At 70.9% G+C, this 57,671-nt stretch carries 44 protein-coding genes and 1 pseudogene (1 of these 45 running past the window's edge); 26 read left to right on the forward strand and 19 right to left on the reverse strand.

What is annotated here, in order from left to right; genetic code table 11:
* Window positions 1–157 precede the first annotated feature (157 nt).
* The 3 genes from rfbH to ACP4J3_RS41805 form a co-directional block, all read right to left on the reverse strand.
* Window positions 158–1,483: a lipopolysaccharide biosynthesis protein RfbH gene (gene rfbH, locus ACP4J3_RS41795; RefSeq protein WP_426541942.1), complete on the reverse strand. Its 1,326-nt coding sequence runs from the start codon at window positions 1,481–1,483 to the stop codon at window positions 158–160.
* 49 nt (window positions 1,484–1,532) lie between these two features.
* Window positions 1,533–2,528: an NAD-dependent epimerase/dehydratase family protein gene (locus tag ACP4J3_RS41800; RefSeq protein ID WP_426541944.1), complete on the reverse strand. Its 996-nt coding sequence runs from the start codon at window positions 2,526–2,528 to the stop codon at window positions 1,533–1,535.
* A 72-nt stretch (window positions 2,529–2,600) separates the two neighbouring features.
* Complete coding sequence (locus ACP4J3_RS41805; protein ID WP_426541946.1) at window positions 2,601–3,536, reverse strand: PmoA family protein; 936 nt, start codon at window positions 3,534–3,536, stop codon at window positions 2,601–2,603.
* Between the two features lie 201 nt (window positions 3,537–3,737).
* Here ACP4J3_RS41805 and ACP4J3_RS41810 point away from each other — a divergent pair, with 201 nt between their 5' ends.
* On the forward strand, window positions 3,738–4,892 hold the full coding sequence (locus ACP4J3_RS41810) for a sensor histidine kinase (protein WP_426541948.1): 1,155 nt from the start codon (window positions 3,738–3,740) through the stop codon (window positions 4,890–4,892).
* Here ACP4J3_RS41810 and ACP4J3_RS41815 read toward each other — a convergent pair.
* Both ACP4J3_RS41815 and ACP4J3_RS41820 read right to left on the reverse strand, forming a co-directional pair.
* Window positions 4,882–6,066, reverse strand: a complete 1,185-nt coding sequence (locus tag ACP4J3_RS41815) for a cytochrome P450 (RefSeq protein ID WP_426541950.1) — start codon at window positions 6,064–6,066, stop codon at window positions 4,882–4,884. The genes ACP4J3_RS41810 and ACP4J3_RS41815 overlap by 11 nt on opposite strands.
* A 36-nt stretch (window positions 6,067–6,102) precedes the next feature.
* On the reverse strand, window positions 6,103–11,559 hold the full coding sequence (locus tag ACP4J3_RS41820) for an SDR family NAD(P)-dependent oxidoreductase (protein WP_426541952.1): 5,457 nt from the start codon (window positions 11,557–11,559) through the stop codon (window positions 6,103–6,105).
* Between the two features lie 220 nt (window positions 11,560–11,779).
* Between ACP4J3_RS41820 and ACP4J3_RS41825 the strand changes: the two genes are divergently transcribed.
* The 7 genes from ACP4J3_RS41825 to ACP4J3_RS41855 all read left to right on the forward strand — a co-directional run bounded on the left by ACP4J3_RS41825 (window position 11,780) and on the right by ACP4J3_RS41855 (window position 20,418).
* Complete coding sequence (locus ACP4J3_RS41825) at window positions 11,780–12,997, forward strand: nucleotide disphospho-sugar-binding domain-containing protein (protein WP_426541954.1); 1,218 nt, start codon at window positions 11,780–11,782, stop codon at window positions 12,995–12,997.
* A 264-nt stretch (window positions 12,998–13,261) separates the two neighbouring features.
* Window positions 13,262–14,629, forward strand: a complete 1,368-nt coding sequence (locus tag ACP4J3_RS41830) for an NDP-hexose 2,3-dehydratase family protein (protein WP_426542063.1) — start codon at window positions 13,262–13,264, stop codon at window positions 14,627–14,629.
* A 12-nt stretch (window positions 14,630–14,641) separates the two neighbouring features.
* On the forward strand, window positions 14,642–15,676 hold the full coding sequence (locus ACP4J3_RS41835; RefSeq protein ID WP_426541956.1) for a Gfo/Idh/MocA family protein: 1,035 nt from the start codon (window positions 14,642–14,644) through the stop codon (window positions 15,674–15,676).
* Window positions 15,677–16,888, forward strand: a complete 1,212-nt coding sequence (locus tag ACP4J3_RS41840) for a nucleotide disphospho-sugar-binding domain-containing protein (RefSeq protein ID WP_426541958.1) — start codon at window positions 15,677–15,679, stop codon at window positions 16,886–16,888.
* Window positions 16,889–16,897: 9 nt separating this feature from the next.
* Window positions 16,898–17,965: a glucose-1-phosphate thymidylyltransferase gene (locus tag ACP4J3_RS41845; RefSeq protein ID WP_426541960.1), complete on the forward strand. Its 1,068-nt coding sequence runs from the start codon at window positions 16,898–16,900 to the stop codon at window positions 17,963–17,965.
* The gene (gene rfbB, locus ACP4J3_RS41850; RefSeq protein ID WP_426541962.1) at window positions 17,962–18,951 is read left to right on the forward strand and encodes a dTDP-glucose 4,6-dehydratase; all 990 of its coding nucleotides are present in this window, start codon (window positions 17,962–17,964) and stop codon (window positions 18,949–18,951) included. Before ACP4J3_RS41845 ends, rfbB begins: the two co-directional genes overlap by 4 nt.
* Window positions 18,952–18,984: 33 nt before the next feature.
* A complete protein-coding gene (locus ACP4J3_RS41855) occupies window positions 18,985–20,418 on the forward strand; it encodes an MDR family MFS transporter (protein WP_426541964.1) in 1,434 nt (477 codons plus the stop codon).
* A gap of 61 nt (window positions 20,419–20,479) precedes the next feature.
* Here ACP4J3_RS41855 and ACP4J3_RS41860 read toward each other — a convergent pair whose 3' ends face one another.
* Window positions 20,480–21,733: a sulfotransferase family protein gene (locus ACP4J3_RS41860; protein ID WP_426541966.1), complete on the reverse strand. Its 1,254-nt coding sequence runs from the start codon at window positions 21,731–21,733 to the stop codon at window positions 20,480–20,482.
* Window positions 21,734–21,773: 40 nt separating this feature from the next.
* On the opposite strand from ACP4J3_RS41860, the gene ACP4J3_RS41865 reads away from it, so the two are divergent.
* Window positions 21,774–21,950 (forward strand): DUF6059 family protein, encoded by a 177-nt coding sequence (locus ACP4J3_RS41865; RefSeq protein WP_426541968.1) that lies wholly within the window; start codon window positions 21,774–21,776, stop codon window positions 21,948–21,950.
* On the opposite strand, the gene ACP4J3_RS41870 is transcribed toward ACP4J3_RS41865, so the two are convergent.
* Window positions 21,944–23,536 (reverse strand): acyl-CoA carboxylase subunit beta, encoded by a 1,593-nt coding sequence (locus tag ACP4J3_RS41870; RefSeq protein WP_426541970.1) that lies wholly within the window; start codon window positions 23,534–23,536, stop codon window positions 21,944–21,946. The genes ACP4J3_RS41865 and ACP4J3_RS41870 overlap by 7 nt on opposite strands.
* A gap of 165 nt (window positions 23,537–23,701) precedes the next feature.
* Here ACP4J3_RS41870 and ACP4J3_RS41875 point away from each other — a divergent pair.
* The 5 genes and pseudogenes from ACP4J3_RS41875 to ACP4J3_RS41895 all read left to right on the forward strand — a co-directional run.
* A pseudogene (locus ACP4J3_RS41875) lies at window positions 23,702–23,843 on the forward strand (NUDIX domain-containing protein); the annotation flags it as partial.
* 144 nt (window positions 23,844–23,987) lie between these two features.
* Complete coding sequence (locus ACP4J3_RS41880; RefSeq protein WP_426542069.1) at window positions 23,988–24,185, forward strand: hypothetical protein; 198 nt, start codon at window positions 23,988–23,990, stop codon at window positions 24,183–24,185.
* A 165-nt stretch (window positions 24,186–24,350) separates the two neighbouring features.
* Window positions 24,351–24,974, forward strand: a complete 624-nt coding sequence (locus ACP4J3_RS41885; RefSeq protein ID WP_426541972.1) for a TetR/AcrR family transcriptional regulator — start codon at window positions 24,351–24,353, stop codon at window positions 24,972–24,974.
* Between the two features lie 82 nt (window positions 24,975–25,056).
* Complete coding sequence (locus tag ACP4J3_RS41890) at window positions 25,057–25,758, forward strand: ribonuclease HII (RefSeq protein ID WP_426541974.1); 702 nt, start codon at window positions 25,057–25,059, stop codon at window positions 25,756–25,758.
* 68 nt (window positions 25,759–25,826) lie between these two features.
* On the forward strand, window positions 25,827–26,468 hold the full coding sequence (locus ACP4J3_RS41895) for a hypothetical protein (protein ID WP_426541976.1): 642 nt from the start codon (window positions 25,827–25,829) through the stop codon (window positions 26,466–26,468).
* Window positions 26,469–26,861: 393 nt separating this feature from the next.
* Here ACP4J3_RS41895 and ACP4J3_RS41900 read toward each other — a convergent pair whose 3' ends face one another.
* Window positions 26,862–27,497 carry a hypothetical protein gene (locus ACP4J3_RS41900; RefSeq protein WP_426541978.1) on the reverse strand — a complete coding sequence of 212 codons (636 nt, stop codon included), beginning with the start codon at window positions 27,495–27,497 and terminating at the stop codon, window positions 26,862–26,864.
* Window positions 27,498–27,813: 316 nt separating this feature from the next.
* Window positions 27,814–29,979: a RecQ family ATP-dependent DNA helicase gene (locus ACP4J3_RS41905; RefSeq protein ID WP_426541980.1), complete on the reverse strand. Its 2,166-nt coding sequence runs from the start codon at window positions 29,977–29,979 to the stop codon at window positions 27,814–27,816.
* Window positions 29,980–30,122: 143 nt separating this feature from the next.
* Between ACP4J3_RS41905 and ACP4J3_RS41910 the strand changes: the two genes are divergently transcribed.
* The 6 genes from ACP4J3_RS41910 to ACP4J3_RS41935 all read left to right on the forward strand — a co-directional run bounded on the left by ACP4J3_RS41910 (window position 30,123) and on the right by ACP4J3_RS41935 (window position 40,723).
* On the forward strand, window positions 30,123–31,757 hold the full coding sequence (locus ACP4J3_RS41910; RefSeq protein WP_426541982.1) for a DUF4192 domain-containing protein: 1,635 nt from the start codon (window positions 30,123–30,125) through the stop codon (window positions 31,755–31,757).
* 1,037 nt (window positions 31,758–32,794) lie between these two features.
* On the forward strand, window positions 32,795–34,711 hold the full coding sequence (locus ACP4J3_RS41915; protein ID WP_426542065.1) for a glycogen debranching N-terminal domain-containing protein: 1,917 nt from the start codon (window positions 32,795–32,797) through the stop codon (window positions 34,709–34,711).
* A 130-nt stretch (window positions 34,712–34,841) separates the two neighbouring features.
* Entirely contained in the window at window positions 34,842–35,600 is a 759-nt protein-coding gene (locus tag ACP4J3_RS41920) for an NUDIX hydrolase (protein WP_031486391.1), read from the forward strand.
* A 166-nt stretch (window positions 35,601–35,766) separates the two neighbouring features.
* Window positions 35,767–37,713 (forward strand): ATP-binding cassette domain-containing protein, encoded by a 1,947-nt coding sequence (locus ACP4J3_RS41925; RefSeq protein ID WP_426541984.1) that lies wholly within the window; start codon window positions 35,767–35,769, stop codon window positions 37,711–37,713.
* A gap of 163 nt (window positions 37,714–37,876) precedes the next feature.
* Window positions 37,877–38,764 (forward strand): FadR/GntR family transcriptional regulator, encoded by an 888-nt coding sequence (locus ACP4J3_RS41930; RefSeq protein ID WP_426541986.1) that lies wholly within the window; start codon window positions 37,877–37,879, stop codon window positions 38,762–38,764.
* Between the two features lie 423 nt (window positions 38,765–39,187).
* Window positions 39,188–40,723, forward strand: a complete 1,536-nt coding sequence (locus ACP4J3_RS41935; RefSeq protein WP_426541987.1) for an RNA polymerase sigma factor — start codon at window positions 39,188–39,190, stop codon at window positions 40,721–40,723.
* An 84-nt stretch (window positions 40,724–40,807) separates the two neighbouring features.
* Here ACP4J3_RS41935 and ACP4J3_RS41940 read toward each other — a convergent pair whose 3' ends face one another.
* Window positions 40,808–40,999 (reverse strand): hypothetical protein, encoded by a 192-nt coding sequence (locus tag ACP4J3_RS41940; protein ID WP_194039924.1) that lies wholly within the window; start codon window positions 40,997–40,999, stop codon window positions 40,808–40,810.
* 212 nt (window positions 41,000–41,211) lie between these two features.
* On the opposite strand from ACP4J3_RS41940, the gene ACP4J3_RS41945 reads away from it, so the two are divergent.
* Complete coding sequence (locus ACP4J3_RS41945) at window positions 41,212–42,057, forward strand: S1 family peptidase (protein WP_426541989.1); 846 nt, start codon at window positions 41,212–41,214, stop codon at window positions 42,055–42,057.
* A 103-nt stretch (window positions 42,058–42,160) separates the two neighbouring features.
* Here ACP4J3_RS41945 and ACP4J3_RS41950 read toward each other — a convergent pair whose 3' ends face one another.
* Window positions 42,161–42,391 (reverse strand): DUF7455 domain-containing protein, encoded by a 231-nt coding sequence (locus ACP4J3_RS41950; RefSeq protein ID WP_030945102.1) that lies wholly within the window; start codon window positions 42,389–42,391, stop codon window positions 42,161–42,163.
* A 448-nt stretch (window positions 42,392–42,839) separates the two neighbouring features.
* On the opposite strand from ACP4J3_RS41950, the gene ACP4J3_RS41955 reads away from it, so the two are divergent.
* The 3 genes from ACP4J3_RS41955 (at window position 42,840) to ACP4J3_RS41965 (ending at window position 47,198) form a co-directional block, all read left to right on the forward strand.
* Window positions 42,840–44,963 (forward strand): DNA gyrase/topoisomerase IV subunit B, encoded by a 2,124-nt coding sequence (locus tag ACP4J3_RS41955; RefSeq protein WP_426541992.1) that lies wholly within the window; start codon window positions 42,840–42,842, stop codon window positions 44,961–44,963.
* Window positions 44,964–45,186: 223 nt separating this feature from the next.
* Window positions 45,187–45,609, forward strand: coding sequence for a DUF485 domain-containing protein (locus tag ACP4J3_RS41960; RefSeq protein WP_426541994.1), 423 nt, complete (start codon window positions 45,187–45,189; stop codon window positions 45,607–45,609).
* Window positions 45,606–47,198: a solute symporter family protein gene (locus tag ACP4J3_RS41965; protein WP_426541996.1), complete on the forward strand. Its 1,593-nt coding sequence runs from the start codon at window positions 45,606–45,608 to the stop codon at window positions 47,196–47,198. Before ACP4J3_RS41960 ends, ACP4J3_RS41965 begins: the two co-directional genes overlap by 4 nt.
* 184 nt (window positions 47,199–47,382) lie before the next feature.
* Here the strand turns inward: ACP4J3_RS41965 and ACP4J3_RS41970 are convergent, their stop codons facing one another.
* The 4 genes from ACP4J3_RS41970 to ACP4J3_RS41985 form a co-directional block, all read right to left on the reverse strand.
* Window positions 47,383–48,063 (reverse strand): response regulator, encoded by a 681-nt coding sequence (locus ACP4J3_RS41970; RefSeq protein ID WP_426541998.1) that lies wholly within the window; start codon window positions 48,061–48,063, stop codon window positions 47,383–47,385.
* Window positions 48,060–49,736 carry an ATP-binding protein gene (locus ACP4J3_RS41975; protein ID WP_426542000.1) on the reverse strand — a complete coding sequence of 559 codons (1,677 nt, stop codon included), beginning with the start codon at window positions 49,734–49,736 and terminating at the stop codon, window positions 48,060–48,062. The genes ACP4J3_RS41970 and ACP4J3_RS41975 overlap by 4 nt, the downstream gene beginning before the upstream one ends.
* A gap of 165 nt (window positions 49,737–49,901) precedes the next feature.
* Entirely contained in the window at window positions 49,902–50,849 is a 948-nt protein-coding gene (locus ACP4J3_RS41980; RefSeq protein WP_426542002.1) for a sucrase ferredoxin, read from the reverse strand.
* Window positions 50,850–50,928: 79 nt separating this feature from the next.
* Complete coding sequence (locus ACP4J3_RS41985) at window positions 50,929–52,179, reverse strand: citrate synthase (protein WP_426542004.1); 1,251 nt, start codon at window positions 52,177–52,179, stop codon at window positions 50,929–50,931.
* A 109-nt stretch (window positions 52,180–52,288) separates the two neighbouring features.
* On the opposite strand from ACP4J3_RS41985, the gene ACP4J3_RS41990 reads away from it, so the two are divergent.
* A complete protein-coding gene (locus tag ACP4J3_RS41990; protein ID WP_426542006.1) occupies window positions 52,289–53,455 on the forward strand; it encodes a citrate synthase/methylcitrate synthase in 1,167 nt (388 codons plus the stop codon).
* Between the two features lie 78 nt (window positions 53,456–53,533).
* On the opposite strand, the gene ACP4J3_RS41995 is transcribed toward ACP4J3_RS41990, so the two are convergent.
* From ACP4J3_RS41995 to ACP4J3_RS42005, 3 genes are all read right to left on the reverse strand, one after another.
* On the reverse strand, window positions 53,534–53,773 hold the full coding sequence (locus tag ACP4J3_RS41995) for a hypothetical protein (protein WP_190075068.1): 240 nt from the start codon (window positions 53,771–53,773) through the stop codon (window positions 53,534–53,536).
* 237 nt (window positions 53,774–54,010) lie between these two features.
* Entirely contained in the window at window positions 54,011–54,658 is a 648-nt protein-coding gene (locus tag ACP4J3_RS42000) for a dihydrofolate reductase family protein (protein ID WP_426542008.1), read from the reverse strand.
* A gap of 132 nt (window positions 54,659–54,790) precedes the next feature.
* On the reverse strand, window positions 54,791–55,291 hold the full coding sequence (locus ACP4J3_RS42005) for a DUF6082 family protein (RefSeq protein ID WP_426542067.1): 501 nt from the start codon (window positions 55,289–55,291) through the stop codon (window positions 54,791–54,793).
* Window positions 55,292–55,675: 384 nt separating this feature from the next.
* On the opposite strand from ACP4J3_RS42005, the gene ACP4J3_RS42010 reads away from it, so the two are divergent.
* Window positions 55,676–56,755, forward strand: a complete 1,080-nt coding sequence (locus tag ACP4J3_RS42010) for a CobW family GTP-binding protein (RefSeq protein WP_426542009.1) — start codon at window positions 55,676–55,678, stop codon at window positions 56,753–56,755.
* Here the strand turns inward: ACP4J3_RS42010 and ACP4J3_RS42015 are convergent.
* Window positions 56,752–57,671, reverse strand: partial view of a DNA gyrase/topoisomerase IV subunit A gene (locus ACP4J3_RS42015; RefSeq protein ID WP_426542010.1) — the end only. The gene runs 1,537 nt beyond the window's last position; 920 of the gene's 2,457 nt are visible here — the last part of the coding sequence; its start codon lies beyond the right edge, outside the window — the gene reads right to left on this strand; the stop codon is at window positions 56,752–56,754. The genes ACP4J3_RS42010 and ACP4J3_RS42015 overlap by 4 nt on opposite strands.

Here is a 57,671-nt window from a genome sequence, read left to right on the forward strand (position 1 = left end):
CGACGACACCTTCGACGCGGCCGTCGTATGCCTGACCCTCTGCTCCGTGGCCGACCAGCACACCGCCCCAGGGGGTGGTTGGGGGGGGGGGGGGGGGCCCCCCCCCCCGCCCCCCCCCCCCCCCCCCCCCCCCCCACACCGTTTCGCGTCCGCCGCCTCAGCGAACTGCGCCCTTCACGAACTCACGTATCGACTCGACGACGTAGTCGACCATCTCGTCACTGATTCCGGGGTAGACGCCGACCCAGAACGTCCGCTCGGTGACGATGTCGCTGTTGGTCAGGTCGCCGGACACGCGGTACTCGCGCTCCAGGTACGCCGGATGCCGGGTGAGATTCCCGGCGAACAGCAGCCGGGTCCCGATCCTCCTGCCGTCGAGGAACGAGATGAGCTCACGGCGAGTGAACGGCGCGTCCTGCGCCACCGTCATCGGAAACCCGAACCAGCTGGGGTCGGAGCCCTCGGTCGCCTCGGGCAGCTCGAGTCCCTCGGTGCCCTCCAACCCGGCATACAGCCGACGCCAGTTGTGCTTGCGCGTCGCCGTGAACTCGGGCAGCCGCTGCAACTGGCTCAGCCCCAGCGCGGCCTGCACATCCGTCGTCTTCAGGTTGTAGCCCACGTGGGAGAAGATGTACTTGTGGTCGTAGCCGGCCGGCAGCGTCCCCATGCTCTGCTTGAACCGCAGATGGCACCGGTCGTCCTCACCCGGCTCGCACCAGCAGTCCCTGCCCCAGTCCCGCAGGGACTCCACGATCCGCGCCAGGACCACGTTGTCCGTCATCACACAGCCGCCCTCCCCCATCGTGATGTGGTGGGCCGGATAGAAGCTCACGGTGGACAGATCACCGAAGGTGCCGGTCAGCCGGCCCCGGTAAGTGGAGCCCAGTGCATCGCAGTTGTCCTCGACGACGAACAGCTCGTGCTCGTCGGCCAGCTCCCGGACCTCCGCGGCCGGGAAGGGGTTGCCGAGCGCGTGCGCGACCATGATGGCCCGCGTCCTGGGGCCGATGGCCGCGGCGATCCGGTCCGCCGTCGTGTTGCCGGTCGCCAGGTCGACGTCGACGAAGACGGGGACCAAGCCGTTCTGCAGGATCGGGTTGACGGTCGTGGGGAAGCCCGCGGCGACGGTGATGACCTCATCGCCCGGTTGCAGCCGCCGCTCCTCCAGCATCGGGGAGGTGAGCGCCGACAGGGCCAGCAGGTTGGCGGAGGAACCGGAGTTGGTGAGGTGCGCCTTGCGGATGCCCAGGCTGCGCGCGAACTGCCGCTCGAACTTCCGGGCGATGGTGCCCGCGGCGATCCTCATGTCCAGCGCGGCCGAGACCATCGCCACCCGGTCGTCCTCGTTGAGGACCGCGCCGGAGGCCAGGATCGGGGTGCTGCCGGGAACGAACGGCTTGTCGGGGAACTCCCGGTGATAGGCCCGCACGCTGTCGAGGATGTCCTCGTGCCGGGCGCCACTCACGATTTCCACTGTTCTCATGTCGCTGTCCTGTTCGAGATCGTGACCAGGTGATCGGGGATGCAAGGAATCAGGCCGGCCGTGGCGCGGGGTGCTCCCCCGCCGGGACCGGGCGAGTGGTACCGGGCGAGGTCCGCTCCTCCCACAGGGAGCGCACCGAGTCCTCCAGGGAGACGCTGGGGCGCCAGCCCAGCGTCCGTTGCGCGGTCGAGATGTCGACACAGAGCCAGTCGGCACCGGAACGGCGTGCGGGGACCGTCCGCTCCTGCACCGTCTCTTCGACGACCGCGGGCATACCGCTGACGGCCACGAGCATCTCCACGAGCCGTCGCACCGGGACGGCCTCGCCCCGGCCGAGGGGGATGACCTGACCGGTCACCATGGCGGACGCTGCCGCAACCACGGCAGCGGCCACGTCGCGGACGTCGATGAAGTCCCGCCGCCCCGAGAGGTGTCCGGGGCGGAGGACGACCGAACCGCCCTCGCGCATTCCCGCCAACTCGTCGGCCACGCGGCCGAGAAGGCTGTGCGACGCGATGCCGGGCCCGACGACCACCGACGGCCGCAGCACGGCACCGTCGACGCGGCCGTCCGCGGTGGCGTTGAGCACGGCGCGGCTGCCGAGGAGCTTGGTCCGGCCGTAGGCGCTGATCGGGAGCTCGGGGGTGTCCACGCCGGTGGCCTTGCCGAGAGGGCTGGGCGCGTGCTCGTAGACAGTGCCGATGTGCAACAGTCGCGGCCGGTACGGCAGTGCGGCCACGCCCTCGACGACTTGCTGCGCCGTCCTCGTGTTCGTCTGGGCCAGCGCCCGCTCGTCGGCCGCCCAGATCACGCCGACGGCGTTGACGACCACGGCCGGGTGGACGTCCCTGAGGACCCGGCCGAGGCGCTGCGGCGGCTCCTCGGTGCACAGGTCCATGGCCAGGTGCCGGACACGGTGCGGGCCGGACCGCGGATTCCGGGACACGGCCAGCACCTCGCGGCCCGTCGCGGCGAATGCGGCGGCGATGTGCCGCCCGAGGAAACCCGAACCGCCCAGCACGACCACCCGGCCGGGATCAGTCATCCCTACGTCCATTCCGTCTCGGGGCGCAGCCGACCGGGGAGCACGGCGGCCGGGCAATCGGCGCGGCCACGCTCACCAGGGCCGGTCGGCCAGGTACTTCTCGATCCGCTCGCGGTGCCACGCGCCGTCGGCGATGGTCACGCGGTAGCGCAGCCGCAGCGTGTCGCCGGCCGGCAGGTGCCGCTCTTCGTAGAACGCGAGCGAGGGATTGACGACGGCGAACGGCAGATTGCGTACGAACCAGTGCGGACCGGACTCGCCATGACACTCCGGATCGGCCCGGAACAGCAGCGTCGCGTGCCCGTCGCGCACGTCGAACTCGCCGCCGAAGGCGAGCCACGGCGAGGCGTGCCCGCTCGCCTCCGGTCCTTCGAGCCCGTCGGCGGCGAGGATCCGGCCGCCGCCGAAGTCACGCGGGCCGCGCCAGAGAAGGCCGCAGTAGCCCGCGTTCTCGCGTCCGTAGACCGTGGGACTGCCGAACGTCAGCGTCTCGCCGCGCACGTTGTGCAGTTCCGTTGCGAACTCCAGGGTCCAGTGGCCTCCGTCGGGATCGACCTCGGTCACGGTCACCGTGCGGAGCTCGTCGATCCAGTGCTCGCCGTCGGCGGTGCGCCAGGCCAGCGTCTCGGTGAACCCCGGGCGGCCCGCCTCGGCGACGTCGGCGAAACCGGTGTGGTCCAGGCGCCCGACGTTGGGCAGATCGACATAGCCGTGCCCGGGTGCGCCCGGGACGTAGGTGCTGCCGCCCACGAAGTTCTGCCCGGACAGGTGCATGGCCATCATCACCAGCCCCTTGTGATGGCGGTGCTCGTTGGGGCGGCGCATGGTGACCGTGCCGCCGCTGAGGGTGCGCAGCGGGTGCAGGGCCGGGCCGGGGCACTCCGCGGCGGGCAGTTCGGGACGGTAGGCGTAGGTCAGGACGTCGGTGCCGTGCGCGCTGACGGTGAGCAGACCTGCCTGGTCGTCGGCGAGCCGCACGGCGGACAGGCGGTCGGTCGTGGAGTTCATCGGATCGTCTCCTCGCGGGTGGGCGCCCGGCCGGACAGGGCTGCGTGGGGTCATCGGCGCAACCGGACGGGTCGTCCCCGACCATGCTCACGGGCGGGTCTTAAGCGGCTCTAACACTTCTCTTCGCCTGGTTCGCCCAGCGCTCGGCGGCCCCTCGCGGCCGTGCGGGGAGCGGCCGTCGGGCGCCATTACGCTCGTGCTGTGACGGACTCTCGGACCCCCGCCCCGCCCGGCTCGCACATGGGGTGGTGGTCCCGCCCCTGGTTCGCCCCCCTGGCCCTGGTCTGGCTCCTGCTGTCGGTGCCCGCCCTCACGGAGCGGGACTCCGGTGCGTCGCTGGTGGTCACACTCGTCGCGGTGGCGGTGTTCGGGCTGTGCTTCGTCCATGTGGCCCTCACCATGACCCGGCCGGACTCCCCTGGGCCGACTCGCGTGACATGGCTGTGTACGGCGGTGATGGGCGCCGTCGCCGTGGCGGTTCCGCTGCTTCAGCGGGACGTCCACTGGATCAGCGTGCAGGTGTACTTCACCATCGTCCTGACCTTCGTGCTGCCCCTGACGCTGGTGCCCCGCGGCATCCTGGCGGGCGTGGTCCTGACCGCTGTGCAGGGCGCGGTGAGTGGCGGCGGTGCCTCGGAGACCGTGGCGGCCACGCTGACGGTGCTGGGCCTGAGCATGACCACCTTCGGCCTGCGCCGGAGCCGCGTCCTGGTCCAGCGGATCCGGGAGGCGCAGGGTCAGGTCGCCCGCCTCGCCGCCGTGGAGGAACGGCTGCGCATCGCCCGCGATCTCCACGACCTGGTCGGCCACAGCCTGTCCCTCATCGTCGTCAAGAGTGAGCTGGCCGGGCGGCTCTCCGAGATCGATCCGCGGGCCGCCGCCGGTGAGATCGCCGATGTGGAGTCGGTGGCCCGGGAGTCACTCGTCCAGGTACGGGACGCGGTGACCGGCTATCGCCAGCGCAGCCTCCTGGAGGAAGTCGACGACGCCCGGTCGGCGCTCGCCGCCGCCGATGTGCAGGCAGTCGTACGGCTTCCCGGCACCCCGCTGCCCGAGGACGTCGACCGGCTGCTCGCCTGGGTGGTACGCGAGGGCGTCACCAACGTCGTCCGGCACGCCGAGGCGAGCCGCTGCGAGATCACGGTGACGCGCGACGGGGAGACGGTCGCCCTGGGCATCGTCGACGACGGACGCGGCCCGTCCGGCGACGACGGCCCCGGCAACGGCCTCGTCGGTCTCACCGAACGGGTCGAGACGGCGGGCGGCCGGCTCGACTTCGGCGCGCGCAACGGACGACGGGGCTTCCGTCTAGCCGTACGCGTACCGCTGACGAGCCGGCCGGCCGCTACCAGCTGACCGGCAGCCGGTGCACGCCGTAGACCTGCATCGCCTCCCGGGTTCGGATCTCCTCCCGTGGTACGGCGAGGCGCAGCTCCGGGAACCTGCGCAGCATGGCCGGAAGTCCGATGCGCAGCTCCGTACGGGCGAGGTTGTGGCCGATGCACTGGTGGATGCCGTGGCCGAACGCCAGGTGGCTGTTGTCACCCCTGACGCCGTCGAAGGTGTCCGGGTCGCCGAAGCGCCGCGGGTCGCGGTTGGCCTCGGCGAGGGACAGCGTGACGGTCTCACCCGCCGAGATGTGCACCCCGCCGACCTCGGCATCGATCAGCGCGGTCCGCACGATGAACGGCGCGATGGACAGATAGCGGAGGAACTCGTTGGCCGTGACGTCGGTCACCGGCTCCGAGACGATCGCCTGCCGCAGGTCGTCCCGCTCCAGCAGCAGATAGGTACTGAGGCCGAAGAGCTGCGCCGTGGTCTCATGGCCGGCGATCAGCATCAGCAGCATCATGCCGGCCAGTTCCTGGTCGTTCAGCTCGCCGTCCGCGACCAGTTCGCTGAGCAGATCGTCGGCGGGGGCCCGGCGCTTGCCCCGCACCAACTCGTACATCAGCTCGCCGGTCGCCTTGCCCGCCGCCATTGCCTCCTCCTCGGGAGTCTGCGGGCTGAGCACGGCCACACGCAGCCGCTGCAACTCCGCGGCGACCTCCCGGCCGGCACCGAGCAGTTCCGAGATCACCCGCACCGGGACCGGCAGGGCGAACGACTCCATGAGGTCGAGCGGCGCCCCCTCCGCCTCCATGGCGTCCAGCCGCTCGGCGACGATCCGCTCGATCGTCGGTTCCAGCTCGCGGACGCGACGTACCGTGAAGGCCCGGTTCAGCGGCTTCCGGTACCGCGTGTGATCCGGCGGGTCCATTCCGATGAACAGGCCGGGGACGGCCTTGCTCGGCGGCAGAGGCATATGGACCGGGAAGCTCCGCAGATCGTGCCGGGAGCTGAACGCCGGGTGGGTGAACATCTCCCGCACCAGCGCATAGTCCGTGACCAGCCAACCGACGCTGCCGTCCGGATAGTTCATTTTCGTGACGGGTCGCTCCTCACGCAGCTTCCCCAGTTCGGCGGGTGGATCGAACGGACAGGCCCGGGCCGTCGGAAGCCCGTCGAGGACGCGCTCACTGCTGGACATCTCAACTCCCTACTGGATGCGGTCCGCGGAACGGAATCAGGAAATTCCGAGTTCGTTGTCGATGAAGGCGAAGACGTCGTCGTCCGTGGCCGATTCGAACTTCGTGGCGGTCTCCGACCCGGCACCTCCCGCGGCGTCCAGGACCTCGCCGAGCCTGAGCAGGAAGTTCTGCATCCGCGCCACCATCGTGGTACGCCGCTGGGGGTCCGCGGCTTCGAGGAGCGACTCGATGCGGTTCATCACCAAGGCGAGCGGATCGTCCGTCACGGAAGTCTGCGGGTCGAGCTTCGTCCGCAGGAAGTCGGCCAGGACCGTCGGCGCCGGATAGTTGAAGATCAAGGTCGAGGGCAGTCGCAGGCCGGTGACCGCGGCCAGCCGGTTGCGCAGCTCGACGGCGGTGAGCGAGTCGAAGCCCATGTCGAGGAATCCGCGCTCCGCTTCCACCCGCTCGGGAGAGCGATGACCGAGGATCGACGCGACCTGGTGCCGTACGAACTCCAGCAGCAGCCCGCGCTGTTCGGACTCCGGACGGCCCGCGAGCTGCCTCCGCAACTCCGGCACGCCCGTCGCGCCCTTCGCGTCCGCCGGACGCTGCGGCTCTCGCACCAGCCCCCGCAGCAGGGCGGGCAGGGTCCCGTGCTCGCCCTGAGCCCTGATCTGCGCCCTGTCCAGCCGGGCGGCGACCACGACCGCCCGGTCCGCACCCAGCGCCGCGTCGAACGCGGCCAGCCCCTCGGACACGGTGAGCGGCACCAGCCCGGCCCGGCCGAGCCTGCTCCGGTCCGGGCCGCCGAGCCCCGCGGCCATGCCTCCGTCCTGTTCCCACAGTCCCCACGCGAGGGAGGTGGCGGGCAGGCCGTGCGCGCGACGGTGTACGGCGAGGGCGTCGAGGAAGGTGTTGGCTGCGGCGTAGTTGGCCTGCCCGCCTGTGCCGAGGGTGCCGGCGACGGAGGAGTACAGGACGAAGGCGGTGAGGTCGTGGTCGTGGGTGAGGTGGTGGAGGTTCCAGGCGGCGTCGGCTTTGGGGCGCAGGACGGTGTCCAACTGTTCGGGGGTGAGGGTGTGGAGGGTGGCGTCGTCGAGGACGCCGGCGGTGTGGATGACGGCGGTGAGGGGGTGGTTGTCCGGGATGGCGGTCAGCAGTGCGGCCAGGGCGTCGTGGTCGGCGGCGTCGCAGGCGGTGATGGTGGCGTGGGCTCCCAGCTCGGCCAAGTCCGCGCGGAGTTGGTGGGCGCCTTCGGTGTCGGGTCCGCGGCGGCTGGTGAGCAGCAGATGCCGTACGCCGTGCCGCTCCACGAGGTGCCGGGCCAGGACGCTGCCGAGGGCGCCGGTGCCTCCGGTGAGCAGCACGGTGCCCTCGGGGTCCAACGAGGGGAAGGTGCCGTCGGCCGGGCCGGGCATCCGGGTCAACCGGGGCTCAAGGACTGCTCCCTCACGGACCAGGAGTTGCGGTGCCGGTGCGGCCAGGGCGTCCGGCAGACAGGTCGGGACGACGCCGGTCGCGTCCAGGTCGACCAGGCCGAAACGGCCGGGGTGCTCCGTCTGGGCGGAGCGGACGAACCCCCACAGGGCGGCAGCCGCCAGATCGCTGATTCCCGCCCACTCGTCAGCGGCGACAGCACCCCGGGTGACGACCACCAGCCGTGCCGCGGCAAGCCGTTCGTCCCCGAGGAAATCCTGGAAGAGGGCGAGCGCGCGCCGGGTGACGGCGCGGGCGGCCACAGCGCTCTCCGGGGCGCCGGAGCCGGCGGCGTCGAGCAGTCGGGCGGCCGGAACGAACACCAGCCCTGGGACGGCAGCGCCGTCCTCAACAGCCTTGCGCAGCGCGTCGAGGTCGGGGTGACACAGCACCGGTCCGTCCCACGCCGTAGTCAGCTGCGCGGCTTCCCCGATCACCACCAGGGGAAGCGCGGTGTCCCCGACCTCGGACTCGGACGGTACGAGGTCCCAGTCGACTCGGAAGAGCGTGTCGTGCAATCCGGTGGCACGCCGCAATTGCTCCACGTTGACAGGCCGTACGGTCATCGACTCGACCGTGGCGACAGGCCGCCCCTCCTCGTCCGCCAACTCCAGCGCGACACTCATGTCGTCCACCGGCGACAGACGCACCCGCAGCGTCCGCACTCCGGTCATGGACAGGGACACCCCGCTCCATGCGAAGGGCAGCGGCAACTCCCCCTCCTGCTCCCCGGTGCGACTCAAGAACACGGTGTGCAACGCGGCGTCGAACAGCGCGGGGTGAATGCCGTACGACTCCCCGACGACCCCCTCGGGGAGGGTGACCTCGGCGTAGATGTCGTCACCGAGCCGCCAGGCGGCTTCCAGCCCCTGGAACGCGGGGCCGTACTCAAGGTTCCGGTCACGCAGGTCGCCGTAGAAGCCGTCGACATCGACAGGCGTGGCACCTTCCGGCGGCCAGATACCGAGATCCACGGCCGGTACCGCCACGGAGCCCGCCGCGAGCGTACCGCTGGCGTGCACGCTCCAGGGCACCTCCGCAACCTGGCCCCCGACCGGGCGCGAACGCGCAGTGAACGAACGGCACCCGGCATCGTCCGCAGGACCCACCAGGACCTGCAGGTCGACCGCACCCTGCTCGGGCAGGACGAGCGGAGCGCTCACCGTCAGGTCGGTGAGGGTGTGGGTGTGGTGGGTGGTGTGCAGGGCGAGTTCGAGGAGTGCGGTGGCGGGGAGAAGGGGTGTGCTGTGGACGGTGTGGTCGGCCAGCCATGGGTGGGTGGTTGTCGAGATGCGGCCGGTGTGGAGGTGGCTGCCGTCCGGGAGATCTGTCGTGGCGCCGAGCAGGGGATGGTGGGCGGTGTCGAGGCCGGCGTTGGTGACGTCGGTGTCGGGGTGGGGGTGGAGCCAGTAGGGGTGGTGTTGGAAGGGGTAGGTGGGGAGGTCGGTGGGTGGGGTGGTGGGGAGGATGGTGGGCCAGTTGAGGGGGGTGCCGGTGGTGTGGAGGTGGGTGGCGGTCGTGAGGGGGTCCGTTTGTGGGGTGAGGTGGATGTGAGTGGTCGCGCCGTGTGCGTCCAGGGTTTGGATGCCGTGGTGGTAGCGGACGGCCTGGCGGATGTGGTCGGTCCAGTAGTCGGGTGAGGTGAGTTGTTCGGGGGTGGCGAGGTTGCCGGTGACGTTGGAGATGACGGGGATCTGGGGGTGGTGGTAGGTCAGGCCGGCCGCCACGGTGTGGAAGTCGGTGAGGATGGGGTCCATGTGGGGGCTGTGGAAGGCGTGGCTGACGGGGAGTTGGTGGGTTTTGCGGCCGTGGTCTTTCCAGTGCTGGGCGAGGGCGAGGACGGCGGGGGTGTCGCCGGAGATCACGATCGAGGTGGGGCCGTTGATGGCGGCGATGTCGACGCCGTCGGTGAGGTGGGGCCGCATCTCGTCTTCTGTGGCTTCTACGGCGATCATGGCGCCGCTTGCGGGCACGGATTGCATGAGGCGGGCGCGGGCGGCGATGAGGGTGCAGGCGTCGGGCAGGGAGAGGACGCCGGCGAGGTGGGCTGCGGTGATCTCACCGAGGGAGTGGCCGATGAGGTAGTCGGGGTGTGCGCCCCAGTGCTCCAGGAGCCGGTACAGGGCGGTCTGGTGGGCGAAGAGGGCGGGTTGGGTGTAGCCGGTGTGGTCCAGCAGCGCCGCCTCCGGGGTGCCGGGTTCGGCGAACATCACATCCCGCAGCGGCCGGTCGAGGAGCGGGTCGAGGTGTGCGCAGACCTCGTCGAGGGCGGCGGCGAAGACGGGGAAGGAGGTGTACAGGTCGTGTCCCATGCCGGGGCGCTGGCTGCCCTGTCCGGCACACAGGAAGGCCACCTTCCCGCCCGAACCAGCCGTACCCTGAACCACGTTGGGCACGTGCTGCCCGCGCGCCAGGGCATCCAGCCCGGCGAGCAGTTCGTCGGTGGTGGTGCCGGTGACCGCGGCCCGGTGGGTGAAGTGGCTGCGCCCGGTGGCCAGCGTGGACGCCACCCGCACCGCATCCACAGCGGAGGCGGCCACGAAGTCCCGTAGACGTGCGGCCTGTTCCCGCAGCGCGGGCTCGGTCTTGCCGGACAGCAGCCACGGCACCACCGGCAGCGCGGCTTCGACCGGCGTGTCCTCGATGGCAGGCGCAGCTTCCAGGATCACGTGCGCATTCGTCCCGCTGATCCCGAACGACGACACCGCCGCCCGCCGCGGACGCCCGCTGTCGGGCCAGGCGACGGGCTCGGTCAGCAGCCGTACCGCCCCTGCCTGCCAGTCCACGTGCGGGCTGGGTTCATCCACGTGCAGGGTCCGCGGCAGCACCCCGTGCCGCATGGCCTGCACCATCTTGATGATTCCCGCGACTCCGGCGGCGGCCTGGGTGTGGCCGATGTTGGACTTCACCGATCCCAGCCACAACGGCCGCTCACCAGGCCGCTCCTGCCCGTAGGTGGCGATGAGGGCCTGTGCCTCGATCGGGTCCCCCAGTGTGGTCCCCGTGCCGTGGGCTTCGACGGCGTCGATGTCGGCCGGGGTGAGGCGGGCGCTGTCCAGCGCGGCCCGGATCACCCGCTGCTGGGAAGGCCCGTTCGGTGCGGTCAGGCCGTTGCTGGCGCCGTCCTGGTTGACGGCCGAGCCCCGCACGACGGCCAGTACCCGGTGGCCGTTGCGCTCCGCGTCCGACAACCGCTCCACCAGCAGCATGCCCACCCCTTCTCCGAGGGCGGTGCCGTCGGCCGCCGCCGCGAACGGCCTGCAGCGGCCGTCGGGGGCGAGGCCGCGCTGGCGGCTGAACTCGATGAGGCTGGTCGGGGTGGCCATCACCGTCACCCCGCCCGCGAGCGCGAGGTCGCACTCGCCGCTGCGCAGCGCCTGGACCGCGAGGTGCAGGGCGACCAGGGAGGAGGAGCACGCCGTGTCGACGCTGATGGCGGGGCCTTCGAGGCCGAGGGTGTACGCCACGCGTCCGGAGGCGACGCTGTAGGCGCTGCCGGTCGCGACGTACGCCTCGACGTCCTCCGGCAGCCGGTGGGCCAGCCGGCCGCCGTAGTCGCCGTACATGACGCCGGTGAACACGCCCGTGCGGCTGCCCTTGAGGGAGTCGGGGACCAGGCCTGCGCGTTCGAAGGTCTCCCAGGAGACTTCCAGCAGCAGCCGTTGCTGCGGATCCATGGCCAGCGCCTCACGGGGGCTGATCCCGAAGAACTCGGTGTCGAAATTCTCGGCCCCCCGCAGGAAGCCGCTTTCGCGGACGTAAATGCTGCCGGGCCGATTCGGGTCGGGATCGTACAACTCCTCGGTGAACCAGCCGCGTTCCGCGGGGAGTTCCGTGGTGGCGTCGGTTTCCTCGGTGACCAGGCGCCAGAGGTCCTCCGGGGACGTGACACCCCCGGGGTAGCGGCAGGCCATGCCGACGATCGCGATCGGCTCGTGATGGCCGGTGCCGTTCTCCATGAGCCGCAGGCGGGTCTCGTGGAGTTCCGCGGTCACCCGCTTGAGATAGACCCGCAGCTTTTCTTCGTTCGTCATCTGGCGCTCGCCCCCAACTTCCCGGCACACGACGCGTTTCATAGTGCGAGGAGGCTCTTAAGCGGCCCTAGCCCCGATCTTTCGCGAGCGTCCCGGGAGCCCGTGGACACGGTGCATTCCGAGCGGCTTTAGGCAGGCACCGGACCGCGCTTTAGACCGCTGCGCTGTTCTGTCCCGTATCGCGGCCGCGGGCGGCAGCCGCAGAGGAAACGGAGGACGGGTGCGCGCACTGTTCGTTCCGGCTGCCACGGCAGGTCATTACTTCCCCATGGTGCCGTTTGCCTGGGCCCTCAGGACGGCGGGGCACGAGGTGTGCGTCGCCTGCCAGCCGCCCGTCGCCGACCTGGTGGTGAGGTCGGGGCACACCGCAGTCACCATCGGCGGGTCGTACGACCTGATGGCCTCCGTGGCGGAGGCGGACCTGACGATCCGGGGGCGGCTCGGCAGGTCGCCGGCCTCCTTCGGTGAGCTGGCCGTCATGGATCCCGAACTCAGGAAGTGGCAGGGCGAGTTGCGTATCGCGCCGCATGTGCGGGCGGCCGAGGCGATGGCCGGGGATCTGGTCGAACTCGCGCGGGCCTGGCGCCCCGACGTCATCGTGACCGATCCGGTGACCATGGCGGCACCGCTGGCCGCCGAGGTGGCCGGGGTCCCCCTCGTCCACCACATGTGGGGCCCGCAGGAACCCACGCTGACGAAGTTCGCCGGGTTCGGTGCGGACCCCGACCGGTGGCCGGACGACCTGCGCAAGCTGTACGACGGCTTCGGGGCCGACGTACGCGCGGACTACGGTCTGTTCAGCATCGCCGCCTGTCCGCCCGGCCTGCAGTCCGGGACCGTACCGCGCCGGCACACGTTTCGATACGTGCCGTACAACGGCTCGGCCCTGCTTCCCCCGTGGCTCGGTGCGGCCGGCCACGGCCGTCCTCGGGTGTGTGTCTCGTGGACCACGTCCAGGGCCACCAATCCGGCCGACGGCGGGCACCCGGTGGCCGCCGCTGCCCGTGCGCTCGCCGCCGAGCTGGACGTCGAGGTCGTCGCCGCGGTGACCGCCGACGACCGCCGTGCCGGACTGGGCCCCGTGCCGGACGGAGTGCGGATCGCGGCAGAACTGCCGCTGCACTCCGTCCTGCCGACCTGCGCGGTGTCCGTCAACACGGGCGGCGCCGGCAGTGTCCTGACCGCCGCCGTCAACGGGGTTCCCCAAGTGGTCACTCCGCTCGGCCCGGCGCACTCCTTCAACGGTGAACGCGTGACCGCGGCCGGCGCCGGCGTCTGTCTCGCGCCGGGCGGCACCGACCTGGACGGTCTCACGGCGAGCGTGTCCGCGATGCTGAGCGACGACCGGTGGCGCCAGGCCGCCGAGGAGTTGCGTCGGGAGAACCTGGCCCAGCCTCCGCTCGCCGAGGCGGTCCGCCTGCTCGAAGAGGCCCTCTGAGCCGTTCGGGCTTGCGGCCCGCGACCGAACACGGCATGCCCTTTTCCGGGTATGCCGTGTTCTTCCTTTCCGGGGGTATTCCTCGCTGTCTCCGACGAGGGCGGGCCGAGCCGGCGGGGCCGACTTTGGCACCGCGTTGTCGGCGCTTCAGCAGTGGCTGTTGTGCTGGTGGCCCCGCTGGGGCGGGAAGCCGCAATGACCGAAAGGGCATTGCGGACCGATGACCGAATACGCGGAAGCGGAGTACACGCGATGTCATCGTTCATGACTTCAGCGGTCGTAAGCGGCGATCCGGAATCGTCCCTCGCCGCTTTCCATACATGGTGGGCGGAAAGGCAGTCGGCCAACCGCTTCGACGTTGAGCGCATCCCCTTCGAGAAGATGGACGACTGGCATTTCGACCCGGCGACCGGAAATCTCGGGCACGCCAGCAGCCGCTTCTTCACGATCGAAGGCCTGGACATATCCACCGGCGGCGGCGCCACCTGGAGCCAGCCGATCATCCACCAGCCCGAAATCGGCATTCTCGGCATCCTCGCCAAGAGGTTCGACGGCGTCCTGCACTTCCTGATGCAGGCCAAGATGGAACCCGGGAACGTCAACACCCTGCAACTGTCGCCCACCGTCCAGGCCACCCGCAGCAATTACACCCGGGTGCACCGTGGCGGCGCGACCCGCTACCTGGAGTTCTTCCGCGAGCGGGGCCGGGGCACCGTACTGGCCGACGTCCTCCAGTCCGAACAGGGCGCCTGGTTCTGGCACAAGCACAACCGGAACATGGTCGTGGAGGCCATCGAGGACGTCCCGGTGCACGAGGACTTCCGCTGGGTCACGCTGCGGCAGCTCCGGGAGCTCATGCGGATCGACAACCTGGTGAACATGGACGCGCGCACCGTGCTGTCCTGCCTGCCGCTGACCGGGAGCGAGGACCCGGACCTGAACACGTCGTCCCCGTTCGAGTCGGCGCTGCGCCGCTCCTACGGCGCGCGCGACGGCGACACGGGGCCGGGGCGGCACACCGAGGCCGAGATCCTGAGCTGGTTCACGGAGATGAAGACGCGCAACGAACTGCGCGCCCGGCTCACACCACTGGCCGGCGTCAAGGGCTGGCGGCGCACCGGGGATGCGATCGAGCGCGAGGACGGCGGCCGGTTCCGCATCGTCGCCGTGCGGGTCCGGGCCGGCAACCGGGAAGTCACGAGCTGGACCCAGCCCCTGCTGGCCCCCTGCGAGCAGGGGCTGGCCGCATTCGTGGCCCGGCCCATCGACGGCGTGGTCCATCTGCTGGTTCAGGCCCGCCCCGAACCCGGGCTGCGGGACACCCTGGAGATGGCCCCCACCGTGCAGCTCCCCGTCACCGGGGAGCCGGGCCCGGTGCCCTTCCTCACGGACGTCACCGACGCCGATCCCGGGCGGACCCGCTTCGACACCGTCCTGTCGGAGGAGGGCGGGCGCTTCCACCATGCCCGGACCCGCTACCGGCTGATCGAGGCCGGAGCCGACTTCCCTCTCGAAGTCCCCGAGAACTACCGATGGATGACGGTCCGTCAGTTAATGGATCTGCTGCGCCACGGCCACTACCTGAACGTCGAGGCACGCAGCCTGATCGCCTGCGTCCACAGCCTGTGGTGAAGGAGGACGGCCATGGAACCGTCCGCCACGCAGCCACCGCTGCGGATCGGGGCGCTCGGCTGCGGCGAGGTCGCACGACGCCACATGCTCCCGGCCGTCGGCCGGGTCGCCGACGCCCGGCTGGTAGCCGTCGCCAGCCGTGACCGCGCCAAGGCCGAGCGGTTCGCCCAGGACTTCGGGGGCGAACCGGTGGAAGGGTACGCCCCGCTCCTGGAACGCCCGGACGTCGACGCCGTGTACATCGCCCTGCCCACCGGGCTGCACCACGAGTGGGCGCTGCGGGCCCTGGACGCGGGCAAGCACGTCCTCGTCGAGAAGCCGCTCGCCGCCACCCTGGCCGAGGCCGAGGACTTGGTGAGCGCCGCCGCCATGCGCGACCGGTGGCTGATGGACGGCTTCATGTTCCTGCACCACTCCCAGCACCGGATCGTGCGCAGGCTGATCGACGAGGGTGCCATCGGCGAACCCCGGCAGTTCTCCAGCGAGTTCGGCATTCCGCCCCGCGACCCGCACGACGTGCGCTACCGCGCCGACCTCGGCGGCGGAGCCCTGCTCGACGTGGGCGTCTACACCGTCCGGGCCGCCATGCTGTTCCTCGGGCCGGAGCTCTCGGTGGCCGGCGCGACCCTCGGCAGGGACCCCGCGCTCGGGGTCGACCTCGGCGGCACAGCACTGCTGTGCTCCGCCGACGGCATCCCGGCGCAGCTGTCCTTCAGCTTCCGGTCCTCGTACCGGTCCATGTACGCCGTCTGGGGCAGCGAAGGCCGCATCGTGCTCCAGCGTGCCTTCACCCCGCCGCCCACCTTCACGCCGACCGTCCGTGTGGAACGCCCCGGCGGCGTCGAAGACATCGCACTGCCCGCGGACGACCAGTTCGCGAATCTCGTACGCGCCTTCGCCCGGTTGGCACTGCGTCGCGCCGACTTCGCGCCGCACGGCGAGACCCTGCTGCGCCACATGGCGCTGGTCGAGGAGATCCGGAACCGGGCGCGCCGGGCGGAGACCTCTCGCCGCCCGCCGCTGTCCGAGCACTTGAGGAGTGCCTGAATGAGGGTCCTGTTCGTCCCGTGGGGGATGCCCACCCACTACTTCCACATGGTGCCCCTGGCCTGGGCGTTCCGGGCAGCCGGACATGAGGTCAGAGTCACCGCCCAGCCGAAGGTCGCCGACGCCGTCCGGGGGTCCGGGATGGTCGACGTGACCGTCGCCGAGAGCCATGACACCGGCGCCGAAGTGGCAGCGCTCGCCAGGCGGCTGCACACCGTGCACCGCAACTTCGACAAGAGGGAGATGAAGGCACCGGCCGACCTGACCGAGGAGGACCGGGCGAAGCTGCGCCAGGCCCGGCAGGCGACGTTCGTGGGCGAGGCCACCGCCATGGCCGACGACCTCGTACGGGAGGCCGCGTCCTGGCGTCCCGACCTCGTCGTGGCGGACCCGATGGCGCTGGCCGCGCCCCTGGCCGCGCACGCGGCCGGAGCGCCCCTCGTCCACCATCTGTGGGGGCCGTCGCTGCTGCAGGAGATCGGATTCCCCGGCTGCGGAGCGCCGACGGAACAGTGGAGCGACGAACTCCGCAGTCTCTACGAGCGCTTCGGCGTCGAACCCCGCACTCACCACGCCGCGGGAACCGTCGACAACTGCCCTCCCGGCCTGCAAGTACCGGACGTACCCGCCCCGATCCCGGTGCGCTTCGTCCCCTACAACGGCACCGGCAGTGTGCCGCGCTGGCTGGCGGAGCAGGCCGGGCGGCCCCGGGTCTGCGTGACCTGGGGCACGACCACGACGGAACTCGGCGGCACGGAACGCTTCGTCGTGCCGAGGATCCTGGAGGGGCTGGCCGATCACGACGTGGAGGTCGTGCTCGCCGTCAGCGCCGCGGACCGCAAGCTGCTCGGTGAGACCGGCGAGCGGGTCCGCACCGTCGAGCATCTCCCGCTGCACCTGCTGCTGCCGACGTGCGACGCGCTCATCCACCAGGGCGGCTCGGGAAGCCTGCTCACCGCGACCTCCCTGGGCGTGCCCCAGGTGGTCGTCCCGACCATGCCGTATCTGACGCTGAACGCCCGTCAGCTGAGCCGGGCGGGGGCGGGCGTCACGGTGGACGTCGACGGGCCGGTGGCGGAGCAGATCAAGTCGGCCGCCGCGACTGTGCTGGGCGACGACACCGTGCGCGCTGCCGCGGGCCGGCTGCGGGCGGAGATCCTCGACCGGCCCGCCCCGGCCGCGACCGTCGGCACACTCGAGCAACTGATCTGAGAGGTCAAAGTGAAGGCTCTCGTACTGGCCGGCGGGGCAGGCACGCGGCTGCGCCCGTTCAGTCACAGCACACCCAAACAACTCGTCCCGGTCGCGGGCAAACCCGTCCTGTTCCACGTCTTGGAGACCCTCGCGCGGGCCGGCATCACCGAGACCGGCGTGGTCGTCGGGGGGGCTGCAGAACAGGTCCGGGCGGCGGTCGGCGACGGGTCCCGCTTCGGTATGGACGTCAGCTACCTGCCGCAGGACGCGCCGCGCGGGCTTGCCCACGCCGTACTCATCGCTCGCGCCTTCCTGGCCGACGACGACTTCGTGATGTTCCTCGGTGACAACATCTTCGCCGACGGGATCGAAGAGCCCCTGGACCGGTTCCGGACCGGTGGCGCCGCCGCGCAGCTCGTGGTCCGCAAGGTCGCCGACCCCTCGCAGTGCGGTGTCGCCGAGATCGACGCCGAGGGAAGGGTCACGGCCCTGCAGGAGAAGCCGGAACGCCCGCGCAGCGATCTGGCCGTCACCGGCGTCTACTTCTTCACCCCGCGCATCCACGAGGCGGTCCGCGGCATCGAGCCGAGCCGCCGTGGCGAGCTGGAGATCACCGACGCCGTCCAGTGGCTGGTGTCCCGCGGGGCGGATGTCCGCGCCCACCTCTGCTCCGGCTACTGGGCGGACACCGGCACTCTCGGCGACCTGCTGGAGTGCAACAAGGTCCTGCTGGAGGGGATCAGCCCGGACAACCGTGGGACCGTCGACGCGGCGAGCGTGCTGAGCGGCCCGGTCGTCGTGGCGGCCGGAGCGAGGGTGACCCGGTCCCTGATCACGGGACCGGCCGTCATCGGCGCCCGCACCGTGGTCGAGGACAGCGACATCGGGCCGTTCACCTCGATCGGTGAGGGCTGCCGACTGCAAGGCGCCGGCGTGGAGAACTCCATCCTGCTCGACCAGGTGTCGGTGCAGGGCGTGCGCAGGATCAGCGGATCGATCATCGGCCGGGCCGGCGACGTCCGGCAGACCCCGGACGGATCGGCCGTCCACCGGCTCCTGGTGGGCGATGACAGCAGAATCGACGTACCGGCATGAAACTACTTGTCACCGGCGGAGCCGGTTTCATCGGATCGCACTTCGTCCGCAGCGTCCTCGCGGGACGCTACCCCGCGTCGGCCGGCGCCCGGATCACCGTCCTGGACAAGCTGACCTACGCGGGCAACCTCGCCAACCTGCCGCTGGACCATCCCCGACTCACCTTCGTCCACGGCGACATCTGCGACGTGCGCCTGCTCGGCGACGTGCTGCCCGGCACCGACGCGGTCGTGCACTTCGCCGCCGAGTCGCATGTCGACCGCTCGCTGATGGACGCCCACGAGTTCGTGACGACCAACGTGCTGGGCACCCAGGTCCTGCTGGAGGGCTGCCGGACCGCCCGGGTGCCGCGCATCGTCCATGTCTCCACCGACGAGGTGTACGGGTCCCTGCCGCACGGCTCGTGGACCGAGGACACTCTGCTGGAGCCCAACTCGCCGTACGCGGCCTCCAAGGCGGCGTCCGACCTCATCGCCCGCTCGTACTGGCGCGCCCACGGTCTGTCCGTCTCGATCACACGCTGCTCGAACAACTACGGGCCTTACCAGTTCGTCGAGAAGCTCATCCCGCTGTTCGTCACCAACCTGCTCGACGGCCGCGACGTACCCCTGTACGGCGACGGCCACCACGTCCGCGAATGGCTGCATGTGGACGACCACTGCCGCGCCGTCCACCTGGTCCTCACCGACGGGGCACCAGGAGGGATCTACAACATCGGCGGCGGCACGGAGCTGACCAACCGGGACATCACCGAACGGCTCCTGGAGCTGTGCGGTGCTGATTGGGACCGGGTACGGCACGTGCCCGACCGGAAGGCGCACGACGAGCGCTACTCGGTGGACACCACGAAGATCCGCGAGGAACTCGGCTTCGCGCCGCAGATCCCCTTCGGGCAGGGGCTGGCCGAGGTCGTGGACTGGTATCGCGACAACCGCACGTGGTGGGAACCGCTGCGCAGTCGCGCGCAGCTGACAGGCAGCAGGTGACGCCCCGTCACCGGCACAGCAAAGGAATCGTACGTGCAGGCAACACCGGGCGAAGAAACCGCCCCGTCCTCCCTCTCACCCGCGGTCGTCAAGCTGGCAGGGGTCATCCTGCTCGGCGCGGTCGTGGTCCAGCTCGACGCGACGATGACCAACATCGCGCTCAACACACTGCGGCAGAGTTTCGGCATCGAGTTGTCGACCCTCCAGTGGTTCGGCACGGGATATCTGCTCGCCATGGCGGCGGTCATCCCCACCACCGGCTGGTCGCTGGAACGCTTCGGTGCCCGGGCCGTCTGGACCGGCTGCATCAGCATGTTCCTGCTCGGCTCGCTGCTGTGCGGCCTGGCCTGGTCCGCCCCCAGCCTCATCGTGTTCCGCGTGGTCCAGGGCCTCGCTGGCGGCATGGTGCTGCCGCTGGGCACTGCGGTCCTCGCCCAGGCGGCCGGCCGGCAGAACCTGGGACGGGTCATGGGGGCGATAGGCATCCCGGCAGCCCTGGGCCCCGCCCTCGGGCCCGTCCTCGGCGGACTCATCATCAGCGGCCCCGGCTGGCGGTGGATCTTCTACGTCAACATCCCGATCTGCGCGCTGGCCCTGGCCGCCGGCTGGTTCCTGATGCCCACCGACCGGCACCCCACCTCGCCCCGTCCGGACCTGATCGGGTTCCTGCTGCTGTCCCCGGCCTGTGCCGTGATGGTGTACGGCTTCTCCGAGGCCGGCAGCGCAGGCAGCTTCACCCACCGGGACGCGGTCGTCCCGCTACTCGTCGGAATCGCTCTCCTGGCGGTCTTCGCCCTGTATGCGCTGCGGGTGACCGACCGGCCCATCATCGATCTGCGGCTGCTGCGGATCCGCAGCTTCACGGCCTCGTCGCTGGTGCTGTTCCTGGCCAGCATCGCCCTGTTCGGTGCCATGGCCGTACTGCCGATCTACTACCAGCAGGTCCGCCACTACTCCGCCCTGCACGCGGGTCTGCTGATCGTTCCGATGGGCGTCGGCATGGGCCTGTCCCTGCGGTTGGCGCCCAAACTCATGGGCCGGTTCACGCCCCGCGCGGTGATGCGGGCCGGGCTGGTGCTCACCGCGGCGGGCATCGTCGTCTTCACCCGGCTGGACGTGGACACCGACCTGGTGCTGCTCAGCGCGGCGCTGGTGGTCAACGGCGCCGGGATCGGGGCCGTCGTCGTTCCCGCCATGACGGGCGCACTGCTTGACGTGCCGCCCGGGTCGATCCCGGGAGCGACCGCGGAGAACCGGGTGTTCATGCAGATCGGCAGCTCGTTCGGCGCTGCGGTCCTGCTCGTCGTCCTGCAGACCCGGATGATCCAGCTGGCCCGCACCGGGCGACTGGACGCGGCCGGCATGGCCTCGGCCTTCGGCCACACCTTCGTCTGGGTGCTGGCGTTCGCCGGCGCTGCCATGGCTGCCACGCTCCTGATGCCGGGCCGCCGCCCCTCGTCCGCCTGACGCGGTGCGCAACAGGGAGGGGGAGAGCCGCCGGCTCTCCCCCTCCCGCATGCCGGCCGGATCAGCCGACCCGTGCCTCGCGCACCCCGAACCGCGCGTTGTACGCGGCGACCCCGGCCCGCAACTCGGCGGCGTCCAGGCCGAGATCCGCCATCCGGTAGTCGACCCGACCGTGGCGGCCCCGGCGGTGGGACGTCAGATACTCGCCGGTCGCCCGCTGCGCCCCGGAGGTGTACGGCTGCCCCGTCACCTCGTAGATGCGCCGCACCGTCCCCGCCTCGTCCGCCATGAACTCGTCGAAGAGCACGTCGACGGAGCGCTCGGCCGGCACCAGCGCACGGTCGCGCAGACAGCCGTCCAGCAGGTTCCCGATGCGTTGTGCCCAGTAGGCGCCGACCGCGGCCGGGTTGGGCGAGGCGGTGTTCATGCGCAGCGCGTAGCAGATCATCGTCGCCATCGACGCCACGACGGCCACCGGGTCCCGGTGCGTGAACACCACGTGGGCGTCCGGGAAGACATTGAGCAGTGGGCGCAGCTGCTCCAGGTGCTGCGGACACTTCAGCACCCACCGCTCGCCGCCCCGTAGCCAGGTCATCACCTGCATGGCCCGCTTCAGGTAGGCGTACGCCGGGGTCTGGTCGGTGGCCAGGTACCAGTCCCGGTACGACGGGACCATCACCTGTGTCTCGAAGTGCATCGACGAGAAGGACAGCGCGAGGACGCTGAGCTCCTCATGGGCGTAGGTCGGCGTGCAGTCCAGCATCCGTCGGAAGTACGGCATCGCCGAGTCCATGAACTGCAGGGTGCTGCCGATCCGGGCGATCCGCGGACCGGGGTCGTCGGGCGTCTCGCCGGGCGGCGGAACCGGCTCGGCTGCCTCCCACATCGGCAGGTGTCGCAGCGCCGGGTCGGCCGAGAGGGTGTTGTGCAGATGGGTCGAACCGGTGCGGAAGAGGCCGGTGATGATGATCGGCCGCTCGATCGGCACGTCGTGGATCTCGGGGTGCCGGCGCAGCAGGTCCTCGATGCGCAGCCGGTTCTGCAGCAGTTCGACCAGCTGGAAGTAGAGTGCGGTGCGTCCCGCCGGGCTCAGCCCCGCCTCCTGCCGCAGAGCCGTGCACAGCACGCCCAGCGGCTCCCTGAACCATGGATCGCCGAAGTCGCCCAGCCCTCCCGACTGCTTGGACGCGGCCTCCAGCAGCACGTCCGGGTCGAACGCATCGGTCGGTGCCATGGTTCCCATGGCGGCAAAGACCTCCCGCACCTCCGGCGAGAACTCCGGATCGGCCAGGTCGTGAATTTGTACCGTTTCCACCCTCACTCCGCTCTGCGCCCTCTCGGGGCTCACCCGACGATTGAGTCCGTTTCACGATCGCGCGCCGCGCTTAAGACCCACTAACCCGTCGGCAAACCGGCCCACGGCGGCGTCTCGGCGCGCCGCGAGCCCCGAGCGCCTGTGCCCCGACCTTCCGTTGAGCCCCGTCGAACGGTCACTGGAACGCCGGCTGGGGCGCCTGGGCCGGGCTCACTGAGGCGGATTGCCGTGCTTGCGGGAGGGCAGGTCGGCGTGTTTGGTCCGCAGCATCGCCAGGGCCGCGACGAGCACCTCGCGGGTCTCGGCGGGGTCGATCACAGCGTCGATCAGTCCGCGCTCGGCGGCGTAGTAGGGATGCATCAGTTCGGCTCGGTACTCCTTCACCAGGCGGGAGCGCAGGGCGGCAGGGTCGTCCGCGGCGGCGATCTGCCGTCGGAAGACGACATTGGCGGCTCCCTCGGCACCCATCACAGCGATCTCGTTGGTGGGCCAGGCGTACGTCAGGTCGGCGCCGATGGACTGTGAGTCCATGACGATGTACGCGCCGCCGTAGGCCTTGCGCAGGACCAGCGAGACGCGGGGCACGGTGGCGTTGCAGTACGCGTAGAGCAACTTGGCGCCGTGCCGGATGATCCCGCCGTGCTCCTGGGCGACGCCCGGCAGAAAGCCGGGGACATCCAGCAGAGTCACCAGCGGGATGTTGAAGGCGTCGCACATCTGGACGAAGCGGGCCGCCTTCTCTGCCGCTGCGATGTCCAGCACGCCGGCCAGAACGGCCGGTTGGCTGGCGACGATGCCGACGGCCTCCCCGTCCAGCCGCGTCAGGGCACAGACGACGTTGGTGGCCCATCGCTCGTGGACCTCCAGGTACTCCCCGTCGTCGACGATCTCCTCGATGACGGTGCGCATGTCGTACGAGCGGTTGCTCTCCGCCGGGACCAGGTCCAGCAGCACGTCCGAGCGGCGGTCGACGGGATCCGTGCAGATCACGCGGGGTGGGTGCTCGCGGTTGTGCTGCGGCAGCAGCGACAGCAGATAGCGCACTTCGGCGAGACAGGTCTCCTCGTCGTCGTACACGAAGTGCGCCACACCGGAGGTCTGCGCATGGACGTCCGCGCCGCCGAGACCGTCCCGTGTGATCTCCTCGCCGGTCACGGCCTTGACCACGTCGGGGCCGGTGATGAACATCTGCGCGGTGTTCCGGACCATGAACACGAAGTCCGTCAGGGCGGGGCTGTAGGCGGCGCCGCCCGCGCACGGGCCCAGCATCACCGAGATCTGCGGGATGACCCCGCTGGCCCGGGTGTTGCGCCGGAAGATGCCCCCGTATCCGGCCAGCGCGCTCACGCCCTCCTGGATACGGGCGCCGGCGCCGTCGTTGAGGGAGATCAGGGGCGCGCCGGCCGCGAGAGCCAGATCCATGATCTTGTGGATCTTGGCGGCGTGGGCCTCGCCGAGGGCTCCGCCGAAGATCCGGAAGTCGTGCGCGTAGACGAAGACGGTCCGGCCGTCGACCGTGCCCCACCCGGTGATGACACCGTCCGTGTAAGGCTTCCTGGCCTCCAGACCGAAGCCGGTGGCCCGGTGCCGGCGCAGCGGCTCCACCTCGCTGAACGAGCCCGCATCCAGCAGGAGTTCGATACGCTCGCGGGCGGTCAGCTTGCCCCTGGCGTGCTGTGCCGCGGTGGCCCGGTCATCCGGCCCCCGCACCAATTCCTCGCGGACGGCGCGCAGCTCGGCCACTCGGGCTCGGAATGTCGCTACGCCGCCCTCGGCGGGCTCTGTATGAGGGGCCACGCTCATCTCCCGGATCGTGGGGGGGACGGGGTGACGCTAGCGACCCGGGCTAAAGCGGTACTTATGGAACCGTCAACCGCAGGGCGGCAGTCCGTGGTCCGCCCCGAACCGGTAAAAGGCGGGCATGACCACTTCACCCTGCGCTTCCCTTCCGAGCTCTGGCGGTCTCCGATGGCCGCCGGCATCGACACCCGACCGTCGGGGTCGCTCCGGATTCGACCGGACCGGCCTGGATCTGACCGGCAACCCGCGCGTCAAGGTGCGGGACGTGACCCAGCTCTCCAGCCACTGGTACGTCGAGCGCGCCACCACCGCGCCAGGTCGGACGGGCTCTCGGCCCCCGAGCAGACCATGGCCGACCGCTACCCGGACAACCGCCGGGTCCGCCCCACCGGCCGGATGATCCTCCATCACGATTCCAGCCGTTCCGGTGCCCGAACCATCGAAAGAGCCGCCGTTGCCTGAGATGCTGGTCGAGGGCGTGGTCGACCCCCGCTTGTTTCACACGGAAGACGACGATGACGATGGCGGTGGCAGGGACGGTGAAACGCGCGATGGAACCGTCGCGTCGAGTATCACCATGAGTTGGCAGGCCGCGATGACGGTGAGCGCGATGCCGGGATGCCCCTCCCGGCGGGCCGCACCTGGTTTCTGATCTTTGATCAACTGAGAGGTTGTCACTTTGGGTCCCCCACAAGAGCCTTAGTGAACGCTCGCGTTCACTCGTGTTGTCGTCGCGCGCCCCGTCCCCCGCAGTTGTCGCGCGGTGGTCCCATATCCCCGGAATCCCTGCTTCCCTTTGTTTGTTGGAGATGCTCAGATGGTTACCTCGCGCTGGACGGCCGCCCCCGCTCAGGCGGCCTCCCTCCGTCGGCGCGGCGCCGTGCTCGAACGTGCGATTCTCGATGCCGCGCTGGAGCAACTCAGCACCGTCGGCTGGAACGGCCTCACCATGGAGGGCGTCGCCGCCGGCGCACAGACCGGCAAGGCCGCTGTCTATCGGCGCTGGCCGTCCAAGGAGGATCTGGTCGCCGACGCGCTGCGGGCGGGTCTGCCGCGCTTCGAGTCGGCTCCCAATCTCGGGAGTGTGCGCGAGGACCTGCTCGAGCTGTGTCGTCAGGCGCGTGAGGCGATGTTCTCGCGCCCCGGATTTGCTTTGCGGTCAGTGATTCACGAATGCGACAGCCTGCAGGCCGAGCGCTTTCACAGCGTGATCTTCGAGGGGGTCGTACAGCCGACGATCAAGTTGCTCGGGGAGGTCATCGCCCGCGGAATTGAGCGGGGGGAGGTGCGGAGTGACGCGATGAACGGCTACGTCTTCGACGCCATCCCGGCGATGATGATGTATCGATCAAAGATGTGCACAAGCGAATGGAATGATCAGGATCTCGAGGAAATGATCGACCAGTTCATGCTTCCTCTGCTCCGCCCGGCAGGCGTCTGACGTGTCGCTCAAGGGGGTCGGAGGTCGCTTCGGCGAACCGGGGTGTCGAAGCGGCCTCCGGGCGGCGTACGCTAAGGGCGCCATGCCGTACGAACCGCCTACTCACACCGTCGAGCGCTCCCTTCGAGCCACGACCGGAGCGAAGATCATTGCCGGTGTCGACGAGGTGGGGCGAGGTGCGTGGGCCGGGCCCGTCACCGTCTGTGCGGCGGTCACCGGACTGCGCCGGCCCCCCGAAGGTCTCACGGACTCCAAGCTGCTCACCGTCAAGCGTCGCACCGACCTCGCTGAGCAACTGCGGGCGTGGGTGACGTCGTACGCCCTCGGGCACGCCTCTCCGGAGGAGATCGACGAACTGGGGATGACGGTCGCGCTGCGGCTCGCCGCGGTGCGCGCTCTGGAGACGCTGCCGATCCGCCCCGACGCCGTGATCCTCGATGGGAAACACGACTATCTCGGGGCTCCCTGGCAGGTTCGTACGGTGATCAAGGGCGACCAGTCGTGCGTGGCGGTCGCGGCGGCCTCGGTGATCGCCAAGGTCCAGCGCGACAAAATGATGGCCGAACTGGGTATCGACCATGCAGACTTCGGTTTTGCGGACAACGCCGGGTACCCGTCGCCCGTGCACAAGGCCGCACTGGTGGAGCGGGGACCCACCCCGTACCACCGCTTGTCGTGGGCGTATCTTGATGCGCTGCCCCAGTGGCGGCACCTCAAGAAGGTCCGTACCTGGGTGGACGGAAGCGTTCCGGAGATCGAAGGGCAGCTCGGCTTCGATTTCTGACGAATCCGCTCGCACTCGTGTGCCACCCGCCGACGCGAGCCGCACCAGCGTTTGATAGACATCAGCTCATGCCTCTCATTCCCGAGGAGCCTCAGATTCACGAGAGTGCCCAGGGTCCCCGCGCCACTCCGGCCAGCGGCCGAAACGCGCCGACCCCCCGCCCCGTACCCGGCCCGCGCCCCGCGGCTCCGCCGCGTCCCGGCCGACCCGGGCCCGCGCGGCCCGCACCGCCGGTGCAACGTACGCCGCGCGATGTTGCCGTTGCCAAGCCCGGGCCTTCGGGCCCCACTGCTCCGGCCGCCCCCGCTTCCGCGTCGGCGACCCCGCAGATCCAACTCATCCCGGCCTCGCCCGGGGGAGCGCTCGACGCCGCTGAGGAAGCCGTCGACCTGCTTCTCGATTCGGGCCGCGCCCCCGGTGACGTGCTGGTGATCACCACCGGCGAACAGCACCCGTGGGCCACCCACGAGCTGTCCTTCGGCGAAGCCTCCTACTGGGCGCAGCACGACGCCGGCGACGACGTGTTCTACGCCGACGCCTCCGTCGCGAGCCGCGCCACGGCGCGACCCGTGGTCGTGGTGGCCGTCAACGGCGGCTCCGACGCCGCTGCCGCCGACGCCCTGCCTCTGGCCCTGAGCCGGGCCGGTGCCCTGCTGATCGTCTGCGGTGACCCGCAGCGGATCAACTCGGTGCTGGGCGCGGGCGTCTGATCCGGTTCCGGCTGTCCGGGGGGACATGCCGCAGGACACCGGGGGTGGGACGCCGCTGCGGCGGCGTCTTCGCACAGCGCGACCTTCGGTGTGCGCGGACGAGTGGACAACTCGTCGTGCGTGGGCTCCCCGTCAGCTCAGGACGCGAGTCCCTGCCAAGCGGATGAGTCGTGGCCCCGCCGGGCGCCCTGTCGCGGCGCCGGGGCCGTGCCTTTCGGGTAGCTCGGGGCGACCACGTCGCTCACGGCAGCTCTGCTGGTCGCGTCTCGGCCGTCGCATCGGAAACGTCGTGTGGCGCGTACCGGCGGCGTCGGCCGAGATCTTCTGTCTGTGCTTCAGCGGGTGCCTGCGGACCGAGCGGATGTCTAGTGTCCTGAGCGGGCGGCCGCGTCCTCAGCGGGCGGCCGCGCGCCGCAGGACCTCCGAGGCCGCTCCGCCGGTGCGTGGCAGGGGGAACGGTGCCTCGGACGTGGCGAAGGGCTCCGGTGCCGAGTCGGCGTTGGGGCGGCGGCCGCCGCGGCCCTCGCCGAGGACCTGCCAGCCGTCACGGGTCAGCGTGATGTACGCGCCGCAGCGCAGGCCGTGCAGGGTGCAGGCGTCACGCAGGCCCCACATCCAGGCGCCGTCCTCCTCCGTCCAACGGGCGTCGCCCTCACGGCAGTAGAGCAGCACGGCGGTGCGTACCGGGGTGCGGCGTCGCAGGTCGTGGGGGATGACCCGGCGCAACTGGGCCAGCAGCGCGTTGCGGAACATCCAGCCGTCGGCCGGGGCCGGGCGGCGGGTGAACGAGGCACTCGCCCGCAGCCGCTCCTCCGAGTCGAGCACGGCGACGATCGCGGTCGTCGGCCCGGGACGGTGCCGCGAGTGCAGACCGCTGACGACCTCGCGTGGGTTGCGCAGCAGGGGGATGCCGGCAGCGGCCCACTCCGCGGGCTCGAGCATGCGGGCCAGGGGGTTGGCGGATGCGGCGGACAGGTCGGCTGACGTCGACATGGATGCCGCGGAGGACGAAGCGAATCCGAAGGTCACGGTCCTCCCTTCGGCTACGCGCCCACACTGCGGGCGAGGTCGGATTCGGGGGAGCGCACACCGCAGCAGAGCCCTTCCGGATCACGGACGAGCCGCGCGGGGAGCGGACTCCAATTCTTGCTGTCGAACCTGAATGCGGCAACGAGCAATTGGGGCCACCGACCGATATCTGATGGTGCGCGGGTTATATCCCTACCCAGTGCATGACGGTGCGACGCATGATGCGGCCGCACACCATCAGGTCGTACGGCTTGAAGTGGACATACGACCCGAGGTGCGGCGGGCCCGGACGGGCGGCAGCCCGTGCCGGTCGCGATCAACCCTGAACGGCCAGGACCAAGGGCAGCACCCCCTGCGCGCCCGTGCGGCGGAGCATGCGGGCCGCGACGGCGAGAGTCCAGCCGGTCTCGGTGAAGTCGTCCACCAGCAGTACGGGGCCCGGAGTCTCCGCGAGAGCCGAGGCCAGGGCGGGAGGCACGGCCAGTGCGCCGTCGAGGGCCTTCAGCCGCTGGGCGCTGTTGCTCCGGGACACCGGGGGCGCCTCTCCGGTGTACTCGAGGGAACCCAGCAGTGGGAGTCTGCCGATCTCCGCGATGCGCGCGCCCAGCGAGTTGATCAGTTGCGGACGGGTGCGTGAGGCGACCGTGACCACGCCGACCGGGCGCGGCCGGGCGTCCTGTGCTCCGGAGGCCCAGCCGTCGGGGCCCTTGGCCCAGTCGACCAGGACGCCCACGACCGCGTTCGCCACGTCGTCGGGCACGGGACCGTCCGGGGCCTGGGCCGCGAGCAACGGCCGCAGCCGGTTGCCCCAGCCGATGTCCGACAGCCGCCCCAACGCCCGTCCGGGCGCGGCCTGTTCGCCAGCCGGGATACGCCCCTTGAGCTCGACGCCGATCGCCGGAAGACCGGTCGGCCACATGCGGCGCGGCTCCACCTCCACTCCCGCTCGCCCGAGGTCGACGCGCGCGGCGTCCAGCGCGCCAGCGGACGTGTCGGCGGTGAAGCGAGCGCCCGCGCAGTTGTCGCAGCGACCGCAGGGCTTGGCCCCTTCGTCGTCGAGCCGGCGCTGGAGGAACTCCATCCGGCAGCCCGTCGTCGAGGCGTACTCGCGCATCGCCTGCCGCTCTGCCTTGCGCTGCCGGGCGACCCAGTCGTAGCGCTCGGCGTCGTACACCCAGGGCTGCCCGGTGGCGACCCAGCCGCCCTTGACCCGCCGGACCGCGCCGTCCACGTCCAGGACCTTGAGCATGGTCTCCATTCGGGAGCGGCGCAGTTCGACCAAGGGTTCCAAGGCGGGCAGCGACAAGGGCTTGTCCGCATGTGCGAGGACGTCGAGTGTGCGGCGTACCAGGTCCTCCGAGGGGAAGGCGAGCGAGGCGAAGTACTGCCAGATCGCCTCGTCCTCCGGCCCGGGGAGGAGGAGCACCTCGGCGTGCTCGACGCCGCGTCCGGCGCGGCCGACCTGCTGGTAGTAGGCGATGGGGGAGGAGGGCGAACCGAGGTGCACCACGAAGCCGAGGTCGGGTTTGTCGAAGCCCATACCGAGGGCGGAGGTGGCGATCAGGGCCTTCACCCTGTTGCCCAGCAGGTCGTCCTCGGCCTGCTGACGATCGGCGTTCTCCGTCTTGCCGGTGTAGGAGGCTACCGTGTGGCCGCGGTGCCGCAGGAAGGCCGTGACCTCCTCGGCCGCGGCCACGGTGAGCGTGTAGATGATGCCCGAGCCCGGCAGCTCGTCGAGGTGGTCGGCGAGCCAGGCCATCCGGTGTGCGGCGTCCGGCAGGCGCAGCACGTTCAGGCTGAGGCTGTCCCGGTCCAGTGGCCCGCGCAGGACCAGGGCGTCCGAGCTGCCGCCTGTGCCGAGCTGCTCGGCGACGTCGGCCGTCACGCGGGCGTTGGCGGTGGCGGTGGTCGCCAGTACGGGCACTCCGGGCGGGAGATCGGAGAGCATGGTGCGCAGGCGCCGGTAGTCCGGCCGGAAGTCGTGCCCCCAGTCCGAGATGCAGTGCGCCTCGTCCACCACGAGTAGGCCGGTCGCTGCGGCCAGCTTGGGCAGCACCTGGTCGCGGAAGTCCGGGTTGTTGAGGCGCTCCGGGGAGACCAGCAGTACGTCGACGTCGCCCGTGGCGATCTCGTTCTGAATCGTGTCCCACTCCTCGGTGTTGGAGGAGTTGATGGTGCGGGCATGGATGCCGGCCCGGGCGGCGGCCTCGACCTGGTTGCGCATGAGCGCGAGCAGCGGGGAGACGATCACGGTGGGGCCGCTGCCGCGGGACCGCAGCAAAGACGTGGCCACGAAGTAGACCGCGGACTTGCCCCACCCCGTGCGCTGCACGACGAGGGCACGGCGTCTGTCGGCGACCAGCGCCTCGATCGCCCGCCACTGGTCTCCGCGCAGTCGCGCCGTGCCGGTGGCGTCTCCGACGAGACGGGCGAGGACCGCGTCGGCGGCCGCCCGGAGATCCGCGTTGCTCGTGTGCTCCATGGGTCCCATACAACAGGACGGCACTGACAGAGCGGGGGCGCTGGGTCTGGCGGGCTGCCCGAGCGGCTCAGAGTTGTCGTGTCCCTGGTCGGAGTTATCCACAGGGTAAAGCGGAGTCTCGCGATCCGCGAGATCGTCAGCGCATGACGAATCACAGCGAAGCGACTGGATCTCCCGAGAACGAAGGCACCTGCGCCAAGGAACAGCACCGCGGGCCCAGGACAACCGACGCGAACGACCAGCGCCCCGCACACGACGTGCGGGCCGGACACGACGAAAACCGAGGACGCGCCCAACCTACGGACCCACTCGACTACACGGCATACGAGGGGCACCTGCCCGAGCACCAGGTCACTTTGCGCACCCCCGCCGAACTGGCCGACGCCGTGCCGTATCTCCTCGGATACCGCCCCGAGGACAGCATCGTGCTGGTCGCCCTGCACGACAAGGACGGCCAGGGCCGGTTCGGCGGACGGGCACGGCTCGGCATTCCCGCGAGCGCGGACGACTGGGACTCCGCGGCCGGGCAGTTGGCCCACGGACTGGTGGTGGGCAGCGAGCGCAGGGGAGCCCGGCCGGAGCAGATGGTCGCCTTCCTGTGCCAGGAACCCGCCGAGGGCCAGACGGGCCGACAGGTCATGGAACGGCTGCGTCCGCTGGCCCAGAAGATGCGCATCGCGTGCGGCAGCCTCGACGTGCCGGTGATCGAGGCCCTGTGCATCTCGGACGGCCGCTTCTGGTCGTACTGCTGCGACAGGGTGGAGTGCTGTCCGCCCGAGGGCCGGGCGATGGGACTGCCCGGTACATCGGTGCTGGCAGCCGCGGCCGCCTATGCCGGGGTTCAGGTGCGCGGCACGCTGAGCGAACTGCGGGCCAGGCTACGGCCTTGGGAGAACGCCGCCGCCCGGGAACAGGAAGCCGCCCTGGACACCGCGGGTGCGGCGCTGGTCTCCAGGATCCTCGACGAGACGATGCGCGAGGGCGTGGCGGAGGAGACGCTGGCACTGGCCGAGCGACTCATGAGCCGGTTCGCCGCGGCCCCGCCCGTGGCCGGGACGCTCACCGCGGATCTCCGTGACGACGGACTGCTCGGACACGACGAAGCCGCGAGGCTCATTCTGGGACTGCAGGACCGCGCGATGCGCGACCGCGTGGCCGAGTGGATGGAGGGCGACGAGGCCGACCCCGCCCTGCGGCTCTGGCGAGCGCTGGCCCGCCGCTGCGTCGGACCGTACGGCGAGCATGCGGCGGCACCCCTCACGCTGGCCGGTTGGGTCGCCTGGTCCAGTGGCGACGAGTTGGAGGCCCGTGAGGCCCTCGCCATGGCGCTCGGCGCCGACAACGACTACCTCTTCGCCCGTCTGCTGCACCAAGCCTGCAACGAAGGGCTGGACCCCGAGTCGATCCGCCGCTGCTTGCGGACGGAACGTGTGGGGCGTGAGAGGGGGGATGCCGGGCGCCTGGACAAGCCGGAGGACGTCGAGGATCCGGTGCGGGGTGAGACGGCGAAGCCCGCGACGGTGGCTGACGTCGGTGATGGTCGCCGGTCGCGGCAGCCTGCGGGTTCGAGGGGCGGTCTTCCTCGCCCCGCGAAGGCCGGTGGACGAGGGCGGGGGACGAGCGTTTCGCGGCCGCGTACGCCTTCCGGGGCCGGTGCCCTGCGGCCGGGCGGCACTGGACCGCGCAACTCGAAGAGGGGAGCCGTACGAGGGAGCGGAAACGGGAGCTGTTCCGACGGTGTGCGTCCGGGCTATGCGAGCGGGGTGGGGGAGACATGAGCCTTCGCGGGCGGTGGTTCCAGCAGTGGTGTGGAAGGCGTCGTCGAGGTGACGACCGTCGTGGGCAGTGGGTTGATCGGGGCCGGGGAAGAGACGGTAGCCACGGGGTGGAGGAGCAGGGCTTGACCCTCTGTGAGCAGCGGCGGACCGACGACCTGCGTTTCGGTGCCCCGGCGGGCCTTGGAGCATCTGGTGGACCTGGTGACCGAGGCAGCGGGTCGGCCGGACAACCCCGTCACGGCCGTGACCTGGAGGGATCCCTCCCCGTTCACCTGAGTGGCGGAACGCCCGGACCGGCCGTACCGCCGCACCGCTCCTGTCACTCCGGATCCCCCGGCCGGCGCCGCGCTCGCCCGTGGCGCGATCAGCGCAGAGGAAGCCGTCCCATGTCACAGTCGACCCCGATCACCCCGGCCGCCGACGAGCGTTCGACCGTCGGCGGGCCGGTGCCGTCCCAACGGCAGGACGCGGGGCCCCCTTCGGCCGGGGGCGGAACAGGGCAAACGCCCGGCTCGACGAGCAACTGCTCATCCTGGCCCACCGGCAATGACTGGTCCCCGTTGCCCAGCCAAGAACGGCCCCCATCACCCACGGAGGACCAGCAACGACCGGCCTCGGCGGCAGCCAACCGACCAACGGACCAGCGGCAACCACCGTCGGCCGCCGCTGCCCCACCACCGGACCAGCCCTCACAACCAGCCTGGTGGCCACCGTCGGATCAGGACGCCCGCCTCGACCCACAGCGCCGACACGCCAAGCTCCCCCAGCAGCCCACAAGGCCGACGAGCCCGCGCCCATCGCCCTCGTCGCCCCTGCCCCAGCCCACGGCATCACCGCCGGATGCCAACCGCGCACAGCGCTCATCCCCACCACGAGACACGGTCTCCCGGTCCCGAAGCACGCCCCCACCATCGACTCAACACATCCCATCACCCACCACACCGGCGACCCCACCATCCGCAGGCAGAATCCCCGCACCCGCCCCACCACCGACAGCAGGCCGATCCCCCTCCCTACCCCCCGCCCACAACGCCTTGATCTGCATCGCCCTCCCGGGCCTCGCAATCTCCACAGACCAAGGGCAGTTGACCGGGCAGGGGCTCGACGGGATCTACCGTGCGGGTCGACGTGTCCTCTCGCGTTGCCAGGTTCGCGTGGCCGGACGTGAACCCCTCGCGGTCCAGGCCCGGATGACCGGGGCCGACTGTGTCCGCTTCGTGGGCACGTTGCGCACCTCGCCGCAGGCCGGCCCCGATCCGGACGTCGTCGTCGAGCGAACCCGTCACGCGGACGGCACCGAGCGGATCACAGTGCGCAGCGCGGCCGTTCGCCCCCTGCGCCTGCCGGTCGAGGTCGCCCTGGCCACCGACCTGGCCGACCTCGGTGCCATCGCGTGCGGCAACACCGGACCGGAACTCCCCGCCAGCGTCCACGACTCCGGCCTGCGGTGGTCGTCCGCCAGGGGGAACTCGACGGTCACGGCCGACCCGCCGCCCACCGACGCGCTGGCCTCGGCAGGTCTGCTGCGCTGGGAGCTCGAGCTGCCCCCCGGCGGTAGCGCCGGCATCGAACTGCGCGTGCGTACCGACGGCGCCGGACCCGTGCGCGCCGCAGGCCGGGCCGCGACCAGTCCGCTCGCTCCCGCGCGGGCGGCCGGCGACGATCCCAGGGTGGAGGCGTTGTTGCGGACAAGCGTCGGGGACCTCCAGGCCCTGCTCCTGCGCGACCACGCCCACCCCTCCGACACCCATCTGGCCGCCGGGGCGCCCTGGCGCTGCGGCCTTGCCCCGGCCGAGGCCCTCGCCGCGGCCCGGATGGCCCTGCCGCTGGGCACCCGGCTCGCCGCGGGCACACTGCGCACCCTCGCCCGAGCCCAACTTCCGGGCCAGGGACTGCAATCCGGCATGATCCCCGGGCCGAGACGGGACGCGGGACCCTATCTGCCGCCGGGCTGTACGGGCACAGAGGCCACACTGCTGTACCCGGCAGTGCTCGCGGAGGCCCGCCGCTGGGGACTACCCGAGTCCGAGACCGACGAACTCCTCCCGGCGGCCGAGCGCTGCCTGACCTGGCTGCGGACCACTGTGGGCGACGGCACATATCTGCCCGATCCGCAGCCCGGCGGCCCCGTCCGCTGCGAGACCCAGGCCCATGCCCACCGTGCGGCGCTGCTCGGCGCCGATCTGCTCGACGCCTGCGGCAGACCGGGCGGCGGCGAGCTGCGGGACTGGGCCGGGGCGCAGCGGACGGCCTTCCGCGCGGACTTCTGGATCGACGACCTGGGCGGCGGCAGGCCCACGGCCGCCCTGGCCCCGGACGGACGCCCCGTGCCGTATCTGGGTGCCGCCGCCGTCCACCTGCTCGACACCGGCCTGCTGGGCGAAGGAGAACAGGCCCCGGGGCTGCTCGACAAGGTGCAGACCGAGCAGCTCGCCCGGCTGCTCGGCGGCCCGGCGATGGACTCGGGCTGGGGCCTGCGCGGACTGAGCACGAAGGAGGCAGGACACAACCCGTTCGGTCACCGCAGCGGTGCCGTGCGGGTCCCCGAGACGGCGATCGCCGTGGCCGGCCTTGCCGCGGCCGACTACGAGAAGGAGGCGAGCGCACTGCTGCGGGGCGTACTGGCCGCCGCAGAGGCGTTCGGCCACCGGCTGCCCGACATGTACGCGGGGGAGCCGCGCACCGAAGGCAGCGCCCCCCTCCCGCACCCGGCGGCCTGCCGCCCCGCGGCCACGGCGGCGGCAGCCGGAGTGCTGTTGTTGACCACGCTCGCCGGGATACGCCCCGACGCCCCGGCGGGGACGGTCACGCTGCGGCCCATGCGCAGCGCGCCCCTGGGCGAGATCGTTCTGAGGGGACTTCGGGTCGCCGGCGCCCCCTTCTCCGTACGCGTCAGCCGGCTGGGGCTCGCCATGGTCGAGGAGGCGGCCGAGGGGCTGCAATTGCGAGCGTGACCTCGTACGACGCGCCGTGGACGAGACGAGGGAGAGGACGGTGAGGCTCATACCGGGCCGAATTGGATCAACCGTCGACGGGCTCGGCGAAGGGAGTGTTTATCGTCAGGCAGACGACTATGATCGCCGCATGCCCTACGACCCGTCAGCCTTTCCGCCCTTTGCCGTCACCGTGGACCTGGTCGTGCTGACCGTGCGCCGCCATGCCCTGTGCGCGTTGGCGGTGCGCAGGGGCGAACCTCCCTTTCAGGGGCGCTGGGCACTGCCCGGTGGGTTCGTGAGGGCCGACGAGGATCTGGCGCAGGCCGCCGCGCGCGAATTGGCGGAGGAGACCGGGCTGCGCGCCCACGACCCCGCCGTCCCGGCACAGGACAACGGGGCCCACCTCGAGCAGCTCGCGACCTACGGTGACCCCAAGCGGGATCCGCGGATGAGGGTGGTCAGCGTCGCCCACCTCGCGCTGGCCCCGGATCTGCCGGCACCCCGGGCGGGTGGCGACGCCAGCAACGCCCGTTGGGCGCCGGTCGACGAACTGTTGCAGCAGGGCGGTTACGGTCGCGACGGTGAGCCGGTCGCACCGCTCGCCTTCGACCATGCGCAGATCCTGGCCGACGGGGTGGAGCGGGCCCGTTCCAAGATCGAGTACTCGTCGCTGGCCACGGCGTTCTGCCCGACCGAGTTCACTGTCGGCGAGCTGCGCCGGGTCTACGAGGCGGTGTGGGGGGTGGCCCTCGACCCGCGCAACTTCCACCGCAAGGTGACGGGCACACCGGGCTTCCTCGTGCCCACCGGCGGTACCACCACCCGGCAGGGCGGCCGCCCTGCCCAGCTCTTCCGGGCCGGCGGCGCCACGCTGCTCAACCCCCCGATGCTGCGCCCCGAGGTCTGATCCGAGGGCCGGGGTCGCAAGGCCGGTCGGGGCGCCGTGCGAAGCTTCCGGGTTCGCGACCGAAGGGGGAACACGCGTCCGACCGGGCAGATCGAGCCCACGGCTGCCCGCGCAGTGCGCCTTGCCCTCCCCGAAAAACCGGACATAGCGCGCTATCTTGCTGCGGGTGATCGAGGCGATCGGACTGACCAGCAACCCTCGCAAGGAGCTTCCCCCCGCGCTCGACGACGTGTCCTTCGAGGCTCGCGCGGGCCGCGTCACCGCGCTGCTCGGAGCGGCGGGGGCGGGCAAGACGACGGCGCTCAGACTCATGCTCGAACTCCAACAGGGCCGTGGCATCACCTTCTTCAGAGGCCGCCCCCTGCATCGCATGGCCCATCCGTCGCGAGAGGTCGGTGTGCTGCTGGGCGACGTCCCCGGGCACCCGGCGCGCACGGTGCGCGGTCATCTGCGCATGCTGTGCGCCGCCGCCGGAGTCCCTGCCCGGCGCGCCGACGAGGTCCTGGAGGCGGTCGGCCTCGTCAGCCTGCGCGACGAACGCCTCGGCTCCCTCTCACGCGGCATGGACCGGCGCCTCGGCCTGGCCTGCACGCTGCTGGCCGACCCGCACACGCTGGTGCTCGACGACCCCGCGGACGGGCTGACGACCCGCGAGCGCCGATGGCTGCACGGCGCCCTGCGCGCACACGCGGCCCAGGGCGGCACGGTCCTGCTGACCACGGCCGACCCCAAGGAGGCCGCGCGCATCGCCGACCACGTCGTCACCCTGGACCGGGGCAGGCTCGTCGCCGACCAGGAGGCCGTCGACTTCGCGCGCACTCGCCTGCGGCCCCGTGTGGCCGTCCGCACCCCCCACGCCTCCCGCTTCGCCACCCTGCTCGCGAAGGAGGCGCGCGCCGCGCACCGTTCCGTCGAGGTCGTACGCGAGAGCGGCAACCGCCTGTCGGTGTACGGCAGTACCTGCGCCGATGTCGGCGACATCGCGCACCGCCACGGCATCCTCGTACACCAACTCGCCGACGAGGTCGGAGACATGGGGCCCGGAGTGGAGGCGGATCCACACGCGGATGAGCCGCCGGCCGACGAGGAGCCGCAGCCGGCCTACGGCGAGGTGACCGCGGGCAGTGGCCGCAGGCGGCGAGCCGGTACCGCGTCGAAGCCGGGCAAGGGGCAGACCGCGGCCGGGGATCCCGCGGCGCCGCAGGCGGCCGGAGAACAGGACGGGGCCGCGGCGCACGAGGCCTGCGCAGCGGAGCCGTCCGCGCAGGACGACGGTGCGCGCCGGTCCGCCTCCTGTGCCGACGACCTGCCCGATCTCCCGCCTCCCATCTCCGTCCGCCCCGCCCCCGCCCCCCTCCGCCCCCTCCGCTACGAGCTCCGTCGGGCAGCCGGTGTCGGTACGGCGTTCGTCACCGCCGGTGCCGTGCTCGTGGTGTCCGCCATCACGGCCGTGGCGCTCGCCCGGATCGGACACACCTCGCATGCGCGCCTGCTGGTCGCGTGGCCGCAGGAGCTTCCGCTGCCGCCCGCGGCGCTCGGGGCCGGGCTGCTGGGGGCGATCGCCTTCGGCGACGAGTTCCGCCACCCCGCCCTGGCAGCGGATCGCGGCACCGTCCCCCGCCGGCTGGGGCTGCTGGCCGCGAAACTTCTCGTCGCCTCCGCCGCCGCCCTGGCGCTGGCCGTGCTCACCGTGGGCTGTGACATCGAGGTGCTCTATCTCGTCTACGGACGGGAGCTCGCCGAAGTTCCCACCGACTGGCTTTCGCTGAGCGCGAGTTGGATCGGGCTGGTCGTCGGCTGTGCCTGGGCCGGCGTGCTCGCCGCGGGGCTCTTCCGGTCCACCACGGCCGGGCTCGCGGCGGTGGTCACCGTGCCCATCGTCGTCGTACCGCTCGTACAGAAGGTCGTGGAAGGGCCGTCCGTACGGACGGCGGCCGGGTTTCCGCTGCGGCTGCGGGAGGTGCTCCTGTCGCAGTGGCCGTTCGGAGGGGAGCGCTACCTGGGAGCCGCCGCGCGTGTCATCGGTCAACCCGTCGGTGGCGCACTGACGTTGTCCCTCACCGCCCTGCTCTGCGCCTATCTCTTCACGACCCTGAGGAGCAGGGTCCGATGACGACCGTTCGTGGCCTTCTCGGTTCTGTCGTGCCCACAACTCCCCGGGGAAAGCCCATTTCTTTCCGATAAGGCGTCAATTGCGACGGGGTGAGCGATCACCCTTTCGTGTGCTTTTCACCAAAGACCTCAAGGGAGTTGGAGACGGCGCCGACAAAGGATCCGTGAGTACCCTTGCGCACACCATGATGACCGCCGCCCGCTCCACCGACTCCGGTCTGGCCGGCCCGGGCGAACTCGACCGCTACCCCTACGCCGAGGCCCCCGTCGCCGACCGCGTCGGCGCCCCCGCCTGGGAGGGGTCCGATCCGGAGCTGGGCCGGGTCGGCCGACGCGCCGCGGGCAGCCGCGGACGCGGGCTGCACGGCCAACTCGTCCAACAGCTCGGCCAGATGATCGTCTCCGGCGACCTGGGTGCCGACCGGCCGCTGGTGCCCGAGGAGATCGGCCAGCGTTTCGAGGTCTCCCGCACCGTCGTCCGTGAGTCGCTCCGCGTCCTGGAGGCCAAGGGCCTGGTCAGCGCCCGCCCGAACGTCGGCACGCGCGTGCGCCCCGTCAGTGACTGGAACCTCCTCGACCCGGACATCATCGAATGGCGGGCCTTCGGGCCGCAGCGCGACGACCAGCGCCGGGAGCTGAGCGAGCTGCGCTGGACGATCGAGCCGCTCGCGGCCCGTCTCGCCGCCGGGCACGGGCGCGAGGACGTCCAGCAGCGGCTCGCCGACATGATCGAGATCATGAGCCATGCGATGGGGCAGGGTGACGTCCTCACGTTCTCCCGCGCCGACACCGAGTTCCACACGCTGCTCATCCAGGTCGCCGGCAACCGCATGCTGGAGCACCTCTCGGGGATCGTCTCGGCCGCCCTCCAGGTCTCCGGCGGCCCCGTGACCGGATGCGACCGGCCGAACGAGACGTCGCTGGCGCAGCACAGCAGGATCGTCGACGCCCTCGCCGCCGGCGACGGCGCGGCGGCCGAGGCGGCCATGCGTCAGTTGCTCACCGTCCATCCCGAGGTGGAGCGCGTGGTGCCCGCACCCCGCGAGCACTGACCGCGCACCAGGGTGGCGCGGCCAGGTACGCCTCCCCCTCCTGTGGCGGTCCCGGCCTGCGCACCCCTCCCGTCGGACCCGCAGGATCCCCACGGATCCTGCGGGTCCGACGGTGCTACACGGCGGCGGAATCGCCGTACAGTGCGTTGTCGAAGCTGCAGGTGACCGCTTCTGTCCTGATCTGTCTGCTTTCGATCGGTTGCGGGATGTGACTCGGGCCACGCAGATTGGGCGTAACACTCGAGGAAACAGCGCGATGACCTAAGAGGTGACAGCCGCGGAGGGAATACGGACGCCGTTCAAGGCGCTGTGCATCTTCCCGGCCCCCGCCCGCACCGTCGGCCCAATCCCCAGGCCGGTGGTCGGCTCCTGTCCGCCTGGACGGGGCCGGAAGCCGTTTTCCAACGTTCCGAGAGGTTGTTCGTGTCGGCCAGCACATCCCGTACGCTCCCGCCGGAGATCGCCGAGTCCGTCTCTGTCATGGCTCTTATCGAGCGGGGAAAGGCTGAGGGGCAGATCGCCGGCGACGATGTGCGTCGGGCCTTCGAAGCTGACCAGATTCCGGCCACTCAGTGGAAGAACGTACTGCGCAGCCTCAACCAGATCCTCGAGGAAGAGGGTGTGACGCTGATGGTCAGTGCCGCGGAGCCCAAGCGCACCCGAAAGAGCGTCGCAGCGAAGAGTCCGGCCAAGCGCACCGCCACCAAGACGGTCGCGGCGAAGACGGTGACCGCCAAGAAGGCCACCGCCACCGCCACGCCTGCGGCGCCAGCCACCGCACCCGCGGTCGAGGAAGAGGCACCCGTCAAGAAGGCGGCTGCCAAGAAGACGACCGCCAAGAAGGCGGCCGCGAAGAAGACGACGGCAGCCGCCAAGAAGACGGCCGCCAAGAAGGCGACGGCCAAGAAGGACGACGCCGAGGTCCTCGAGGACGAGGTCATCGAGGAGACCAAGCCCGGCGACGAGCCCGAGGGCGCCGAGAGCGCCGGCTTCGTGCTCTCCGACGAGGACGAGGACGACGCGCCCGCGCAGCAGGTCGCCGCGGCCGGCGCCACCGCCGACCCGGTCAAGGACTACCTCAAGCAGATCGGCAAGGTCCCCCTGCTCAACGCCGAGCAGGAGGTCGAGCTCGCCAAGCGCATCGAGGCGGGCCTGTTCGCCGAGGACAAGCTGGCCAACGCCGACAAGCTCGCCCCCAAGCTCAAGCGTGAGCTGGAGATCATCGCCGAGGACGGCCGCCGCGCCAAGAACCACCTCCTGGAGGCCAACCTCCGTCTGGTGGTCTCCCTGGCCAAGCGCTACACCGGCCGCGGCATGCTCTTCCTGGACCTCATCCAGGAGGGCAACCTCGGTCTGATCCGCGCGGTCGAGAAGTTCGACTACACCAAGGGCTACAAGTTCTCCACGTACGCCACCTGGTGGATCCGTCAGGCGATCACCCGCGCCATGGCCGACCAGGCCCGCACCATCCGTATCCCGGTGCACATGGTCGAGGTCATCAACAAGCTCGCGCGCGTGCAGCGCCAGATGCTCCAGGACCTGGGCCGCGAGCCCACCCCGGAGGAGCTGGCCAAGGAGCTCGACATGACCCCGGAGAAGGTCATCGAGGTCCAGAAGTACGGCCGTGAGCCCATCTCCCTGCACACCCCGCTGGGCGAGGACGGTGACAGCGAGTTCGGTGACCTCATCGAGGACTCCGAGGCCGTCGTCCCGGCCGACGCGGTGAGCTTCACGCTCCTCCAGGAGCAGTTGCACTCCGTGCTGGACACCCTCTCCGAGCGTGAGGCGGGCGTCGTCTCCATGCGCTTCGGTCTCACCGACGGTCAGCCGAAGACCCTCGACGAGATCGGCAAGGTCTACGGCGTCACGCGCGAGCGCATCCGCCAGATCGAGTCCAAGACCATGTCGAAGCTGCGCCACCCGTCGCGCTCCCAGGTGCTGCGCGACTACCTCGACTGAGTCGGATCTCACCGGGCGCCCCTGACCTGCCGCTCTGCGGGTCGGGGGCGCTTTCGTGTGGCGGCTCGCGCTTGGGCGGGGTGCTCAGTCCCGGAGGTAGGGCCGGTGCCAGTGGCGTTCGCTGAGGACCTTGGTCCACTCGGCTTCGAGCCGTTCCCGCTTGTCGTCAGGCAGGTCGTCCAGGGTGGGGCGGAGTCCCTCGATGATCTTTGCTACCTCCTGCGAGTCGCGCCGGACAGGCAGGCCGAGGTGGTGGGCGATCGTGCGGACGGTCATGGTGGGTCCTCTCGATCCAAGATATTGCGCGGACTGCGCTCCCTGCCCACGTGCGTCCACGGAGGCCGGGCGCAGCACTCACACGTCCATACTGCGCGCCTACCCCGACCAGGTCGTAGTCGTACGGCGCTCAAGGCCCGGCTCGCGGGTGCGGGGTGCGGCGAGCTGACTCACTCTGGGTTTCCCATGATCACCCGAGAGTGAGGAAAGTCATGCGTCGTCCCTTTGCCCGGGCGCTGGCCCGGCCGCTGGTTCTGGCGGCCCTGGCGACCGCCATACCGCTGGTGTCCGCCGCCCCTGCGGCCGCCGACAGCATCGTCGTCGGCGGGTTCCCGGTCGATGTGTCCGACAGTCCCTGGACCGTGGCGCTGTCCAGCCGTGACCGGTTCGGGGGTACGCGGGCGGGTCAGTTCTGCGTCGGTGTGGCGGTCGGCCGGTCCACCGTGCTGACCGCGGCCCACTGTCTGAGCGAGGAGGTCCTGGGCACGTCACCGGACCAGGTGCGCGACTTCAAGGTCATCGCGGGCCGTTCGGACCTGCTCTCCGGCCGGGGGCAGGAGATCCGGGTCCGCGACACCTGGGTGAACCCGCACTACGACACGGACACCAACGCCGGCGACTTCGCCGTGGTGAGCCTCGCCCGGCCCCTGCCCGCGAGCGCGGTCATCGGGATGGCGCGCGCCGGCGATCCCGCCTATGTGCCGGGGACGCAAGCCCTGGTCTACGGGTGGGGGGATGTCACCGGCGCGGGCGACTATCCGCGCGGTCTGCGGGCCGCACGCGTGCGCGTACTGCCCGACGGTCTGTGCAGGCAGGCGTATCCGGGCGACGGTGACGGCAGGTATCTGGCCGGCAGCATGCTCTGTGCCGGGGAGCGGCTGGGGGGCCGGGACGCCTGCCAGGGGGACAGCGGAGGGCCGCTGGTCGCCCAGGGGAAGCTGATCGGGCTCGTGTCCTGGGGCAACGGGTGTGGCCGCGCGGGCAGCCCCGGCGTCTACACCCGGGTGTCCGAAGTCGTACGGAGCATGGGGTGGCGGGCCGTGGTGCGGGAGCGCTGAGGGCTCGCGAGGGCATGAGCGCGGGCGGTCGCCCCTGCCCTTTCAGGGACGACCGCCCGTCAACCGGCCTGTGCCGGAGCTGGCTCGTCGTGGACGCGAGGTGTCAGCGCTCTTCCTCGGACGCGGACGCCGGAACGGACGTCAGCCGCTCCGTCTCGTCCTGTATCTCAGCGGCGATCTTCTTGAGTTCCGGCTCGAACTTGCGGCCATGGTGGGCGCAGAAGAGCAGTTCTCCGCCGCTGAGCAGGACGACGCGCACGTATGCCTGTGCGCCGCAGCGGTCGCAGCGGTCAGCGGCCGTCAGCGGGCTCGCGGGGGTCAGAACAGTAGTCACGTCGCCTCTTCTCTAGCTCGACGAGCTGTCGTACCAGGGTCAACATCCAACCAGCCCCAAAACGTTCCCGCTCGCGGCTTCTCCCAGAGAGAAATTTTTCTTCCGAGGCGGCTGGCTGCTGCCGGCTTTGGCGGCGAATGTGCCGTATTGCGTCTCTGTCGTGCTTACGGTTTCGCGCTGTTGGTCAAGGTCGGTCCTCCCGGCTGGCTTGCCGGTTTGTTCATGAGGACGTGCCCGGAGCCTAAATGGTTCATGCCTGGAAGGGAACGTGATATGTACTTCACCCCATCGAGGGATCGAACAAGTATGCGATCCTGGACTACTCTGTGTTTCGCACGAGGGTGGCGTTACAACGGCTCTACCAGGCCTCGGTACCCTCTTGACGGCGACCGAAGCCGCGCCCTTACCCATCAGGGCGTCACCTGAAATTCAGCGAGGAGCGAACCGCGTGACCGCCGAGACGTCCGTGCCGTCCACAGCGCTGCTGGCAGGAGCAGACCGGGACGGTTCCAACTACACCGCGCGGCACCTGCTCGTCCTCGAGGGGCTCGAGGCCGTGCGCAAGCGCCCGGGCATGTACATCGGCTCCACCGACAGCCGCGGTCTCATGCACTGCCTCTGGGAAATCATCGACAACTCCGTCGACGAGGCCCTCGGTGGCTACTGCGACCACATCGAGGTGATCCTCCACGACGACGGGTCGGTGGAGGTCCGGGACAACGGCCGGGGCATCCCGGTCGACGTGGAGCCCAAGACCGGCCTGTCCGGCGTCGAGGTCGTCATGACCAAGCTGCACGCCGGCGGCAAGTTCGGCGGCGGCTCGTACGCGGCCTCCGGCGGTCTGCACGGCGTGGGCGCCTCCGTGGTCAACGCCCTGTCCGCGCGGCTGGACATCGAGGTGGACCGGGGCGGCCACACCCACGCGATCAGCTTCCGGCGCGGCGTTCCGGGCGCCTTCGCCGCCGTCGGCCCGACGGCGAAGTTCGAGGCCAAGAGCGGCCTGCGCAAGGCCAAGAAGATCCCCAAGACGCGCACCGGCACGCGCGTGCGCTACTGGGCCGACCGCCAGATCTTCCTCAAGGACGCCAAGCTCTCCCTGGACAACCTCCACCAGCGCGCCCGTCAGACCGCGTTCCTGGTCCCCGGCCTGACCATCGTCGTCCGTGACGAGTTCGGCCTCGGCGAGGGCGGCAGCAAGGGCGAGGAGTCGTTCCGCTTCGACGGCGGGATCAGCGAGTTCTGCGAGTACCTGGCCACCGACAAGCCCGTCTGCGACGTCCTCCGCTTCAGCGGCCAGGGCACCTTCAGGGAGACGGTCCCGGTCCTCGACGAGCACGGCCAGATGACGCCCACCCAGGTCACGCGCGAGCTGGGCGTCGACGTCGCCCTGCGGTGGGGCACCGGCTACGACACCAACCTCAAGTCGTTCGTGAACATCATCGCCACCCCCAAGGGCGGCACTCACGTCGCCGGCTTCGAGACGGCCGTCACCAGCACCCTGAACGAGGTGCTGCGCACCAAGAAGATGCTGCGCGTCGCCGAGAACGACATCGTCAAGGACGACGCCCTGGAGGGCCTGACCGCGGTCGTCACGGTCCGGCTCGCCGAGCCGCAGTTCGAGGGCCAGACCAAGGAGGTCCTCGGCACCTCGGCGGCCCGACGCATCGTGAACACCGTGATCTCCAAGGAGCTCAAGGCGTTCCTGACGTCCACCAAGCGGGACGCTGCGGCACAGGCGCGCGTGGTGCTCGAGAAGGCCGTCGCGGCCGCCCGTACGCGCATCGCCGCCCGCCAGCACAAGGACGCGCAGCGCCGCAAGACGGCCCTGGAGTCCTCGTCGCTGCCCGCCAAGCTCGCCGACTGCCGCAGCGACGACGTCGACCGCAGCGAGCTGTTCATCGTCGAGGGAGACTCCGCGCTCGGCACCGCCAAGCTCGCCCGGAACTCCGAGTTCCAGGCGCTGCTGCCGATCCGCGGCAAGATCCTCAACGTCCAGAAGTCGTCCGTGACCGACATGCTCAAGAACGCCGAGTGCGGCGCGATCATCCAGGTCATAGGAGCGGGATCCGGCCGGACCTTCGACATCGACGCCGCCCGGTACGGCAAGATCATCATGATGACCGATGCCGACGTCGACGGCTCCCACATCCGCACCCTGCTGCTGACGCTGTTCCAGCGCTACATGCGGCCGATGATCGAGGCGGGCCGGGTGTTCGCGGCCGTGCCTCCGCTGCACCGGGTCGAGCTCGTCCAGCCCAAGAAGGGGCAGGAGAAGTACGTCTACACGTACTCCGACCGTGAACTGCGGGACAAGCTCATGGAGTTCGAGAGCAAGGGGATCCGGTACAAGGACTCCATCCAGCGGTACAAGGGTCTCGGTGAGATGGACGCCGACCAGCTCGCCGAGACGACCATGGACCCGCGCCACCGCACGCTGCGGCGGATCAGCCTCACCGACCTGGAGGCGGCCGAGCGGGTCTTCGATCTGCTGATGGGCAACGACGTGGCGCCGCGCAAGGAGTTCATCTCCAGCTCGGCGGCTACGTTGGACCGCTCTCGCATCGACGCGTAGCCGCTGCGCTGGGCTTGGGGCGCGTTTTGGCCTCGGCTTCGCCTTCGGCCCTTTTGGGTTCCCACCCGCACCGCCCGTGCGGCTTTCGTCGTCGGGTGCGGGTGGCCCCTGTGGGGGTTCTCGCCGTCGGCGGGTGCGGGGCATCTGAGCATGAATCACCTGATGGGGTGAAGCGCGCTGAGAAGCCGTGTCGGTGGTCTTTCCGTTCTGTCCATGCTTGGGCATGCACTCAGACGATCCCTGGTACGACGCCCTCGCCTCCGGCTGGGGGGAGTTGGACGGTACGGACGTCCCCGAGGCCGCCTCACCGGCCGCGGGGGACGTGTACCTCGAGGTGCAGCGCAGTGCGGCGTTCCGGGAAGTGCGCGGTCGGTACCGGAGGTTCGTGGTGCCGGCGGTCGCCGTGTTCCTGTCCTGGTACGTGGCCTACGTCGTGGCCGCCACGACCGCGCCGGGGCTGATGGCCCGGCCCGTCGTGGGCGCGGTCAACGTCGCGATGCTCGCGGGGCTCGGGCAGTTCCTGACCACCTTCCTGTTCACCTGGGCCTACGCCCGCCACGCCCGGCTGCGCCGGGACCGGTCGGCGCTCGAACTGCGCTGGCAGACCCAGGAGTTGACGCGCGTAGCCAAGGGCGGTGCCGCATGACGGACGAGCATCAGAGGCTGGCGTTGCTGCTGTTCGGCGTGTTCGTCGCCGTCACGCTGGCGATCACGACCTGGGTGAGCCGCAGACGGCGGGGCTCCGCCGAGGAGTTCTACGCGGGCGGCCGGCTCTTCACACCGATGGAGAATGGTTTTGCCATCGCCGGTGACTACATGTCCGCGGCGTCCTTCCTCGGCATCTCCGGGCTCATCGCCCTCTTCGGGTACGACGGGCTGCTGTACTCGGTGGGCTTCCTCGTGGCCTGGCTGGTGGTGCTCTTCCTGGTCGCCGAACTGGTCCGCAACTGCGGCCGGTTCACACTCGCCGACGTGGTCGCGGCGCGGATGAGGGAGCGCCCCGTGCGGATCGCGGCGGGAACTTCCTCGGTCACCGTGTCCGTTCTGTATCTGGTGGCGCAGATGGTGGGCGCGGGCACCCTGGTCGCGCTGCTGCTCGGGGGCGAGGGCGAGGCGGCGCGGGCCTGGGCCGTCATCGGCGTCGGCGCGCTCATGGTGATCTATGTGTCGATGGGAGGGATGCGGGCCACCACCTGGATCCAGATCGTCAAGTCGGTCCTGCTGTTCGGCGGCGCCGTCGCGTTGACGGTTCTCGTGCTGCTGCGCTTCCACGGCGACGTCGACCAACTGCTGCTCACGGCCGCCGAGCGCAGTGGACACGGAAACGCGTTCCTGGCGCCCGGCTTGAAGTACGGCGATGACTGGACGGCCCGGCTGGACTTCATCAGCCTCGGCCTCGCCCTGGTGCTGGGCACCGCCGGGCTGCCGCACATCCTGTCCCGCTTCTACACCGTGCCCACCGCCCGAGCGGCGCGGCGCTCGGTGGTCTGGGCGATCGGGCTCATCGGCGGCTTCTACCTGATGACCATCGTCCTGGGCTTCGGCGCTGCCGCGATCGTCGGGCCCGAGGCCGTGCGCGGGTCGAACGCGGCCGGGAACACGGCGGTTCCCCTGCTCGCCCTCGACCTCGGCGGCGGCGCGGACTCCACCGGAGGAACGGTTCTGTTCGCGGTCGTCGCCGCCATCGCCTTCGCCACGATCCTCGCGGTGGTCGCCGGAATCACGCTCTCCTCCTCGGCCGCCGTGGCTCACGACCTTTACGCCGCACTACGGCGCCGGGGTGCCAAGCCCCGCAGCGAGGTGGCCGTGGCGCGGGTCGCCGCGGTCGGCATCGGCGTGGTCGCGATCGGCCTCGGACTGCTGGCCCGGGACCTGAACGTCGCGTTCCTCGTGGGGCTCGCCTTCGCCGTCGCCGCGTCCGCCAATCTGCCCGTGCTGCTGTACTCGCTGTTCTGGCGGGACTTCACCACACGCGGGGCCGTCTGGGCCGTGTACGGCGGCCTGATCCCGGCCGTGGCGCTCGTCGTGCTGTCACCGGTGGTCTCGGGCAGCCCCGAATCGCTCTTCCCCGAAGCCGACTTCCAGTACTTCTCCCTGCGCAACCCCGGCCTCGTCTCGATCCCGCTCGGCTTCGTCGCGGGCTGGCTCGGCACCGTCACCTCCGCCGAGGCCCCTGACGCGGCCAAGCACGCGGAGACCGAGGTGCGGTCGCTGACCGGCGCGGGAGCCGTCTAGGCGGCCGCCGGCGCCCGCACGGAACGGGCTCTCGCCGACGGAGCCTTCACTGCCGTACGACATCCCCGTCGCCGTATGGGCGGAGCATCCGCGCATGACATCCACGGGCGGCTGATATTTGGGCGGCCGGAATCCGTATGAAGAGGAGGGCACGGTTCCTTCCCCCGCCCCCACGGGCCGTGCCTCAGGCGCGGGTCGCCCACACGTAACGGTGTTCCGGGCGGCCCGCGTCCCCGTACTTGAGGGTGAGGCGGGCCCGTCCCGTGCGTTCCAGGAGCTTCAGATAGCGCTGGGCGGTCTGGCGGCTCACCCCGGTCCGCTCGGCGATCTCCTGGGCCGACAGAGGGCCTTCGGCGTTCATCAGGGAGCGGCGCACGAGTTCCGCGGTGGTGGGGGAGTGGCCCTTGGGCAGATCGGGCTCCGACGGTGCGGACAGGGCGCCGAAGATGCGGTCCACCTCGGCCTGCTCCGCCTCGCCGCCGCCGTCGAGGGTGCGGCGCAACTCCGCGTACGCCTCCAGCTTGGTGCGCAGACCCGCGAAGGCGAACGGCTTGACCAGGTACTGCAGCGCCCCGTACCGCATCGCCGCCTGCACCGTGGACACGTCCCGCGCCGCCGTCACCATGATCACGTCGGTCTGGTGGCCGCGCCGGCGCATCTCCTTCACGACCGCAAGCCCCGTCTCGTCGGGCAGGTAGTGATCCATGAGGACCAGGTCCAGCTGAGGCAGTTCCGCCACGCGGCGCAGCGCCTCGGCCGCGCTGTGCGCCTCGCCGGCCACGTGGAAGCCCGGCACCTTCTCGACGTAGGCGGCGTTGACCCGCGCCACGCGCGTGTCGTCGTCCACGACCAGGACCTCGATCATCGCGACTCCTCCTCGGCGACGGTGTGCGGATCCGACGGCATGGTGAGGGCCGGTTCCAGGGCGGGCTCGGCGAGCGCCTCGGGCAGGACGACCGTGAACTGCGCGCCGCCGCCGGCCGCCTCGCCCACCGTCGCGCTGCCACCCTGCCGTTCGGCGAGCCTGCGCACCAGGGGGAGCCCGATGCCCCGCTCGCGATGGGCCGGGCGCTGCTTGGTGGACCACCCCTCGGTGAAGATCAACTCGCGCTGCTCCTCGGGGATTCCCGGCCCCGTGTCGCGCACCCTGAGGGTCGCGGTACGCCCCTCGGACCGCAGTTCCACCTCCACGCGCGCGTGCGGCGTGCCCGCGACGGCGTCGAGCGCGTTGTCCACCAGGTTGCCGACGATCGTGACCAGCCCCCTGGGGTCGATCAGCCGGTCCGGGATACCCGTGCGGTCCGACAGGCGCAGCGCGACGCCGCGCTCGGCCGCCACGGTCGCCTTGCCGACCAGCAGGGCGGCCAGCAGCGGGTCCTGGATCTTCTCGGCGACCTGCTCGGCGGTGGCCCGGTGGTCGCCGACCACCTCGCCGACGAACTCCACCGCGTCGTCGTACATTTCCAGCTCGAGCAGCCCCAGGAGCGTGTGCATACGGTTGGCGTGCTCGTGGTCCTGGGCGCGCAGGGCGTCGATCAGGCCGCGCGTGGAGTCCAGCTCCCGGCCGAGCTGCTCCAGCTCGGTGCGGTCGCGCAGGGTGGCGACGGCGCCGCCGTCGTCGGTGGGCATGCGGTTGGCGACCAGGACGCGCTGACCGCGGACCGTGAGCAGATCGGTGCCGGTCACCCGGCCGGCCAGCACATCGGCCGTACGGCCCGCGCCGAGCGCCTCGTCCAGGGAGCGCCCGACGGCCTCGTCACCGATGCCCAGCAGGCGCCGCGCCTCGTCGTTGAGGAGGCGGATACGGCCCGTGCGGTCCAGGGCGACGACGCCCTCCCGGATGCCGTGCAGCATCGCCTCGCGCTCCGCCAGCAGCGCCGAGATGTCGGAGAAGGCCAGGTCGCGGGTCTGCCGCTGGACCCGGCGGGAGATGAGCCAGGCGGCCAGTGCGCCGACCGCGAGCGCGCCGCCCGCGTACGCGAAGAGCCCGGGGATGGCGTGCAGCAGACGGGCCCGCACGCTGTCGTACGCGATGCCGACCGAGACCGCCCCGATGATCTTCCCGTCGCCGTCGCGCAGCGGCACCTTGCCGCGCGCGGTGCGGCCCAGAGTGCCGCTGTCGATCTGCATGACCTCATGGCCGGCCAGAGCCTGGCCCGGGTCGGTCGAGACGAGCCTGCCGATCTCGCTCGGCGTGGGGTGGGACCAGCGCACCCCGCGCCGGTCCATGACGACGATGTACTCGGCCCTGGTGGCCTCGCGGATGCGCTCCGCCTCCCGCTGGACCGGGCCGCCGGCCGTCGCGGGCGTGCTCTCCAGATCCTCGGCGATCTGCGGCTGGACCGCGGTGGTCTGCGCGATCGACAACGCGCGGCGCATCGCCTGGTCGTCCAACTGGTCGCTGAGCGGCGCGAGGAACAGGCCGGTCGCGAGCACCGCGACTCCCGCGGCGATCGCCACCTGCATCAGCAGTACCTGCTCGAACATCCGCCGGGGCAGACCGAGGCGCAGGCGACGGGCGGGGGGAGTGGGGCTCATACCCCTGACGGTACGTGGGCGGGCCCGAGCACCCGTAGCGGGGTGTGACGTGTATCTCCTGATCAACGTGGGTGTGGCGGGTCCATGTGGGGTGAGCCGGATGCTGTGGGTGGGCTCGCGAGAGGACTCCGGGCGGGCTCGTGACGTGGAGTCGGCGGTGGCCGCTCAGCCCGCGAGTGCCGGTGCCATCGTGATCGTGAACTCGCGGACCGCCATTACGTCCATCCGCGCGGGCGAGCCGAGCGCCGAGCCACAGCTCTCGGGGCGGGGCGGCAGGGAGGCGCCCTGGGCCACGCTGACGCGCCAGCGGCGGCCGTCCACGTGGGCGACGGTCACTTCCCACCGCGGGGCCGCGCCGTCCGTCCGCACGACGCTCAGCGCCTCCGCGGCGTCCTCGCCCGTCGCCCTGCGCACCGCCAGCTCGGCCGCCTGGCCCGGCCGCTCCCAGGCGGAGTTCCCACGGCAGCCCTCGACGACGATTCGGCCGTCCTGGACGCCGTGCAGGACCTCCTTGACGGCGTGGGCCTGCGCCCGGCCGTACGCGTAGCCGTACGGCAGCACCAGCAGCGTCGGGGAGAAGCGATGCCCACCCAGATGGGTGACCTCCCAGACGCCGTCCACACCGGAGGCGGCCAGCTCGGCGGCGAGCGGGCGTCCCAGGAGGGCGCAGCAGCGGTCCCGCTTGCCGTTGGTGCAGACAAGGGCGAGCGGGTCGCCTGTGTGGGGCCGGCCCTGGAGAACCGAGTCGAAGGTGTGGTGGTCGCCCATGCCGAGGGCGGCGAAGTCCAGGTCGAGCAGTCGCTCGGGGGCGCTGATCGTGGCGGCGTGCAGCCAGACGTTCCCGGGGACGGTGTGGGCCACGTACACCTGGCGTTCGGCGAGCCGTCCGCAGTCGGCGTGCCGGCCGGGGCGGCGGATCAGCGCGACGCGTACGCCCGTGCCTTGCGCGGCCGCCTCCAGGGCGCGGCCCAGCGCGGGATCCAGGTGGCTCTGGGTGAGCGCCTTGGCACCCCATGGACCGGGCTGCTCCAGCAGCAGCCAGGTCGTCGCGGTCGCCGCGGTCCCCGCGATGGGCTCGTCGAGGTCCTGCGAGACGGTTGAGCACGTACTCACAGAGGTGAGCCTAACCTGACTTGAATGGCGGTGACTTGCCGAGGGGGCTTCCATCCCGCTGCCGCGGGGTCGGCGCGTCCTACTCGGGGAGCGGCTGCGGCGGCTTCGGGCCCGTGTAGTGCCCGCTCGGGCGCATGCGCAGCGGTCGCTCGCCGTACTCCTCCAGGGCGTGTGCGATCCAGCCCGCCGTACGGGCCACGGCGAAGATCGTCTCGCCTGCCGTGGCGGGCATGGCGCAGGACGCGGTGAAGACGGCCAGGGCCAGGTCGACGTTGGCGTGCAGCGGGGTGTGACGGGCGGCCGTGGCGACGATGTCGTGGGCCGCGGCGAGGGCGGGCTCGCAGCGGGGGATCTCCTCCAGGAGGCCGAACAGGGCACGCGCGCGTGGGTCCTCGCCGGCGTAGAGCCGGTGCCCGAGCCCCGGGATGCGCCGGCCGGCCCGCAGCTCCTCGGCGATCACGGGACCCGCGTCGCCCCGGTCGAGCACCTCCGTGATCAGCTTGTGGGCGAGTCCGCTGGCCGCGCCGTGCAGTGGGCCCTCGAGCACGCCGAGCCCGGTGGAGACGGCCGCGTAGGCATGTGCGCGGGCCGACGCGGCGACGCGCACCGCGAGGGTCGAGGCGGCCAGGTCGTGGTCGACGAGCAGCGCGAGCGCCGTGTCCAGCACCCGCAGCGTCGCCTCGTCGGCGGCCCGCCTGCTGAGCCGGCTCCACAGGCGCTCGGCGAGTGAGCCCTCGTCGTGGTAGCTGAACCCGGTCGGGGTGAGGGCGGCGACCAGGGTGGGGATGAGGATGCGGGCGGTGCCGAGCACCGACTCCTCGGACAGGTCGAAGCGCAGCGGGTCCGCCGTCGCGGCGGCGATCGCCGCGATCCGCAACCGGTCGGTGGGGTCGGCGTGTTCGGGCAGGGCGTCGACGGCGCGACGGGCGGCGGCGACGGAGGGCCCGGGGGCGGAGAAGGTGACGCCGCGACGCAACCGGCCGGTCCACAGCCACTCGGCGACCTCTTCGTAGGAGTGCCGGGCGGCCAGTTCGGTCGCGTCCACGCCCCGGAAGTAGTAGCGGTCGGTGTCGATGAACGTCAGGCGGGTGCGCACCGACAGCTCGCCCCCCGATCCCGAACCGCCCGTGCCCTCCCGCTTGTTGCGCCGGGCGAGCGTCTCGACCTCCTGCGCGTCGAAGGTGCTGCCCCGGCCGCCGGGCGCGCGGCGGCTGCTGAGGTGACCGCGGCTGACGTACGCGTACACGGTCTCGGGCTTCACACCGAGCAGTTCGGCGGCCTCCTGGGTGGTCAGCCGCCGCCCCGCGGGGCCGGGTTCTTGATCGCGCATGGGGTCACCGTATCCAGGACGCTGAACATTGATCCTTGTATTGACTCAATCAATATTGACAGAGAAATAGTCAAGCATAGACAGTCAAATCAAGTTCAGGGAGGAAATCATGTCCGTCAACAGGTCAGCAGCCGCGCTCGTCGACGTGCCGCGTGGACTCGCCGGTGTCGTCGTCACCGACACCGAGGTCGGCGACGTCCGGGGTCTCGAGGGCTTCTACCACTACCGCCAGTACTCGGCCGTCGAGCTCGCACGGACGCGCCCCTTCGAGGACGTCTGGCATCTCCTCGTCCACGATGAACTGCCGGACGCCGAACGCGCCGCCGCCTTCGCCGCCGAGACCGCCGCGCTGCGGCGGCTACCCGACGGAGTGCGGGCGGCCCTGCCCGCCATCGCGGCGGCGAGCGGACGCTCCGGCCCGCTGGCCGGCCTGCGCACCGCGCTGTCCCTGCTCGGCGCGGCGCGGGGCTTCCGGCCGGTGTACGACATCGACGCCGACCAGCGGCGCCGGGACACCCTCGTCGCGGCCGCGGCCGTACCGACGCTGCTCACCGCACTGCACCGGCTGGGTGCCGGACTTGATCCTGTTGAGCCGCGTGAAGATCTGTCGTACGCCGCGAACTACCTGTACATGTTGACGGGTTCGGTACCCGATACGGGGCGGACGCGGGCGATCGAGCAATACTTGATCTCGACCATCGACCATGGATTCAATGCGTCAACCTTCACGGCGCGTGTCATCACCTCCACGGGTGCGGACGTCGCGGCCTGCCTCGTCGGTGCCGTGGGCGCGCTGTCGGGGCCGCTGCACGGCGGGGCGCCCAGTCGTGCGCTGGACACGCTGGACGCGATCGGCACTCCCGACCGCATTGACTCCTGGATCCGGGAACGCGTCCTCGCCGGCGACCGCATCATGGGCTTCGGCCACCCCGTCTACCGCACCGAGGACCCCCGCTCCCGGATGCTCCGCGAGATCGCCGAGAGCTTCGGCGGTTCGCGCGTCGAGTTCGCGGTGGAGGTCGAACGGCGGGTGGAGGCGATCCTCGCCGAGCTGAAGCCCGGCCGCGAACTGCATACGAACGTCGAGTTCTACGCGGGCGTGGTCATGGAACTCTGCGGTCTGCCGCGGGAGATGTTCACGCCCACGTTCGCCGCGGCGCGGGTCGTGGGCTGGAGCGCCAACATCCTGGAACAGGCACAGGACTCGAAGATCATCAGGCCGGTGGCGCGGTATGTGGGGCCGGGGGCGCCGGTGGCGGTGCCAAGGCATGCCTGAGGTGCGGAGGCTGGCATCGGACGGGCGGTGCCAGCCCCCGGCGGGACCTCACTCAGGTGGCTGTTTCAGGCATCGGGTTCAAGCATCGGGAATGTCCGCCTTGGCGCGGATCAAGGTCTCGCGCGTGATGACGACGATGCGCTCGTAGTCCGCGCGCGAGGCGTCGGAGGGGAGGTCCGGGTCCAGCGAGTCCGTGGCGTCCGTCCCGATGACCGCGAAATTACCATCGGCTAGTTCGAAGATGTCAGGGCAATTGCCTCCTCCTGTGCTCCCCCGGTGGCTTGGGGGGACGCCGATCCGACGGATGATCTGACTCACTGTTGCTTACCTCTGATTCACGGCTGAAGAACTGGCGCACGATGGCTGCAGGCGGGAGGCTGCCCTGTGGGGTGCACTCGTCATCCGGCGGCGTGAGTGACGCTCTTGTGGAGTCGCTCTACGCGATCGCGCCGAGTCAACCCCAGTGGCGTCTGGGACAACTGGGGACTTCACCTGTTCGTTATCGCCCGCCGGTGTGATTTCTGCACGCGCGCCTTGCCGTCTTGGCCCCTCGTGTCACTTTCGCCAGAACAGATGGTGCGTCACGCCGCTCGGGGAGGGGACGACCTCGAGATGGAACCGGTCGAGCAGTTCGTCCGGCGACTCCCAGAGGCGGAGGCCCGACCCCAGCTTCAGCGGCGCGACGGCTACGTGCATGGTGTCCACGAGGTCGGCGTCGAGGGACTGCCGGACCGTGGTGACCCCGCCGCCGAGTCGGACATCCTTGCCCTGCGCCGCCTCCCGCGCCCGTTCGAGGACCGAGACCGGGCTGCCCTCGACGAAGTGGAACGTGGTGTCGGAGAGCGTGAACGAAGGACGCCTGTGGTGAGTCATGACGAACACCGGGGTGTGAAACGGGGGCTCGTCGCCCCACCAGCCGCGCCAGTCATGGTCCTGCCAGGGCCCGCGCTGAGGGCCGAACTTGTTGCGGCCCATGATCTCGGCGCCGATGTTGCGTGCGAAGTCTCGCGTGAAGTAGTCGTCGAGGCCACGGCTGCCTCCGGGGTCGGTGCGCATGGGCCAGCTCGCCGTGGCGCCGGCCCAGGAGAACAGCCGCTCGGGGTGCACGGCGTGGCCGAACGGGCTCTCGAGGCTCTGGTCCGCACCGGCACCGATCCCGTCGCTCGAGACGCAGAAGTTCATGACTCTCAGTAGCTGATCCATGGTCTTTCCCCATCCGGTCCTGGTCGCGATCGCGTGGGGCGAGGTGCCCCACGTCATCACGTCGAACGGGATGGGGCCGGATCGACAGCGGCCCGCGAGTTTTTTTCGAGCGGGCCTGGCGAGCCCTTCCGGTCACTGGTCGATCGGCGGCTCTCCGACCACCCACCATTCCTCGACGTCCGCGTCGTCGAGCTGACGGAGCAGATCGTCGACCATACGGCCCAGGTCCGCCTCGTCCGAGTCCTCGGGAAGCGTGGCCCGCTGGCCCTGCGTCGCGAACCAGTACTCCTTGACCACGGGATTCTGCAGCAGCCCCCGGACGCGCCCGAAGAACTCCTCGCGGCTCAGATTGCCGATGCGGTAGTAGAACAGCAGATTGGTGTACAGGGCATTGGCGAAGAGGTACTGCCGCCGCTTCTGCGGCGACGCCGGCACTTCGAAGATGTCCAGCACCTCGGCCAGCTCCGGGCTGTCGATCGCCTTGCTCAGCAGCTCCCAGTGCAGATGCTGCTGGTTGGCCAGGTTGCTGTGGCGGTGGGTGTGCGCCACCTGTTCTTCCATGTGCTCCAGGCGTATGCGCAGCGAGTCGAGCGTACGGCGCTGCGCGGCCACGCCGGCCAGGGCTCCTGTCACCAACCCCAAGCCCGCGGCCGCGACCGTACCCAGCCCTCGTATCCCATTCCTCCGTGTGGCCATGTCAACCCCCGAATCAGGCGGCCGTCCGCCGGTCGTCGGGGTGCGGGTCGACTTGAGGGGACCGGCGAGCGGTGGGCGGCGCTTGCCGTCTCCCAGAGTGCCGAGCGGCTCTGATCGGCGGGGAGGCGGAGAGGAGGCGCACGGAGGGAAGCGAGGGTCGCACGCCCCGGCGCCTTGCCCAACGTCTGCCCGGCAAGTGCTGCTAACAATCGTTCACTTCTCGGTGATTCTTCCCGCTCGTATCCTGGGTCGGCATTCGAAACCTCGTATGTGCGCCGAGCCGCGAGCCGGTGCACCCGTCGGCGTGAGAAAGGTCGCACGTTGAGCCAGCCGCATCCCGGTCCGCAGCAGATTCCGGTCGTCGTGCTCGCCGGATTCCTCGGTTCCGGAAAGACGACCCTGCTCAACCACCTCCTCCACCGCAGCGGAGGCACCCGCATCGGCGCCATCGTCAACGACTTCGGCGCCATCGAGATCGACGCCATGGCCGTCGCCGGCGCGCTCGGCGACTCGACCGTCTCGCTCGGCAACGGCTGTCTGTGCTGCGCGGTCGACGCCAGTGAGCTGGACGTCTACCTGGAGCGGCTCGCCCGGCCCGGCACCGGCATCGACGTCATCGTCATCGAGGCCAGCGGGCTCGCCGAACCCCAGGAACTCGTGCGCATGCTGCTCGCCAGTGAGCATCCGGGCATCGTCTACGGCGGTCTCGTCGAGGTCGTCGACGCCGCCGAGTTCGACGACACACGCGCCAAGCACCCCGAGATCGACCGGCATCTCGCCCTCGCCGACCTCGTCGTGGTCAACAAGCTCGACCGGGCGGCGGACGGTGAGCGCGTCCTCGGGCTGGTGCGCGATCTCGCCGCCCGCGCGGCCGTCGTCCCGGCCACCTACGGCCGTGTCGACCCCGAGTTCCTCTTCGACTGCCGGCCCAGCGAGGAGCGCATCGGGCAGCTCTCCTTCGACGACCTGCACGAGCACACCGGCGACAGCACTGAGGACCACCACGGCCATCTGCACACCGCCTACGACAGCCTGTCCTTCGTCTCCGAGGCGCCCCTCGACCCGCGCCGGCTGATGGCGTTCCTGGACAGCAGGCCGGAGGGGCTCTACCGGATCAAGGGGTACGTCGACTTCGGCCCGCACGACGCCGCGAACCGTTACACCGTGCACGCCGTCGGGCCGTTTCTGCGCTTCTACCCGGAACCGTGGGCCGACGCCGGCACCCGCCTGACCCAGCTCGTGCTCATCGGCTCCGGCATCGACGCGTCCGCCCTCGGCAAGGAGCTTGAGGGCTGCAAGAGCGACGCCCCACACACCGCCGACGAGCACGGCATGTGGGGCGTTCTGCGCTATGTACGTGACCCCGAGGGGGCGGAGGAAGGCGCCGTCGAGGAGGGCTAGACCGGCCCCGCCACCACCGACACCGTCTTCGCCAGCGACACACCCGAGCCGTCACGGCGCGGGTCGATGTCCGGCAGGTCGGCCGGAGAGCCGTTCTTCTGCGCCGCCTTGGCCGGGACGGCGCCCGCCCAGGCCAGGGACAGACAGTCCTCGCCCTTCAGGAACCGCTGGCAGCGCACGCCGCCCGTGGCGCGCCCCTTGCGCGGGTACTGGTCGAACGGGGTCAGCTTGGCCGTCGTCTGGACCGAGTCGTCCAGCGTGCCGCGCGAGCCCGCGACCGTGAACACCACCGCGTCGGCCGCCGGGTCGATCGCCGTGAAGGAGATGACCTTCGCGCCCTCGGCGAGCTTGATGCCCGCCACGCCGCCGGCCGCACGGCCCTGCGGGCGGACCTGCGAGGCCTGGTAGCGCAGCAACTGGGCGTCGTCCGTGATGAAGACAAGATCCTCTTCACCGGTGCGCAGCTCGACCGCGCCGACGATCCGGTCGCCCTCCTTGAGGGTGATGACCTCCAACTCCTCCTTGTTGGACGGATAGTCGGGCACCACACGCTTGACGACACCCTGTGCCGTGCCGAGCGCCAGGCCGGGGGAGGACTCGTCCAGGGTCGTCAGGCAGACCACGGTCTCGCCGTCCTCCAGGGAGACGAACTCCGACAGCGGCGCGCCGCCCGCGAGATTCGGTCTCGACGCCGTCTCCGGCAACTGCGGCAGATCGACGACGTTGATCCGCAGCAGCCGGCCCGCCGAGGTCACCGCGCCCACCTCGCCGCGGGCCGTGGCCGGCACCGCCGAGACGATCACGTCGTGCTTGGAGCGCTTGGCGTCGGCGGCGTCCGCGAAGGGATCGCCGTTCGCCGTACGGGCCAGCAGATCCGTCGAGGACAGCAGCACCCGGCACGGGTCGTCGGCCACCT

It is taken from the genome of Streptomyces sp. UG1 (assembly GCF_049974585.1).
Classification (GTDB): Bacteria; Actinomycetota; Actinomycetes; order Streptomycetales; family Streptomycetaceae; genus Streptomyces.

Coding starts and splice junctions, on each gene's coding strand:
- rfbH (WP_426541942.1), bottom strand. CDS start 1,483: ATGAGAACAGTGGAAATCGTGAGTGGCGCCCGGCACGAGGACATCCTC.
- ACP4J3_RS41800 (WP_426541944.1), bottom strand. CDS start 2,528: ATGACTGATCCCGGCCGGGTGGTCGTGCTGGGCGGTTCGGGTTTCCTC.
- ACP4J3_RS41805 (WP_426541946.1), bottom strand. CDS start 3,536: ATGAACTCCACGACCGACCGCCTGTCCGCCGTGCGGCTCGCCGACGAC.
- ACP4J3_RS41815 (WP_426541950.1), bottom strand. CDS start 6,066: ATGTCCAGCAGTGAGCGCGTCCTCGACGGGCTTCCGACGGCCCGGGCC.
- ACP4J3_RS41820 (WP_426541952.1), bottom strand. CDS start 11,559: ATGACGAACGAAGAAAAGCTGCGGGTCTATCTCAAGCGGGTGACCGCG.
- ACP4J3_RS41830 (WP_426542063.1), top strand. CDS start 13,262: ATGACTTCAGCGGTCGTAAGCGGCGATCCGGAATCGTCCCTCGCCGCT.
- ACP4J3_RS41835 (WP_426541956.1), top strand. CDS start 14,642: ATGGAACCGTCCGCCACGCAGCCACCGCTGCGGATCGGGGCGCTCGGC.
- ACP4J3_RS41840 (WP_426541958.1), top strand. CDS start 15,677: ATGAGGGTCCTGTTCGTCCCGTGGGGGATGCCCACCCACTACTTCCAC.
- rfbB (WP_426541962.1), top strand. CDS start 17,962: ATGAAACTACTTGTCACCGGCGGAGCCGGTTTCATCGGATCGCACTTC.
- ACP4J3_RS41870 (WP_426541970.1), bottom strand. CDS start 23,536: ATGAGCGTGGCCCCTCATACAGAGCCCGCCGAGGGCGGCGTAGCGACA.
- ACP4J3_RS41885 (WP_426541972.1), top strand. CDS start 24,351: ATGGTTACCTCGCGCTGGACGGCCGCCCCCGCTCAGGCGGCCTCCCTC.
- ACP4J3_RS41890 (WP_426541974.1), top strand. CDS start 25,057: ATGCCGTACGAACCGCCTACTCACACCGTCGAGCGCTCCCTTCGAGCC.
- ACP4J3_RS41895 (WP_426541976.1), top strand. CDS start 25,827: ATGCCTCTCATTCCCGAGGAGCCTCAGATTCACGAGAGTGCCCAGGGT.
- ACP4J3_RS41905 (WP_426541980.1), bottom strand. CDS start 29,979: ATGGAGCACACGAGCAACGCGGATCTCCGGGCGGCCGCCGACGCGGTC.
- ACP4J3_RS41910 (WP_426541982.1), top strand. CDS start 30,123: ATGACGAATCACAGCGAAGCGACTGGATCTCCCGAGAACGAAGGCACC.
- ACP4J3_RS41920 (WP_031486391.1), top strand. CDS start 34,842: ATGCCCTACGACCCGTCAGCCTTTCCGCCCTTTGCCGTCACCGTGGAC.
- ACP4J3_RS41940 (WP_194039924.1), bottom strand. CDS start 40,999: ATGACCGTCCGCACGATCGCCCACCACCTCGGCCTGCCTGTCCGGCGC.
- ACP4J3_RS41945 (WP_426541989.1), top strand. CDS start 41,212: ATGCGTCGTCCCTTTGCCCGGGCGCTGGCCCGGCCGCTGGTTCTGGCG.
- ACP4J3_RS41960 (WP_426541994.1), top strand. CDS start 45,187: ATGCACTCAGACGATCCCTGGTACGACGCCCTCGCCTCCGGCTGGGGG.
- ACP4J3_RS41965 (WP_426541996.1), top strand. CDS start 45,606: ATGACGGACGAGCATCAGAGGCTGGCGTTGCTGCTGTTCGGCGTGTTC.
- ACP4J3_RS41970 (WP_426541998.1), bottom strand. CDS start 48,063: ATGATCGAGGTCCTGGTCGTGGACGACGACACGCGCGTGGCGCGGGTC.
- ACP4J3_RS41975 (WP_426542000.1), bottom strand. CDS start 49,736: ATGAGCCCCACTCCCCCCGCCCGTCGCCTGCGCCTCGGTCTGCCCCGG.
- ACP4J3_RS41985 (WP_426542004.1), bottom strand. CDS start 52,179: ATGCGCGATCAAGAACCCGGCCCCGCGGGGCGGCGGCTGACCACCCAG.
- ACP4J3_RS41990 (WP_426542006.1), top strand. CDS start 52,289: ATGTCCGTCAACAGGTCAGCAGCCGCGCTCGTCGACGTGCCGCGTGGA.
- ACP4J3_RS42000 (WP_426542008.1), bottom strand. CDS start 54,658: ATGGATCAGCTACTGAGAGTCATGAACTTCTGCGTCTCGAGCGACGGG.